Annotated in this window: 54 protein-coding genes (1 of these 54 cut by a window edge); 39 read left to right on the forward strand and 15 right to left on the reverse strand. The window is 74.2% G+C overall.

Annotated features, from left to right (window positions below; translation table 11 throughout):
- Window positions 1-142 precede the first annotated feature (142 nt).
- The 4 genes from AC4H2G_RS18750 to AC4H2G_RS18765 all read right to left on the reverse strand — a co-directional run bounded on the left by AC4H2G_RS18750 (window position 143) and on the right by AC4H2G_RS18765 (window position 4589).
- The gene (locus AC4H2G_RS18750; protein WP_494367254.1) at window positions 143-1117 is read right to left on the reverse strand and encodes an alpha/beta hydrolase; all 975 of its coding nucleotides are present in this window, start codon (window positions 1115-1117) and stop codon (window positions 143-145) included.
- A 20-nt stretch (window positions 1118-1137) separates the two neighbouring features.
- Window positions 1138-1848, reverse strand: a complete 711-nt coding sequence (locus tag AC4H2G_RS18755) for a maleylpyruvate isomerase N-terminal domain-containing protein (RefSeq protein ID WP_494367255.1) — start codon at window positions 1846-1848, stop codon at window positions 1138-1140.
- Window positions 1849-1933: 85 nt separating this feature from the next.
- Window positions 1934-3169 carry a homoserine O-acetyltransferase MetX gene (metX, locus tag AC4H2G_RS18760; RefSeq protein ID WP_494367256.1) on the reverse strand — a complete coding sequence of 412 codons (1236 nt, stop codon included), beginning with the start codon at window positions 3167-3169 and terminating at the stop codon, window positions 1934-1936.
- Window positions 3170-3251: 82 nt separating this feature from the next.
- A complete protein-coding gene (locus AC4H2G_RS18765; RefSeq protein WP_494367257.1) occupies window positions 3252-4589 on the reverse strand; it encodes a bifunctional o-acetylhomoserine/o-acetylserine sulfhydrylase in 1338 nt (445 codons plus the stop codon).
- A 430-nt stretch (window positions 4590-5019) separates the two neighbouring features.
- Here AC4H2G_RS18765 and AC4H2G_RS18770 point away from each other — a divergent pair, with 430 nt between their 5' ends.
- The 4 genes from AC4H2G_RS18770 to AC4H2G_RS18785 all read left to right on the forward strand — a co-directional run bounded on the left by AC4H2G_RS18770 (window position 5020) and on the right by AC4H2G_RS18785 (window position 9423).
- Window positions 5020-6480: a C40 family peptidase gene (locus tag AC4H2G_RS18770; RefSeq protein ID WP_494367258.1), complete on the forward strand. Its 1461-nt coding sequence runs from the start codon at window positions 5020-5022 to the stop codon at window positions 6478-6480.
- A 74-nt stretch (window positions 6481-6554) separates the two neighbouring features.
- Window positions 6555-7493, forward strand: coding sequence for a hypothetical protein (locus AC4H2G_RS18775; protein WP_494367259.1), 939 nt, complete (start codon window positions 6555-6557; stop codon window positions 7491-7493).
- Entirely contained in the window at window positions 7490-8773 is a 1284-nt protein-coding gene (locus tag AC4H2G_RS18780) for a sensor histidine kinase (RefSeq protein WP_494367260.1), read from the forward strand. The genes AC4H2G_RS18775 and AC4H2G_RS18780 overlap by 4 nt, the downstream gene beginning before the upstream one ends.
- Window positions 8770-9423, forward strand: coding sequence for a response regulator (locus tag AC4H2G_RS18785; protein ID WP_494367261.1), 654 nt, complete (start codon window positions 8770-8772; stop codon window positions 9421-9423). The genes AC4H2G_RS18780 and AC4H2G_RS18785 overlap by 4 nt, the downstream gene beginning before the upstream one ends.
- Before the next feature lie 69 nt (window positions 9424-9492).
- Here AC4H2G_RS18785 and AC4H2G_RS18790 read toward each other — a convergent pair whose 3' ends face one another.
- Window positions 9493-9996, reverse strand: coding sequence for an inorganic diphosphatase (locus AC4H2G_RS18790; RefSeq protein WP_251150123.1), 504 nt, complete (start codon window positions 9994-9996; stop codon window positions 9493-9495).
- A gap of 233 nt (window positions 9997-10229) precedes the next feature.
- Here AC4H2G_RS18790 and dacB point away from each other — a divergent pair, with 233 nt between their 5' ends.
- On the forward strand, window positions 10230-11642 hold the full coding sequence (gene dacB, locus AC4H2G_RS18795; protein WP_494367262.1) for a D-alanyl-D-alanine carboxypeptidase/D-alanyl-D-alanine endopeptidase: 1413 nt from the start codon (window positions 10230-10232) through the stop codon (window positions 11640-11642).
- 18 nt (window positions 11643-11660) lie between these two features.
- Here dacB and AC4H2G_RS18800 read toward each other — a convergent pair whose 3' ends face one another.
- Both AC4H2G_RS18800 and vapB read right to left on the reverse strand, forming a co-directional pair.
- Window positions 11661-12089, reverse strand: coding sequence for a type II toxin-antitoxin system VapC family toxin (locus AC4H2G_RS18800; RefSeq protein WP_494367263.1), 429 nt, complete (start codon window positions 12087-12089; stop codon window positions 11661-11663).
- Complete coding sequence (vapB, locus tag AC4H2G_RS18805) at window positions 12086-12277, reverse strand: type II toxin-antitoxin system VapB family antitoxin (protein WP_494367264.1); 192 nt, start codon at window positions 12275-12277, stop codon at window positions 12086-12088. Before vapB ends, AC4H2G_RS18800 begins: the two co-directional genes overlap by 4 nt.
- 185 nt (window positions 12278-12462) lie before the next feature.
- Here vapB and AC4H2G_RS18810 point away from each other — a divergent pair, with 185 nt between their 5' ends.
- The 20 genes from AC4H2G_RS18810 to mshA all read left to right on the forward strand — a co-directional run bounded on the left by AC4H2G_RS18810 (window position 12463) and on the right by mshA (window position 35089).
- Entirely contained in the window at window positions 12463-13650 is a 1188-nt protein-coding gene (locus tag AC4H2G_RS18810) for a zinc-dependent metalloprotease (RefSeq protein WP_494367265.1), read from the forward strand.
- 5 nt (window positions 13651-13655) lie between these two features.
- On the forward strand, window positions 13656-14777 hold the full coding sequence (tilS, locus tag AC4H2G_RS18815; RefSeq protein ID WP_494367266.1) for a tRNA lysidine(34) synthetase TilS: 1122 nt from the start codon (window positions 13656-13658) through the stop codon (window positions 14775-14777).
- An 11-nt stretch (window positions 14778-14788) separates the two neighbouring features.
- Entirely contained in the window at window positions 14789-15343 is a 555-nt protein-coding gene (gene hpt / locus AC4H2G_RS18820; protein WP_494367267.1) for a hypoxanthine phosphoribosyltransferase, read from the forward strand.
- Window positions 15344-15518: 175 nt separating this feature from the next.
- On the forward strand, window positions 15519-17624 hold the full coding sequence (gene ftsH / locus AC4H2G_RS18825) for an ATP-dependent zinc metalloprotease FtsH (RefSeq protein WP_494367268.1): 2106 nt from the start codon (window positions 15519-15521) through the stop codon (window positions 17622-17624).
- Window positions 17624-18265 carry a GTP cyclohydrolase I FolE gene (gene folE / locus AC4H2G_RS18830; protein ID WP_494367269.1) on the forward strand — a complete coding sequence of 214 codons (642 nt, stop codon included), beginning with the start codon at window positions 17624-17626 and terminating at the stop codon, window positions 18263-18265. The genes ftsH and folE overlap by 1 nt, the downstream gene beginning before the upstream one ends.
- Before the next feature lie 4 nt (window positions 18266-18269).
- Window positions 18270-19208, forward strand: a complete 939-nt coding sequence (gene folP / locus AC4H2G_RS18835; protein WP_494367270.1) for a dihydropteroate synthase — start codon at window positions 18270-18272, stop codon at window positions 19206-19208.
- A gap of 168 nt (window positions 19209-19376) precedes the next feature.
- On the forward strand, window positions 19377-22067 hold the full coding sequence (gene folK, locus AC4H2G_RS18840; protein ID WP_494367271.1) for a 2-amino-4-hydroxy-6-hydroxymethyldihydropteridine diphosphokinase: 2691 nt from the start codon (window positions 19377-19379) through the stop codon (window positions 22065-22067).
- The gene (locus AC4H2G_RS18845; RefSeq protein ID WP_494367272.1) at window positions 22067-22576 is read left to right on the forward strand and encodes a DUF3180 domain-containing protein; all 510 of its coding nucleotides are present in this window, start codon (window positions 22067-22069) and stop codon (window positions 22574-22576) included. The genes folK and AC4H2G_RS18845 overlap by 1 nt, the downstream gene beginning before the upstream one ends.
- Before the next feature lie 40 nt (window positions 22577-22616).
- A complete protein-coding gene (locus AC4H2G_RS18850; RefSeq protein WP_494367273.1) occupies window positions 22617-23135 on the forward strand; it encodes a PH domain-containing protein in 519 nt (172 codons plus the stop codon).
- A 44-nt stretch (window positions 23136-23179) separates the two neighbouring features.
- Complete coding sequence (locus AC4H2G_RS18855; protein ID WP_494367274.1) at window positions 23180-24832, forward strand: PH domain-containing protein; 1653 nt, start codon at window positions 23180-23182, stop codon at window positions 24830-24832.
- Window positions 24829-25839, forward strand: a complete 1011-nt coding sequence (locus tag AC4H2G_RS18860; RefSeq protein WP_494367275.1) for a Rossmann-like and DUF2520 domain-containing protein — start codon at window positions 24829-24831, stop codon at window positions 25837-25839. The genes AC4H2G_RS18855 and AC4H2G_RS18860 overlap by 4 nt, the downstream gene beginning before the upstream one ends.
- Window positions 25836-26897: a pantoate--beta-alanine ligase gene (gene panC / locus AC4H2G_RS18865; protein ID WP_494367276.1), complete on the forward strand. Its 1062-nt coding sequence runs from the start codon at window positions 25836-25838 to the stop codon at window positions 26895-26897. Before AC4H2G_RS18860 ends, panC begins: the two co-directional genes overlap by 4 nt.
- 53 nt (window positions 26898-26950) lie before the next feature.
- A complete protein-coding gene (panD, locus tag AC4H2G_RS18870; protein ID WP_494367404.1) occupies window positions 26951-27463 on the forward strand; it encodes an aspartate 1-decarboxylase in 513 nt (170 codons plus the stop codon).
- Window positions 27460-29133: an L-aspartate oxidase gene (locus tag AC4H2G_RS18875; RefSeq protein WP_494367277.1), complete on the forward strand. Its 1674-nt coding sequence runs from the start codon at window positions 27460-27462 to the stop codon at window positions 29131-29133. The genes panD and AC4H2G_RS18875 overlap by 4 nt, the downstream gene beginning before the upstream one ends.
- Window positions 29134-29327: 194 nt before the next feature.
- Entirely contained in the window at window positions 29328-30263 is a 936-nt protein-coding gene (gene nadC / locus AC4H2G_RS18880; RefSeq protein ID WP_494367405.1) for a carboxylating nicotinate-nucleotide diphosphorylase, read from the forward strand.
- 157 nt (window positions 30264-30420) lie between these two features.
- On the forward strand, window positions 30421-31881 hold the full coding sequence (lysS, locus tag AC4H2G_RS18885) for a lysine--tRNA ligase (RefSeq protein WP_494367406.1): 1461 nt from the start codon (window positions 30421-30423) through the stop codon (window positions 31879-31881).
- 19 nt (window positions 31882-31900) lie between these two features.
- Window positions 31901-32089 (forward strand): hypothetical protein, encoded by a 189-nt coding sequence (locus AC4H2G_RS18890; protein WP_494367278.1) that lies wholly within the window; start codon window positions 31901-31903, stop codon window positions 32087-32089.
- A 134-nt stretch (window positions 32090-32223) separates the two neighbouring features.
- Complete coding sequence (locus AC4H2G_RS18895) at window positions 32224-32556, forward strand: histone-like nucleoid-structuring protein Lsr2 (protein ID WP_494367279.1); 333 nt, start codon at window positions 32224-32226, stop codon at window positions 32554-32556.
- A 102-nt stretch (window positions 32557-32658) separates the two neighbouring features.
- The gene (locus AC4H2G_RS18900) at window positions 32659-33789 is read left to right on the forward strand and encodes a lactonase family protein (RefSeq protein ID WP_494367280.1); all 1131 of its coding nucleotides are present in this window, start codon (window positions 32659-32661) and stop codon (window positions 33787-33789) included.
- 4 nt (window positions 33790-33793) lie between these two features.
- Window positions 33794-35089 carry a D-inositol-3-phosphate glycosyltransferase gene (mshA, locus tag AC4H2G_RS18905; RefSeq protein WP_494367281.1) on the forward strand — a complete coding sequence of 432 codons (1296 nt, stop codon included), beginning with the start codon at window positions 33794-33796 and terminating at the stop codon, window positions 35087-35089.
- A 43-nt stretch (window positions 35090-35132) separates the two neighbouring features.
- Here mshA and AC4H2G_RS18910 read toward each other — a convergent pair whose 3' ends face one another.
- On the reverse strand, window positions 35133-35576 hold the full coding sequence (locus AC4H2G_RS18910) for a nitroreductase family deazaflavin-dependent oxidoreductase (protein WP_494367282.1): 444 nt from the start codon (window positions 35574-35576) through the stop codon (window positions 35133-35135).
- 99 nt (window positions 35577-35675) lie between these two features.
- Between AC4H2G_RS18910 and AC4H2G_RS18915 the strand changes: the two genes are divergently transcribed.
- Window positions 35676-36413 (forward strand): phosphoglyceromutase, encoded by a 738-nt coding sequence (locus tag AC4H2G_RS18915; RefSeq protein WP_494367283.1) that lies wholly within the window; start codon window positions 35676-35678, stop codon window positions 36411-36413.
- A gap of 249 nt (window positions 36414-36662) precedes the next feature.
- On the opposite strand, the gene phoU is transcribed toward AC4H2G_RS18915, so the two are convergent.
- The gene (phoU, locus tag AC4H2G_RS18920) at window positions 36663-37346 is read right to left on the reverse strand and encodes a phosphate signaling complex protein PhoU (RefSeq protein ID WP_494367284.1); all 684 of its coding nucleotides are present in this window, start codon (window positions 37344-37346) and stop codon (window positions 36663-36665) included.
- Between the two features lie 253 nt (window positions 37347-37599).
- Between phoU and AC4H2G_RS18925 the strand changes: the two genes are divergently transcribed.
- From AC4H2G_RS18925 to pstB, 6 genes are all read left to right on the forward strand, one after another.
- The gene (locus tag AC4H2G_RS18925) at window positions 37600-38868 is read left to right on the forward strand and encodes a sensor histidine kinase (RefSeq protein ID WP_494367285.1); all 1269 of its coding nucleotides are present in this window, start codon (window positions 37600-37602) and stop codon (window positions 38866-38868) included.
- Entirely contained in the window at window positions 38865-39572 is a 708-nt protein-coding gene (locus AC4H2G_RS18930) for a response regulator transcription factor (RefSeq protein WP_494367286.1), read from the forward strand. The genes AC4H2G_RS18925 and AC4H2G_RS18930 overlap by 4 nt, the downstream gene beginning before the upstream one ends.
- Before the next feature lie 187 nt (window positions 39573-39759).
- Complete coding sequence (locus tag AC4H2G_RS18935; protein WP_494367287.1) at window positions 39760-40902, forward strand: phosphate ABC transporter substrate-binding protein PstS; 1143 nt, start codon at window positions 39760-39762, stop codon at window positions 40900-40902.
- Between the two features lie 88 nt (window positions 40903-40990).
- Complete coding sequence (gene pstC / locus AC4H2G_RS18940; protein WP_494367288.1) at window positions 40991-41971, forward strand: phosphate ABC transporter permease subunit PstC; 981 nt, start codon at window positions 40991-40993, stop codon at window positions 41969-41971.
- The gene (pstA, locus tag AC4H2G_RS18945) at window positions 41971-43035 is read left to right on the forward strand and encodes a phosphate ABC transporter permease PstA (RefSeq protein WP_494367289.1); all 1065 of its coding nucleotides are present in this window, start codon (window positions 41971-41973) and stop codon (window positions 43033-43035) included. Before pstC ends, pstA begins: the two co-directional genes overlap by 1 nt.
- Before the next feature lie 89 nt (window positions 43036-43124).
- Window positions 43125-43904 (forward strand): phosphate ABC transporter ATP-binding protein PstB, encoded by a 780-nt coding sequence (gene pstB, locus AC4H2G_RS18950; protein ID WP_494367290.1) that lies wholly within the window; start codon window positions 43125-43127, stop codon window positions 43902-43904.
- 108 nt (window positions 43905-44012) lie between these two features.
- Here pstB and AC4H2G_RS18955 read toward each other — a convergent pair whose 3' ends face one another.
- Window positions 44013-44495, reverse strand: a complete 483-nt coding sequence (locus AC4H2G_RS18955; protein WP_494367291.1) for a hypothetical protein — start codon at window positions 44493-44495, stop codon at window positions 44013-44015.
- 252 nt (window positions 44496-44747) lie between these two features.
- Here AC4H2G_RS18955 and AC4H2G_RS18960 point away from each other — a divergent pair, with 252 nt between their 5' ends.
- The 3 genes from AC4H2G_RS18960 (at window position 44748) to ispF (ending at window position 46691) form a co-directional block, all read left to right on the forward strand.
- A complete protein-coding gene (locus AC4H2G_RS18960; RefSeq protein ID WP_031315710.1) occupies window positions 44748-45230 on the forward strand; it encodes a CarD family transcriptional regulator in 483 nt (160 codons plus the stop codon).
- A gap of 163 nt (window positions 45231-45393) precedes the next feature.
- Entirely contained in the window at window positions 45394-46149 is a 756-nt protein-coding gene (gene ispD / locus AC4H2G_RS18965) for a 2-C-methyl-D-erythritol 4-phosphate cytidylyltransferase (RefSeq protein ID WP_494367292.1), read from the forward strand.
- Window positions 46146-46691 (forward strand): 2-C-methyl-D-erythritol 2,4-cyclodiphosphate synthase, encoded by a 546-nt coding sequence (gene ispF, locus AC4H2G_RS18970; protein WP_494367293.1) that lies wholly within the window; start codon window positions 46146-46148, stop codon window positions 46689-46691. Before ispD ends, ispF begins: the two co-directional genes overlap by 4 nt.
- Here the strand turns inward: ispF and AC4H2G_RS18975 are convergent.
- Window positions 46675-47241: a hypothetical protein gene (locus AC4H2G_RS18975; RefSeq protein ID WP_494367294.1), complete on the reverse strand. Its 567-nt coding sequence runs from the start codon at window positions 47239-47241 to the stop codon at window positions 46675-46677. The genes ispF and AC4H2G_RS18975 overlap by 17 nt on opposite strands.
- 165 nt (window positions 47242-47406) lie before the next feature.
- Between AC4H2G_RS18975 and AC4H2G_RS18980 the strand changes: the two genes are divergently transcribed.
- On the forward strand, window positions 47407-48030 hold the full coding sequence (locus AC4H2G_RS18980; RefSeq protein WP_494367295.1) for a TetR/AcrR family transcriptional regulator: 624 nt from the start codon (window positions 47407-47409) through the stop codon (window positions 48028-48030).
- 20 nt (window positions 48031-48050) lie between these two features.
- Here AC4H2G_RS18980 and AC4H2G_RS18985 read toward each other — a convergent pair whose 3' ends face one another.
- Window positions 48051-49436 (reverse strand): D-arabinono-1,4-lactone oxidase, encoded by a 1386-nt coding sequence (locus AC4H2G_RS18985; RefSeq protein WP_494367296.1) that lies wholly within the window; start codon window positions 49434-49436, stop codon window positions 48051-48053.
- A gap of 63 nt (window positions 49437-49499) precedes the next feature.
- Between AC4H2G_RS18985 and AC4H2G_RS18990 the strand changes: the two genes are divergently transcribed.
- From AC4H2G_RS18990 to rlmB, 3 genes are all read left to right on the forward strand, one after another.
- A complete protein-coding gene (locus AC4H2G_RS18990) occupies window positions 49500-50783 on the forward strand; it encodes an alanine racemase (RefSeq protein WP_494367297.1) in 1284 nt (427 codons plus the stop codon).
- 78 nt (window positions 50784-50861) lie between these two features.
- Window positions 50862-52292: a cysteine--tRNA ligase gene (gene cysS, locus AC4H2G_RS18995; RefSeq protein WP_494367298.1), complete on the forward strand. Its 1431-nt coding sequence runs from the start codon at window positions 50862-50864 to the stop codon at window positions 52290-52292.
- Between the two features lie 107 nt (window positions 52293-52399).
- Window positions 52400-53389 carry a 23S rRNA (guanosine(2251)-2'-O)-methyltransferase RlmB gene (gene rlmB, locus AC4H2G_RS19000; RefSeq protein ID WP_494367299.1) on the forward strand — a complete coding sequence of 330 codons (990 nt, stop codon included), beginning with the start codon at window positions 52400-52402 and terminating at the stop codon, window positions 53387-53389.
- A gap of 145 nt (window positions 53390-53534) precedes the next feature.
- On the opposite strand, the gene AC4H2G_RS19005 is transcribed toward rlmB, so the two are convergent.
- The 3 genes from AC4H2G_RS19005 to otsB form a co-directional block, all read right to left on the reverse strand.
- On the reverse strand, window positions 53535-54794 hold the full coding sequence (locus AC4H2G_RS19005) for a DUF4032 domain-containing protein (protein WP_494367300.1): 1260 nt from the start codon (window positions 54792-54794) through the stop codon (window positions 53535-53537).
- A gap of 372 nt (window positions 54795-55166) precedes the next feature.
- Window positions 55167-56291, reverse strand: coding sequence for an ABC transporter ATP-binding protein (locus AC4H2G_RS19010; protein WP_494367301.1), 1125 nt, complete (start codon window positions 56289-56291; stop codon window positions 55167-55169).
- A gap of 208 nt (window positions 56292-56499) precedes the next feature.
- Window positions 56500-56785, reverse strand: the final stretch of a protein-coding gene (otsB, locus tag AC4H2G_RS19015; RefSeq protein WP_494367302.1) for a trehalose-phosphatase. The gene runs 578 nt beyond the window's last position; the window shows 286 of its 864 coding nt (coding positions 579-864); its start codon lies beyond the right edge, outside the window — the gene reads right to left on this strand; the stop codon is at window positions 56500-56502.

Raw genomic sequence — 56785 nt, forward strand, 5'->3', positions numbered from 1 at the left:
CCCTCAGCACGTCCCGGGCTTCTCTCGCGCACCCGGTGCGCCAGAGACCACGCCCCTCGCTGACGCACACCGCCACACGCCGAACCCCGGCTTATCTGCCATTTCACGCCCCGATGGCCGCACAACCCCGGGTTCGGCACCGTCACGACCAGCCGTAGGCCGCGACCCATCGCACGATCTCCGCGAAGTACACGGCCCGGGGCCCTGGGGCTGAGAGCGCGAGGTCGTGGATCCCGCCGGGGATGCGCACGACCGTGACCACGCGCCCGAGGTTCGACGCCCGCCGGGCGAGCGGCTCGACGTCGAGCACGATGTCCGCGCTGCGCATGTTCTCGGTCCACCGTGTGCTGAACAACGAGCGCTCGGCGAGCAGGACCAGGACCGGGCAGTCGACCGACAGCCCGCCGGCCACCTGCGCGTGGCCGGCGATGACGGCGCGCAGCCAGCCCGCTCGCACGGGGAACGACGGGACGGGGCGCCACGCGTCGTCGATCGTCCATGCCCCGTCCTCCCGGTCGCGCAGCGTCCGCGCGTAGTACCCGGGGTCGATGCTGGGCAGGGGAGTGCGGGGCTGGAACCTCGCGAGCTGCCGGATCGCCGGGCCTGACACCGTGCGCGCGACGGACGACCCCTGGAGCTCCAGCCAGGGGCTGTTGAGGACCAGCCCGCGCACCCGCCCGGGATGGCGGTGCGCCCACAGCGACGCCACGAGCCCTCCGGTCGAGTGGCCCATGAGCATCACGGCGACGTGGGCGCCGAGGTCTTCGTGGACGACCGCGAGAGCCGCTTCCAGGTCCTCGTCGTAGACGTCGAGGGAGTCGGCGTAGCCCGGGGTCTGGTGCGGCCGCAGGCTCCGCCCGTACTTGCGGAGGTCCAGCGCGTAGAACGCCGCTCCCTGCGCGTGCCAGAGCGCGGCGAGCTCCGTCTGGAAGAAGTAGTCGCTCCAGCCGTGCAGGTACAGCACGGCGCGCGCGGGCCGCACCGCCTCGGGTGTCGGCGGGGCGTAGCGGACGAGGGTCGCGACGACCGGCCCCTCGTCGTCGTCGTCGAGCGTGAGGGTGCGCCGCGCGTAGCCGTCGCCCAGGACGTCCGGCTCCCAGGCGGGCACGTCGGGCACGGGCGTCCTCCTCGGCCCGGTCAGAGGAGGGGCAGCATGCGGCCGAGGTCGGGCACCGCCTCGGACGTGTGCACGGGTGCCAGGGCCTTCGCGAGCCGGTCGACGTCGTACCGTTCGCGGCCCGTCGCGAGGCGCACCCACAGCAGCGGGTCGTGCACCTCGAGGCTCCAGCCCCCGCGCACGACCACGACGTGCAGCAGCTCGGCCGCGACCGCGTCGAGAGCGCCCGGGTCCACGGGATCGTCGTGGACCGCGGGGAACGACCGCGACAGGTCGTCGGCGTGCACGACGAGCTCGACGACCCGGGAGACCACCATGTCCTGGAGCGTGATCGGGCCACGGCGCGCCTGGACGACCCGCTCGTCGGCGAGCGCGTCGAGACGGGCGAAGGCCTGCGCTGCGCGGTCCTCGACCCCGCCGAGCCGGTCCGGGGCGAGCTCGGCGTCGAGGGTCCGCGTCGCCTCCGCGATCTCCTCCGCACGGTCGGGGTAGGTACCGAGGTACTCCGCGAACGACAGGGGCACCGTTCCCGGCGCGACCGGCCCGCACCGCGCCAGCGCCTCCATCACGCGGCCGAGGTGAGAGACGAGCTCGCCGACCGACCACTCGTCGAGGACGCTCGGCCGGTCCGCCGCGCGTCCCAGCTCGCCCCCGAGTCCGCGCAGCCAGCGGTCGAGCCGGTCCCACTGGGCGCGGAGATGGTCGGCGGCGGCGTCGACGTCGATGCTCATGCGCCCATCGTGCCCGCTCGGTGGGGCGCGACGCACGCCAGGTCGGCGTCCGTCGACGGGGAACGTCGTCGCGAAGGGCAACGTCTCAGTCGTGCGCGCGAGTGGGCTCCGGGAGGAACTCCGCGACGAGCGGCCCGAGCTGGTGGTGCTCGACGAGGAACCCGTCGTGGCCGAAGTCGCTGTGCAGGGTCCGCAGCGGTTCCGCACCGGGGATCCCCGCGGCGATCCGTGCGCAGTCGGCGGGCAGGAAGAGGCGGTCCGAGTCGACGGCGACGACCAGGGCCCGCGCGGTGATCGAGCCCAGCGCGGCCCCGACCCCACCGCGGTCGCGCCCGAGGTCGTGCGTGAGCATCGCCTGGGTGAGCACGAGGTAGGAGTTGGCGTCGAAGCGGCGCGCGAGCTTGTCGCCGTGGTGGTCGAGGTAGGACTGCACGGCGTATCGGCCGTCGGTGAACGGGTCCTCGCCGCCCTGCGGGATCCGGCCGAACCGGGTGTCGATCTCCAGGGCCGAGCGGTACGTGGCGTGCGCGATCTGACGGGCGAGCCCGAGGCCGACGTGCGGGCCGTCGCCGTCGGCGGCGTCGTAGTAGTCGCCGTCGCGGAACCGCGGGTCGGCCCTGATCGCGCCGATCTGCGGGTGCGCCCACGCGATCTGGTCACCGGTGGTCTGGGCTCCCGTGGCGATCGCCGCGATCGACTCGACACCGATGCCGGCCTCCGGGCCGAGGATCGCCCACTCGAGCACGCGGTGACCACCCATGGAGGCCCCGACGACGAGCGCCCACGACGTGACGCCGAGCGTGCGTGCGAGCTCGATCTCGACGGCGACCTGGTCGCGCGTCGTCACGCGCGGGAAGCGCCCGCCCCAGGGTGCGCCGTCGGGCGCGGTCGACGCCGGACCCGTGGTGCCCTGGCACCCGCCGAGGACGTTCGGGGCGACGACGAACCACCGGTCCGTGTCGATGGGCGCGCCCGGACCGATCAGGTCCTCCCACCAGCCCGCGGTGCGATGGCCGGCGCCGGCCGGCCCGCTCACGTGCGAGTCGCCCGTGAGGGCGTGCAGGACGAGGACCGCGTTCGAGCCGTCAGGGGCCAGCGTGCCCCACGTCTCGTACGCGACGTGCACGTCGGGCAGGCGCGCGCCGGACTCGAGGTCGAAGGTGCCGACGTCCGCGAAGAGGCGACGGCCGACGTCGTCCCCCTCGCGCCAGGCGCTGCTCGCCGGGACCGCTGTGGTGGCACGAGGGCGCGACGAGGGGACCGCGCTGCGCGGAGGTGCGGAGCGGGCCGGGCGGCGGGTCGGGGGGAGCTCGTCGGTCACGGGATTCACCGTCGGCCACTGTACGGCCGGGGCGCCGGCGGCGCCCCGGCTGTCCAGATGCGTCATCGTGGGCGCTCCGCGGTCACGCGTCCCGCGCGGACTTGGCGGCGGTGAAGCCGAGCTCGAGGTCCGCGAGGATGTCGTCGACGTGCTCGATCCCGACGGCGAGGCGTACGAGCCCCGGCGTGACCCCGGAGAGCGCCTGCTCCTCGGGCGTGAGCTGGCTGTGGGTCGTCGACGCCGGGTGGATGACGAGCGAGCGGACGTCGCCGATGTTCGCGACGTTCGAGTGGAGCTGCAGGGCGGAGACGAACGCCTGGCCCGCCGCTGCGCCGCCGTCGAGCTCGAACGCGAGCACCGCACCGGCGCCGCGCGGCAGGTACTTCTGGGCGTTGGCGTGCCAGGGGCTCGACGTCAGTCCGGCGTAGTGCACCGTGCGGACGTCGTCGCGCGCCTCGAGCCACTCGGCGACCCTCTGGGCGTTCGCGACGTGGCGCTCGACGCGGAGCGAGAGGGTCTCGATGCCCTGCGCGATGAGGAACGCGTTGAAGGGCGAGATCGCCGAGCCGAGGTCGCGCAGGAGCTGGACCCGCGCCTTGAGCACGTAGGCGAGGTTCGCGCCGAGAGCACCGCCCACGCCGAGGTCGCGCGCGTAGACGAGGCCGTTGTACGAGGGGTCCGGGGTGTTGAACCCGGGGAACCTCTCCGGGTCCTGCGCGAAGTCGAACGTGCCGCCGTCGACGACGACACCCCCGATCGCCGCGCCGTGCCCGCCGAGATACTTCGTCGCGGAGTGCACCACGACGTCGGCGCCGTGCTCGAGCGGGCGCAGCAGGTAGGGCGTCGCGACGGTGTTGTCGACGACCAGCGGGACGCCGATCTCGTGCGCGACCGCGGCCACCGTCTCGATGTCGAGGACGTCGGCCTGCGGGTTGGGGATCGTCTCGCCGAAGAACAGCTTGGTGTTCGGGCGGACGGCGTCGCGCCACGCCTGCGGGTCGTGCGGGTCGGCGACGAACGTCGTCTCGACGCCGAGCTTGGCGAGCGAGTACCGGAGCAGGTTGTACGTGCCGCCGTACAGGCTCGGAGAGGCGACCACGTGGTCTCCCGCCTCGGCGACGTTGAGGATCGCGAAGGTCGTCGCGGCCTGACCGGACGCGAGCAGCAGGGCCCCGACGCCGCCCTCGAGCGACGCGATCCGGTTCTCCACGACCTCCTGCGTCGGGTTGCCGATGCGCGTGTAGATGGGACCGAGGTCCTGGAGCGCGAACCGGTCGGCGGCGACGGACGCGTCGGGGAAGACGAAGGACGTCGTCTGGTAGATGGGCAGCGCGCGCGCCCCGGTGGTGGGGTCGGCGGACTGGCCGGCGTGGACCTGGCGGGTCTCGAAGGACCAGGCGGGTGACTGCTCGGTGCTCATGCTCTCGCTCCTGCGGGTCTCGATGACGGTGCCGGTGTCGGCGGGCGCGGGTGCGCCGGGGCGCCGCAGGGGAGGCACGACCCGGCCGCGGCGGAAGGGGCAGCGCACGGGGACGTGGTGCCCCGTCGTCGTGGGTGTCGCCGTCGTCGGCGGCACCGGCCACAGGGCAGGCGAACGTGCGCTGAGGTCAGCAACACATTCGACGGGTCATGGACCGACAGTAGGCACGTGTGACGCAGGGGGGAAAGCCCGTCTCGTCATGCGAGACCACATGTTGAGAAGCTCGTCGGGCTCTCGGATCGCGCGCCCGCGGACCGCCGGGCAGACTGCAACGGGCGGCGCGTCGTCTGTCAACCCGACGCGCCGCGCAGGCCGGCGCGGGTTCGACGACCGGTGCCGGAGGACGACGTCGCACGACGGGAGGGACGGCATGAGCGCATCGAGGCGCGGTCGCGCGGTCGCGACGAGCGCCGCGGCGACCCTCGCCCTCGCCCTCGGCCTGGGCGTCGGGTTCGCGCCCGCTGCGACGTCGGACCCCGCTCCCCCCGCGACGTCGGATCCGGCGCCCGCCTCTGACGAGGACGTGCGCTCCGCCCACGAGGACGTCGAGCGCGCGAGCGGCGACGTCGCGGCGATCGAGGCCGATCTCGCCGCACTGCGCGATCGCCGGTCGGACGCCCAGGCCGGCGTGCAGAGCGCCGCGGAGGACTACGCCGCGGCGCAGGCCGTGCTCGCGGAGGCGGACGCCGCCCTGCGCACGGCGCGCGACGACCTCGCGGTCGCCGAGGCGGCCGAGGGCGAGGCGCGCGCCACGCTCGGCGCACTCTTCCGTGCGTCCCGCCAGGGCGCAGAAGATCTCGACACGCTGCGCGCCGTGGTCGAGGCCGACGGCGTGGCGGAGGTCGTCGAGCGGGAGCAGGCCGGGCGGGTCGTCGGGCGGACGGCCAGCCGCGCGGTTGACAAGCACGCGACCGCGCGCGCCGTGGCGGACACCGCGCGAGCCCGCGCGGACGCGGCGCTCGAACACCAGCAGGAGGTCTCCGAGCGGGCGCGCGGCGCGCTCGCGACGGCCGAGCGGGCCGCTGCCGAGCTCGACGCCGCCGTCGCCGACGCGGCAGCGCGCCGCGAGACGCTCGTCGCCGAGCTGGCGCAGGCGCGCGCGACGACCGTCGAGGAGGAGCGGCGACGTCAGGACGCGCTCGACGCCGAGCAGGCCCGGGTCGACGAGGAACGGGCACGCGAGCGGGTAAGCGCGGGTGCGCACGCGCCGTCGGGCACGGACGAGGCGGCGAGCCCGCCGCCTGCGACGGTCCCGGCGACGCCGCCCGTCGCGACTGGACCAGCGGTGCCTGCCCCGACCGGACCTGCGGCGCCGCCCGCCGCGGCACCGGCACCGGCCCCCGCTCCCCAGCCGGCACCGGCCCCCGCTCCCCAGCCGGCCCCGGCCCCCGCCCCGCAGCCCGCCCCGGCTCCCCGGCCCGAGCCGCCACCGGCGACCGCTCCGCCCGGCACGACGGTCGGGAGCGCGACCCAGGGCCAGGCCGCCGTGGCGTGGGCCCGGACGAAGATCGGCTCGCCGTACGTGTTCGGCGGGACGGGGCCGGGCTACGACTGCTCGGGCCTGACGTCGCGCGCGTGGTCCGCTGCCGGTGTGGACATCACGCGGACGTCGCGGTCGCAGTACCAGCGCGTCGCGAAGATCGCGTACGCGCAGCTGCGCCCGGGTGACCTCGTGTTCTACGCAAACGACACCTCGGACCCGTCGACGATCCGGCACGTCGCGATCTACGCGGGCGGCGGCATGATGGTCGAGGCTCCGCAGCCTGGGGTGGACGTGCGCGAGGTGCCGATGCGCTGGGCCGACGCGATGCCCTACGCCGGTCGCCCGTAGCGCGCGACCTGGGTCGCGCACCGTCACGACCTGCGGCCGACGCGCGCGTCCTGGTGGGTGACGAGCCTGGACCCATGACCGACACGAAGCCGTCCCTGTCCCGCCCGGCCGCACCCACGGCGCTCGTCGTGACGGCTGCCGTCACGGCGTCCGCGACCCTGGTCGCCGGCGTCCTGCGGTGGGTCGGCCCACCGCCGGACGGGTACTCGGCGATCTTCGCGCCACTCTGGGTCGCGCCGGTCGCCGCGGCGCTCACGCTGCTCGCGCTTGCGGCGTCCACCGTCCGCAGGGCGTCGCCCCGGTCGTTCGCGGTCGGGCTCGGCTGGGTCGCCGTCGTCCTGCTCTTCTGGACGGCGGGAGGCCTCGCCCTCGACGCGTTCCGGGCGTTCTTCGCACTGACGGGGATCCCGGCGGGCGACTTCGCGGTGGTCGACGTCCCGGGGGCGCTGGTGCGCGCGCTCGGCGCGTCGACGGCGATCGTCGTGGTGCTGCACACGTGGTCGGCCGCCACGGCGGGAGCTGCGACGGTCCGCCGCCGGTGGCCGCGGACCGTCGCGCTGGTCATGTGCGTGCCGTACCCGGCGCTCAAGGTCTACTGGTGGCTGGGCGGTACGCTCGGAGCGCCCGAACCGCACACGGGGGGAGCGCCGGTGATGGAGCTCGCGTTGTTCGCGGCCGCGGCCCTCCTCGCGCTCGCGCTGACGCGCCGTCCGGTCCAGGGCCGGGTCGTGCGGGGCACGCTGCAGGTCGTCGGGTGGGTCGCCGCGTCCGCGGGCCTGACGATGGGCGCGCTCATGGTGTTCGGGACCGCCGCGCAGCTCCTCGGCCTGGACGACGGTCCGGTCGACCTCGGTGCCGGAGCCATCACCGCCGTCGTCGCCCTGACCTACGGCACGTGGCTCATGATCGGCGTGGCGCTCCTCGTCGCGACCCTGGACGCGCGCGACGCCGCAGCACGCCTCCCCGCCCGTGCCGGGATCCGGCACCGCTTCGGAACGGTCGCCGCCCGGTGACCGCGCGGTCGGCGCGCGGCGACGTGGTCCTCGCCGGGGTCTCGGCGCTCGTCCTGCTGCCCGCGACGTGCCTCATCGCCCTGGCTTCCCTCCCGGCGACGGAAGCCTGGGCCCTCGTCGGGCTCGCCACGCTCGCGCACGTCGCCTTCGTCGGCCGGCGGGCGGCCCCGGTGCTCTCGCACGCGGTCGTCGCCCTCGTCGTCGCGGGCCAGCTCACCGTGTCCGGCCTGTACTTCCTGCTGCCGTCGTCGCTCGTGTTCCTCCTCTCGGTCTACGCGTGCACGGTGTGGGGACCGCGCCCGCTCGGGCTGGTGACCGGAGTCGTCGGCGTGGCGGCGACCGTGCTCCGGTACCGGGAGGACCCGAGCGTGACCCAGTCCCCGGTCGGGCCGAGCCCGTGGCTCCTGGGCCTGCTCCTCGTCGCGCTCGTCGTGGTCGCCTGGACCATGGGTCTGCTCCGGCGGTCGCAGGAGCGGGTGCGCCTCGAGGCTCAGGCAGGGCGCGAGCGCGCGGAGGCGGAGCGCGAGGAGCGGGCGGCCCGCGCGGTGCTGGCGGAGCGCACGCGGATCGCCCGCGAGATGCACGACGTCGTCGCGCACTCGCTGTCGGTCGTCGTCGCCCAGGCGCGGGTGGGACGCGCGGACCCCGCGCGCGCCGCGCAGGCGCTGGAGGTCGTCGAGGAGACGGGACGCGAGGCGATGCGGGAGATGCGCGGGCTCGTGCACGTGCTGCGGGCCGAGCCGGGGGACGGGCTCGACGGCGCTCTGCCCTCCGCCCCGACACCGACGCTCCGCGACCTGCCCGGCCTGATCGAGCGCGTCCGAGCGACGGGGCGCACTGTGCGGGTCGACGAGTCGGGCCTGCCAGCGCCGCTCGGTCCGACGGCCGAGCTCGCGGCGTTCCGAACGGTCCAGGAGGCGCTGACCAACGGCGCCCGCCACGGTGTGCCCGGGTCGTCGTCGACGGTCAGGCTCACGTGGCACGAGGACAGGCTCGACCTGGAGGTCACCGACGTGCCGCCCGGCGCGGGACCGGACGCCGGCGTGCCCTCGGTGAACCGTCCCGGTCCTCGTCAGGGGCGTGAGCCCGGGACGACGCGCGGAGGCGGTCCCGGGGCCGGGCTCGGCCTCGTGGGCATGCGGGAGCGCGTCGAGGCGACGGGCGGGACGCTCGAGGTCCGCACGGATGGCGCATGGACGGTCGCCGCGAAGATCCCCGTCCCGGACCGTCCCTCGGCCCCGACCACGGCCACGCGGTCACGACCCGGGGGAGCACGATGATCCGCGTGCTGGTCGTCGACGACCAGGCGCTCGTCCGCGCCGGCGCCGTCGCCGTGATCGACGCCGCACCCGACCTGGTCGTGGTGGGCGAGGCGGGCGACGGGGCGCACGCGCTCACGGTCCAGCGGGAGCGGCGTGCGGACGTCGTCGTGATGGACGTGCGCATGCCGGTCATGGACGGGATCGAGACGACCCGGCGGATGCTGCAGGGGCCGATGCCATCGTGCCGCGTGCTCGTCCTGACCACGTTCGACGTCGACGAGTACGTCTACGCCGCGCTGCGTGCCGGAGCCTCCGGGTTCCTGCTCAAGGACGCGCCGACCCACGAGCTGTTGGCGGGGGTCCGCACGGTGCACCGCGGAGACGCCGTGATCGCGCCGTCGGCCACGCGGCGGCTCCTCGCCGAGGTCGTTCCGGCGCTCCCCGACGTCGCCGCGCGCGAGCGCGCCCTCGAGCCCTTCACGGAGCGCGAGCGCGACGTCGTCGCGCTGCTCGCCGACGGGTTGTCCAACGCGGAGATCGGGGCACGGCTCTTCCTCTCGGAGGCGACCGTCAAGACCCACGTGGGCCGGGTCCTCACCAAGCTGGGCCTGCGCGACCGCGTCCAGGTCGTCGTCTGGGCCTACCGGAACGGTCTGGTCCGCCCATGACCTGCCACAGACGACGGCCGCCCACCTCGCGAGGTGAGCGGCCGCCGTCGTGCGTCCCGGACGCCGGTGTCAGTGACCCGGCGTGTGGTACCCGGTGTCGATCGCGCGCTGCAGCGACCGCTCGATCTCGGCCTCGGCCTCGGTGCGGCCCACCCAGTGGGCGCCCTCGACGGACTTGCCGGGCTCGAGGTCCTTGTAGACCTCGAAGAAGTGCTGGATCTCGAGGCGGTGGAAGTCGGACACGTCGTCGATGTCCTGGCGCCACGCCGCGCGCTGGTCGCCCGTCGGGACGCACAACACCTTGTCGTCGCCGCCGGCCTCGTCGCGCATGCGGAACATGCCGAGCGCGCGGCAGCGGATGAGGCAGCCGGGGAACGTGGGCTCCTCCAGGAGGACGAGGGCGTCCAGCGGGTCGCCGTCCTCACCGAGGGTGCCCTCGATGAAGCCGTAGTCGTCGGGGTAGCGCGTCGACGTGAAGAGCATGCGGTCGAGACGGATCCGGCCGGTCGCGTGGTCGACCTCGTACTTGTTGCGCTGGCCCTTGGGGATCTCGATCGTGACGTCGAACTCCACTGCTGTCCTCCAGTCGTACCGGCACCGCGGTTCTCGGGCGGTGGCTGGTCGGGTTGATCGACGGACGACGCCGTCGTGCGGCTCCTAGTGTGACACGGGCACCCTCGTCGGAAGGGCTCAGGGGTGCGGGTGAACCCGGCCCGGTGAGTGATAATGCGCACGTGCTCGCGCCCGGTCCGGTCCTCGCCGCCGCCCGGCACGTCAGCACTGGACGTCACGAACGGGGGAGTCGCATGGGTTGGGGTACGCGCTTGGGGGTGACGCTCGGCGTCGTCATGGCGCTCACGGGGGGCTATCTCGTAGCGGACGCCGCCGACGTCGTCCCCGGCCTGCTCACGACGGAGCCCCTCCCGCCCGAGCCCGCACCCTTCCCCGACGCGCCCGGCGCGGTGGCCGCGCCCCCGCTCGTCGCCGGGCTCCCTGTCCTCGACGACGCGGCGCCCGTCCCGGCGGCCGGGACCGTCCAGGAGCTCACCGACGCGCTCGTGGCGGACCAGCGCCTCGGCCCTCGCGTGGGCGCGCTCGTGCTCGACGCGACGACGGGCGAGGTGCTCGGCGAGGCGGGTGCGGGAACGGGTCACGTCCCGGCGTCGACGATCAAGGTGCTCACGGCGGCCGCCGCGCTCACGTCCCCCGGCCCGCACACCACGCTCACCACGCGCGCGGTCCTCGAGGGCCAGGACACGGTCGTGCTCGTCGGCGGGGGCGACATGATGCTCGCCGCAGGTGCCGGCGACCCCACGGCGGTCAACGGTCGCGCCGGGCTCGCGGACCTCGCCGCGCAGGTGTCCGAGGAGCTGCGCCTCACGGGCCGCACGACCGTGACCCTCCATCTCGACGACACGTACTTCACCGGACCCGCCGTCAACCCTGCCGTGTTCCCCGGCAACGTCCCCGCGGGGTACATCGCACCGGTCGCGGCGCTCGCCGTCGACATCGCGCGCCTGGAGGACGAGGAGTACGCGCGTCGTGCCGAGGACCCGGCCCTCGCCGCGGCGCAGGCGTTCGCGACAGCGCTCGCCGAGCAGGGCATCACCGTGTCGGGAGACCCGGTCCGTGCGCCCGCGCCCGACGACGGCCGCGTGGTCGGCGAGGTCGAGTCGGCTCCGCTGGGGGACGTCGTCGACTACTTCCTCCAGCACTCCGACAACACGATCACCGAGGTCGTGGGGCGCGTCGTCGCCCTCGACGCGGGCCTGCCCGGCTCGGCCGAGGGCGCGACGCAGGCCGTGCGCGCCGCGGCGGAACGGCTCGGCGTCGACCTCACGGGGGCAGTGCTCGCGGACTGCTCGGGGCTCGGCGACGGGTCGTCGCTCACCCCGCGTCAGCTCGCCGACGTCGTGCGGCTGCTCGCCGACCCGGCCCACCCGGGGCTGCGTCCCGCCGCCGTCGGGCTGCCGGTCGCCGGGCTCTCGGGCACGCTCGACGACCGCTTCCTCGACAACGCGGGCCGCGGCGTCGTGCGCGCGAAGACGGGCAGCCTGCCGAACGTCACGTCGCTCGCGGGGACCGTCGTCACCGCCGACGACCGCCAGCTCGTCTTCGCGCTCATGACCGACGCCGTGCCCGACGGCGGCACGTACGGCGCGCGCATCATCCTCGACGACTTCGTCGGCTCGCTCGCGGAGTGCGGCTGCACCGGCTGACCCGGTTGACCCGGCGGCTCAGGTGGCGCCCGATGTTCCGTCGTCGGCCAGCCAGTCCTCGACCTCGAGGCCTGGCACCCGGGAGAACTCACCGACGTTGCTCGTCACCATCACGAGCCCGAGCGACCGCGCGTGGCCGGCGAGGAGCGCGTCGGAGGGCCCGATCGGCATCCCCCGGTCGGCCAGGATCGCCCGGATCCTGCCCGCGTGCATCGCTGCCAGGCTGTCGAGAGGGGTCACCTCTACGAGAGACAGCAGTCCGTCGACGGCCTGACGGTTGCGCTGGGCGTCCCGGGACCGCTCGACGCCGTGCTCGAGCTCCATCTCGCTGACGGTGGAGACGGCGACGCGCCCCTCGGCCTGCCGGAGCCGTGCGCGGGCCGAGTCCCCACGGCCGCGCAGCAACGCGATGAGGACGTTCGTGTCGAGCAGGTAGAGCGAGCTCACAGGGTGTCGCGCTCGTCCGCGGACCCCTGGTCCCGACCATCGAGGAAGTCGTTCGTGGCTCGCAGGCCGTGCTCGAACCACTCGTCCCACCCGGTACCCGCCGGGGTGATCACCCGCGCGCGTCCGACCGCCCGGACGTCGACCTCGCGGACGTCGTCGGGCATCGCGACCGCTCGGGGGAGCCTCACAGCCTGCGTGCGATTGTTCCGGAAGACTTTCGTCCGGACCATGGTGCCCCTCCCTGTGCGCCTCCGCAGGAACGTCTCTCCGCGGTGGATATACCGCAAGGATATACCGCGGTTGGCGGAGCGGGTATCCCTCCCGCGCGTTCTCGTCGAAGACCCTGTGGCCGCGTCGGGGCTACCGTGGAGCGGTGACGCTCGTCGAGAAGCCCGACCGCCCGTCCGTCGGGCCGTCGATCGTGGACTGGTCCGCCGCAGCGCAGGTCGCGGGACGGCTCGCGCGCCCCGGCCCGCAGGCGACGCGCGACGAGCTCGCGGACCTCGTCGACGGGCTGCGGGACGCGGCGGCGCGCGCGGTGCCGCACGTGCTCGACGTGACGCGCATGACGCCCGCCGGCGTCGCGCGCCCGGCAGAGCTCGGGTCGGTGTTCGTCGTGGACCGGGCGCGCTGGGCGCAGGCCAACACCGAGATCATGGCGTCGCTCACCGCGGGGGTCGCGGACGCCCTGCTCTCCGACGGCTCCGACCGCACGCCGCGCGTGCCGCAGGCGACGGCGCTCGTCGGCGCCGCGCAGGTCGGGTCCGTGCTCGCCGTGCTCGCGAGCCGCGTGCTCGGGCAGTTCGACCCGTACAGCGGCTCGGCCGCTTCGGCCGCCCCGGTCGAGGCGGGCCGCGCGTCCGACGGCGGGCCCGACGACGCGACGGTGGGCGAGGGGCCCGGTCGCCTCGTGCTCGTCGCGCCCAACGTGCTGCAGGTCGAGCGCGCGCTCGACCTCCGCCCGGCCGATTTCCGCCTCTGGGTGTGCCTGCACGAGCAGACGCACGCGCTGCAGTTCGCGACGGCGCCCTGGCTCGCGGCGCACCTGCGCGAGCGGGCCGGGCGCCTGCTCACGGACCTGTCCGCGTCCTCGCGCCGCCTCGCCGAGGCGCGGCTGGGGGAGAAGCTGCGGACCGTCGGCCGCGCGGTGCTCGACGCCGTGCGCGGCGAGGGTGGCACGCTCGTCCACGGGTTCCTCACCGACGACGAGCGCCGCCAGCTCGAGGACGTCTCGGCGGTCATGGCGCTGCTCGAGGGGCACGCCGATGTCGCGATGGACGCCGTCGGGCCGCGGACGGTCCGCACGGTGCGCAGCATCCGCCGGAAGTTCGAGGCGCGGCGCGACGGCGCGGGCGCGTCGGGGGCGGACGTCGTGCTGCGCCGCGTCCTCGGGATGGACGCCAAGATCGCGCAGTACCGCGACGGCGCCGCGTTCGTGCGCGCCGTCGAGAGGGACGTGGGTCGCGACGGCTTCAACGCCGTGTGGGCCGCGCCCGAGAACCTGCCGACCGCCCGCGAGATCGCCGACGCGCGCGCCTGGGTGCGCCGCGTCCACGGCTGAGCCCGGTGGGCGGACCCGCGCCCGTCGTGGCGGACGCGCGCCGCGCGGTGCGGACGGCGCTCGTGGACCTCGCCGCCGGCGACCTCGTGCTCGTCGCGTGCTCGGGCGGGGCGGACTCGACGGCGCTCGCGGCGGCGACGGCGTTCGTCGCGCCGCGCGTCGGGCTGCGGGCGGGTGCGGTCGTCGTCGACCACGGGCTCCAGGAGGGCAGCGCGGAGGTCGCGGCCGTCGCGGCCGACCGGTGCCGTGGGCTCGGGCTCGACCCCGTCGAGGTGCGCCGCGTCGTCGTGCCGGTGTCCGGGGCGGGACCGGAGGCCGACGCGCGCGACGCCCGGTACGCGGCGCTCGACGCCGCGGCCACCGCGCTCGGCGCCGCGGCGGTCCTGCTCGGTCACACGCTCGACGACCAGGCCGAGACGGTCCTGCTCGGCCTCGCGCGCGGCGCCGGCGCGCGGTCGCTCGCCGGCATGGCGCCGCGCCGCGGGGTCCTGCGGCGCCCGTTCCTGGGGCTGCGCCGTGCCGACACCGAGGCGGTGTGCCGGACGCTCGGCCTCGACTGGTGGGACGACCCGACCAACGGTGTGTCGGGGCCACAGGTCATCGGGGTGTCCTCTCGCCCTGGCACGAGCGTGCCGCTGCGCTCCCGCGTGCGCGCCACCGTCGTCCCGGCGCTCGTCGAGGTGCTCGGCCCGGGCGCCGTGCCGGGGCTCGCCCGCACCGCCGACCTGCTGCGCGACGACGCCGACCTTCTCGACGCGCTCGCCGCCGGCCTCCTCGCCCGCGCCCTCGTGCCCGACGACGCACCCGACGTCCGCGGTGACGTGCCCGCGGTCGAGGTGGTGGAGCTGGACCTCGCGGCGCTCGCCGCGGCGCACCCCGCGCTGCGACGACGCGCCCTGCGCGCCGCGGCGCTGCGGGCGGGCTGCCCGGCGAGCGACCTCTTCGCGGTGCACGTCGACGCGCTCGACGCGCTCGTCGTCGGCTGGCGCGGGCAGGGTGCCGTGCACCTGCCGGGCGACCTCCGGGGGTACCGGTCGTGTGGCAGGCTTGCTCTCGGTCCTCCGGGGCCACCCTTCCGCACGGACCCGGCACCGACCACTGCCCCCACCCCTGCACCCCAGACCTAGGAGCGTCACCCGTGGAAGCATCGGACGTCGCAGGCGACCTCGAGAACGTGCTGCTCACCGAGGAGCAGCTCGCCCAGAGGCTCGACGAGATCGCCGCGCAGATCGACCGGGACTACGCGGGCAAGGACTTGCTGCTCGTCGGTGTGCTCAAGGGAGCGGTCATGGTCATGGCCGACCTCGCGCGCCGCCTGAGCCACCCCGTCGAGATGGACTGGATGGCGGTGTCGTCGTACGGCTCGGGGACCAAGTCGTCGGGCGTGGTGCGCATCCTCAAGGACCTCGACGCCGACCTGACGGGCCGCAACGTGCTCATCGTCGAGGACATCATCGACTCGGGCCTCACGCTCTCCTGGCTCCTGTCGAACCTGCGCTCGCGCGGCCCGGAGTCGGTCGAGATCGCGGCGATGCTGCGCAAGCCCGACGCCGCGAAGACCGACGTCGACGTCCGCTACGTCGGGTTCGACATCCCCAACGAGTTCGTCGTCGGGTACGGCCTCGACTACGCCGAGAAGTACCGCAACCTGCCGTTCGTCGGCACCCTCGCGCCGCACGTCTACTCGGCCTGAGGCGCGTCCCTGCCCGACGCCGCACGGTCGCCCTCGCGGACGGCCGTGCGGTGCGCCCGTCCACGCCCTGGGCGAACAGGGCCCTGAAGCACAGCGGACGTCAAGGTCCAGCGTGTAGTTTCGAGCCCGAACACTTGCGCGAGCGGAGGGATCCGGGGCGCGCGCCCCGTCGCCGATGAACATCAAGAAGATTCTCAGTGGGCCGATCGTCTGGATCGTGCTCGGCCTCGTCATCCTCTGGATCGCCTTCACGACGCTGTCGCGACCGACGGTCCAGCGCATCGACACGTCCGCGGGGCTCGAGCTCCTGACCGGCGACACCGTCGACCAGGCGCTCATCGTCGACGGCGACCAGCGCGTGCGCCTGACGCTGTCCGAGAACTACGTGACCGACGAGGGCACGGACGACGAGCACGACTTCGGCACCAACGTGGAGTTCTTCTACGTCGCGCCGCAGGGCGAGGCCGTCGTGGACGCCGTCGTGGCCGCCGAGCCGGCGGACGGGTACAACTCGGAGGTCGCGCAGCCGTCGTTCTGGTCGTCGCTGCTCGGGCTGCTCATCCCGTTCCTCATCATCGGCGTGCTGTTCTGGTTCCTGCTGTCCCGGATGCAGGGCGGCGGCTCGCGCGTCATGGGCTTCGGCAAGTCGAAGGCGAAGCTCGTCTCGAAGGACACGCCGCAGGTGACGTTCTCCGACGTCGCCGGTGCGGACGAGGCCGTCGAGGAGCTCCACGAGATCAAGGAGTTCCTCGCCGAGCCCGACAAGTTCCAGGCCGTCGGCGCGAAGATCCCCAAGGGCGTGCTGCTCTACGGGCCTCCCGGGACCGGCAAGACGCTGCTCGCGCGTGCCGTCGCGGGCGAGGCCGGCGTCCCCTTCTACACGATCTCGGGCTCGGACTTCGTCGAGATGTTCGTCGGCGTCGGCGCGAGCCGCGTGCGCGACCTGTTCAACCAGGCCAAGGAGAACTCGCCGGCGATCATCTTCGTCGACGAGATCGACGCCGTCGGCCGGCACCGCGGTGCGGGCATGGGCGGCGGGCACGACGAGCGCGAGCAGACGCTCAACCAGCTCCTCGTCGAGATGGACGGGTTCGACGTCAAGACGAACGTCATCCTCATCGCGGCGACGAACCGCCCCGACATCCTCGACCCCGCGCTCCTGCGCCCGGGCCGGTTCGACCGCCAGATCGCCGTCGAGGCGCCCGACCTCAAGGGCCGCGAGGCGATCCTGCGCGTGCACGCGCAGGGCAAGCCGATCGTCCCCGAGATCGACCTCCTGGCCGTCGCGCGCCGCACCCCGGGCTTCACGGGCGCCGACCTCGCGAACGTGCTCAACGAGGCCGCGCTGCTCACCGCGCGCAGCGGCGCCCAGCTCATCGACGACCGCGCGCTCGACGAGGCGATCGACCGCGTCGTCGCAGGCCCGCAGAAGCGCACGCGCGTGATGAACGTCAAGGAGCAGAAGATCACGGCGTACCACGAGGGCGGCCACGCCCTCGTCGCGGCGGCGATGCGCTACACGGACCCCGTCACGAAGGTGACGATCCTGCCGCGCGGCCGCGCCCTCGGGTACACGATGGTCATGCCGACCGAGGACAAGTACTCGACGACGCGCAACGAGCTGCTCGACCAGCTCGCCTACGCGATGGGCGGGCGTGTGGCCGAGGAGCTCGTGTTCCACGACCCCACGACGGGCGCCTCGAACGACATCGAGAAGGCCACCGCGATCGCGAAGAAGATGGTCACCGAGTACGGCATGAGCGAGCGCGTCGGCGCGATCAAGCTCGGCACGGGCTCGGGCGAGCCGTTCATGGGCCGCGACATGGGGCACACGCGCGACTACTCCGAGTCGGTCGCCGGCACGGTCGACCACGAGGTGCGCAAGCTCGTCGAGGCCGCGCACGACGAGGCGTGGGAGGTGCTCACGCAGTACCGCGACGTGCTCGACGCGCTCGTGCTCGAGCTGCTGGACAAGGAGACGCTCAACCAGGCGGAGCTCGCCCGGGTCTTCGAGCCGGTGACCAAGCGCGACGCCCGCGACGTGTGGCTGTCGAGCGAGCAGCGCTCCGTCTCGCAGCGCGGACCGGTCCTCACCGACGCCGAGAAGGCCGCGCAGAACGGCCACCCGGTGATCCCGCAGGACGAGGCCGCGGCGGCGAACGACGAGCTCCCGCCGGAGCGCATCGGCGAGGTCCCCGCGAGCTCCCCGCTCGACCGTGCCCTCGGCGGTGCCGAGACCGGCGGCGGCGTGAACGACGCCGCCGGGCCGGGGCAGGTCTGATGACCACGGACGCCGCCCCGAGCGGCATCAACCGCTCGCGGTCGGCCGAGGACCTGCGTGCCCCCGTGGACGTGCCCCCGTACGACGCCGAACGGGCCGAGGCCGCCGTGCGCGAGCTGCTGCTCGCCGTCGGCGAGGACCCGGAGCGAGAGGGTCTGCGCGAGACGCCGGCGCGGGTCGCGCGCGCCTACCGCGAGATCTTCGCGGGGCTGCGCCAGGAGCCGGGCGACGTCCTCACGACGACGTTCGACCTCGGCCACGAGGAGATGGTGCTCGTCAAGGACATCGAGGTGTACTCGACGTGCGAGCACCACCTCGTGCCGTTCCACGGCGTCGCGCACGTCGGCTACATCCCGAACGTCGACGGTCGCATCACCGGGCTGTCGAAGCTCGCGCGCCTCGTCGACGTCTACGCGCGGCGGCCGCAGGTCCAGGAGCGCCTCACGTCGCAGGTCGCCGACGCGCTCGTCGAGCACCTGCAGCCGCGCGGCGCCATCGTCGTCGTGGAGTGCGAGCACCTGTGCATGTCCATGCGCGGCGTGCGCAAGCCGGGGTCGCGCACCGTCACGTCGGCGGTCCGCGGCCAGATGCGCGACGCCGCGACCCGCGCCGAGGCGATGAGCCTCATCCTGGGCCGCTGACCGTATGAGTCACGACGGCGCGCCACGCCGGCCGCGGTCGCGCGCGGTCGCCGGCCTCGAGGAGCTCGCCGGCCTGGACCGGACGCTCGTCATGGGCGTCGTCAACGTCACGCCCGACTCGTTCTCCGACGGCGGCGAGTGGTACGAGCCCGACGCCGCGGTCGCGCACGGGCGCGAGCTCCTCGACGAGGGCGCCGACCTCCTCGACGTCGGCGGCGAGTCGACGCGACCGGGGTCGAGCCGCGTCCCGGTGGAGGAGGAGCTGGCGCGCGTCCTGCCGGTCGTGGCCGCGCTCGCGGCGGACGGGGCGGTCGTGTCGGTCGACACCACGCGCGCCGTGGTCGCCGAGCAGGCCGTCGCGGCAGGAGCCCGGATCGTCAACGACGTCTCGGGGGGCCTCGCCGACCCGGACATGGCGGGGGTCGTCGCGCGCACCGGCGTCGCCTACGTGTGCATGCACTGGCGCGGTCATGCCGACGTCATGGACGACCTCGAGGACTACGACGACGTCGTCACGGACGTGCGCGCCGAGCTCGCCGCCCGGCTCGAGGCGCTGCACACGGCGGGGGTGCGTCGGGAGCAGGTGATCCTCGACCCGGGCCTCGGGTTCTCGAAGTCGGGAGCGTCCAACTGGCCGCTCCTCGCGCGGCTGGGGGAGCTCGAGGACCTCGGCCTGCCGGTGCTCGTCGGAGCGTCCCGCAAGCGGTTCCTGGGCCATCTCCTCGCGGGCCCGGACGGGCAGGCGGTCCCGCCCCTGGCGCGCGACGACGCGACCGCCGCGGTCACGACGCTCGCGGCTGCGGCCGGGGCGTGGTGCGTGCGCGTCCACGCCGTCCGCGCGTCGGCCGACGCGGTCCGCGTCGTGGCGGCCTGGGCCCGGGCGCGCGCCGTCGTCCCCGGTGCTGCGGTGGACGGGGACTCGACGGAGCGGCCCGCGACCTAGCAGGATGGGCGGCGGCGGCACGACAGCGCCGTGAGTGACAGCATCGACAGCGATCGACCAGCGATCGACAGCAACGGCACGACCGATCGGCACGACCGATCGCACGAGACAGCGGAGCACGACCGTCCCCGGACGTCACGTGCTCCCACGTCAGGACGGGAGCACGACGTGACCACAGCGTTCGCAGGAGCGGTCCTCGACGCGGACGGCCGGCCGTTCGACCGGATCCGCCTCACCGGGCTCAGCGCGACCGGCCACCACGGCGTGCTCGAGCACGAGAAGGTCGAGGGGCAGCTCTTCCGGGCCGACGTCGTGCTGCACCTCGACACGCGCGAGGCCGCGCGGGGGGACGACCTCGCGGACACGGTGAGCTACGCGGGGGTCGCGGAAGACGTCGTCGCGGTCCTCGAGGGCTCGCCGGCCGACCTCGTCGAGACCGTGGCCGAGCGCATCGCCGCGACGATCCTCACGCATCCCGACGTCGTGGCGGTCGACGTGGCCGTGCACAAGCCGCAGGCGCCGATCACCGTGCCGTTCGAGGACGTCGAGATCGTCATCCGCCGTGACCGTGTCGTCGTCCCGGTCGTGGCGCCCCTCGCCCGGCGGCACGACGTGCGCGAGACGCCGCCCGTGGCCCCGATCCCCGTCGGCTCCGTGGCGCCCGCCCTCATCCACGGCGTGGAGACCGTGCGCGACCCGGAGCCCGAGCCGGTGCTCGCCGAGGCCCCGGCCGTCATGCCGCCGAGCATCCCGCCGACGAGCGTGGTCGAGCGGCCGGCCGAGCCGGAGCCCTTCACCGCCGTGCCCGACGTCGGGGCGTCGGCCGGGTCCTCCGCGTCCGGTTCCCCGGAGGCCGGGTCCTCGGACGACGGGTCCTCGGACGGCGGAACGGCGGCGGAGGCCCCCACCACTGCCCCGACGGCCGCGGCGGACGCCCTCGCCCACCCCGCCGGTGGCGTGCCGGCACCCGCACCGAGCGCGGGGACCGAGCCTGTCGAGGACCTCCTCCCGGCGCAGACGAACGAGCAGCGCGTCGCCTCGAGGCCCCCGGCTGAAGGCGACGACGCCACCGACGCCGCGCACCAGCCCGCCCACGACGCCGCCGAGAACCCGGCCGCCGACGCCGCGTACGACCCGGCGGCCGACGCCGACGCCACGCGCGAGGCACCCCTCGTCCCGCCGCAGGAGGCCGCCTTCCCGCAGGAGGCTGCGCAGGAGCCGGTCCCGGCGCAGGGCCTGCCCGGCCAGGACGTCCCGCCGGTGCCGCTGCCGGTCGCCGAGCACGCGTCGGTGGAGACCTCGTCCGGGCACGCGGCCACCGTCGTGGACGGGGCCCCTGACGGTGCAGCCGAGCCCCCGGCTGCCGTGGCGCCGGCCGGCGTGGCCTCGGGCGCCGTGCCCTCGGCCGACGAGGAGGTGCGCGAGCGGGACCGGATGGACGACGTCCCCGCGGACTTCGTCGAGGTCGTGCTCGCGCTCGGCGCGAACCTCGGCGACGCGCAGCAGACCCTGCGCGACGCGATCACCGACCTCGACAGCATCTCGGGTCTCGAGCTGACCGAGGTGTCGCCGCTCGCGCGCACCGCGGCCGTGGGCCCGGAGCAGCCCGACTTCCTCAACGCCGTGGTGCTCGCGCGCACGCGGCTGTCCGCGCGCGACCTCCTGCAGGCGTGCCAGGCGGTCGAGCGCGCGCACGGACGCGTCCGGCACGAGCACTGGGGGCCGCGCACCCTCGACGTCGACCTCATCGTCTACGGCTCCCTGACGGCGGTCGCCGACGACCTCGAGCTCCCGCACCCGCGCGCGCACGAGCGCGCGTTCGTGCTCGAACCGTGGTCGCAGATCGACCCCGGCGCGGTGCTGCCGGGCCTGGGCGGTGGTCCCGTGGCCGCGCTCGCCGCGACGGCACCGGACCGTGCGGGCATCCGCTGGCTCGCGCTCGACTGGCTCACGGAGGGAGCGCCGAACCCGACGGGCGCCGTGCCGATCGCGAACCCTGGTCCTGCGGCGTCCGACGGTGGCGCCCCGGAGCAGACCGCACCTCCGGTCCCGGGCACGCCACAGGCCCAGGACGCACCGCCGGCTCCGGTCGTGCCGCCCGCGCCGGTCGCCGCAACGGCGCCGCCGGCTCCGGCCGATCTGCTCGTGCCGCCGGCCCCAGGCGTGCCGCCGGCTCCCGCCGATCCGCACGTGCCGCCGGCTCCGGGCGCGCCGCCGACCCCGGGTGCATCACCGTCACCGGGTGCTCAGGCCGGCCCGTCGGCTCCGGTCGCCCCTGCGGCGGTCTCGGAGAGCGTGCCCGACACCGAGCCGCCGCCGCCGTTCCCCTTCGACCTGCCGTCACGCTCCCAGGGGACGTCCCCGGCGCCGGCCCAGGCGACGTCGCACGCGCCGTCGTCCCCGCACGGCCAGCCCTCTTCGCAGACCTCGCCGTTCCCGCCCGTCACGGCGCCGGCTCCGGCCGAGCCGCTCGTCGCGGTGCCGGTGTTCAGCCCGGTGCACGCTGAGGAGCAGGAGCACCGCCACCCGGGCGAGCCGTCGTGGCCTGGCGAGCCGTCGTGGCCGGCTGGGGCCGCGGAGCCGGCGCGCGGTGAGGAGATCATCCGCGGGGTGCCGTTCGCCCCGGTGGGCGCACTGTTCGGCGACCGGGACGACGCGCCGACGGGCGCACCGGTCGCCGCACCCGGGCCGCTCGCGGACCCGGCGCTGCACCAGGTGGTCCGACCGCTCACGCCGTTGCCGCCCACCCCGGTCCAGCCGGTCCAGCCGGTCCAGCCGGTTCCGCCGGTCGTGCCGGGGACCGAGCACTGGTCGCCGTTCCCGCCGGTGTCCGCCCCGCCGTCCGACCCGCAGCACTGATGCGCCGCACGTCCGTCCGGACGCTGCTCCTCGTCACGGTCGTCACGGCGGTGGTGGGCTGGCTCGTCGTCCGGTTCGTCGAGGGTCGCGGCACCTACCTCCCGGCGGTCCCGTGGGTGGTCGACGTCGCGATCGTCGCGCTCGCGGCGGGAGTCTTCTGGGCGGGCTGGGTGGTGCGCGCGTACCAGAAGGGCCGACGCCCCGGGCTCGACCCGATCCGCGCCGCGCGGACCTTCGTGCTGGCCAAGGCGGCGGCGCTCACGGGAGCGCTGCTCGCGGGCTGGTACGGCGCGCAGGTGCTCGCCGCGCTGCCCGACCTCGCGATCGACGCGCGGCGCGACCGGGCGGTCGCGGCCGGCATCGCGGTCGCGTGCGCCGTCGTCCTGGCCACTGCGGGGCTGCTCGCGGAGCGGTTCTGCCAGCTCCCGCCCCCGGGGGACGAGGACGAGCCGGGCGCCGAGCGCCGCAGGACGGCCGAGGCCGACGGCGAGGCCGGCGCCTCCGCCTGACCTCGACCCGGTGGCCCCCGCCGGATGGGAGAATCAGGACATGACCGATTCCGACCGAGCCCTGACACACGACGCCGTGGGTCCGTTCGACCCGCCAGGGATCGTGTGGTCTGGCGTGTCCCCGCGGCTGATCACGGCACGCCTCCTCTCGACGGGGATCACCCTCGCCGTCCTCGCGGTCCCGGTCGTCGTCCTTGCGATCCTGTTCCCGCACTGGTGGCAGTGGCTCGTCCTCGGCGTGCTCGCGCTGGTCGCCCTCTGGGCGCTGCTGCTCGTCCCGCGCCAGGTCCGCGCCATCGGGTACGCGGAGCGCGACGACGACCTGCTCATCCGCAAGGGCATCATGTTCCGCTCGCTCGTCGTCGTGCCGTACGGGCGCATGCAGTACGTGGACGTGCAGGCCGGCCCGCTCGCGCGGAAGCTGCGCATCGCGCAGATCCAGCTCCACACGGCGTCCGCGTCGACGGACGCGACGATCGACGGCCTCGAGCCCGCCGAGGCGGACCGCCTGCGCGACCGCCTCGCGTCGCGCGGCGAGGCCCGGCTGGCGGGCCTGTGAGCGGCGAGGTCCCCGGCCCGGGGGCGCCTGCCACGCCGCAGGCGGTGCCCGACGAGCCCCCGACGGCCTCGACGGACGCCCTCGAGTGGCAGCGCGTGCACCCCGTCACGCCGCTCGTCCGCGGCTGGACGGTCATCGCGGTGCTGCTCGTCGTCGTCGGTCAGCAGACGCTCAACGGCCTGCCCGACGGGCAGAACCTGCTCGAGGGCGACCGCTGGTGGCAGATCCTGCTCGGCGTGCTGGCCATCGGCCTCGTCGGGCTCGGCTACTCGGCGCTCGCGTGGCGCATGACGAGCTACGCGGTCGACGACGAGTCCGTGCACCTGCGCACCGGCGTCCTGTTCCGCCAGCAGCGGCGCGCCCGCCTCGACCGCCTGCAGGCGGTCGACGTGGTGCAGCCGCTCCTCGCCCGGTTCTTCGGGCTCGCGGAGCTCAAGCTCGAGGTGGCGGGCGGCGGCGACTCGGGCGTCAAGCTCGGCTTCCTCAAGCAGGACGACGCGGACCGGCTGCGCGTCGAGCTGCTCGCCCGTGCGGCGGGCCTGCGCGTCGGGACGGCCCCGGCGGGCGCGTCGCCCAAGCACGGGCCGGTCGGCCCGGCGGACCAGCACGAGCACGGCGCTGCAGGGCCGGTGCAGGACGCGCCGGCGGGTGTGCCGGCACCGCTGCAGGAGGCGCCCGAGCAGCCCGTCACCGCGCTCCAGCCGGGCCGGCTCGTCGCGTCGCTCCTGCGCTCGGGCGCGACGCTCGGCCTCGTCCTGGGCATCCTCGGCATCGTGGGCGTCGTCATCGGCACGCGCGAGATCGGCATCCTGTTCAGCGCGCTCCCGGCCGTCCTGGGCTTCGGCGGCTACCTGTTCCAGCGCTTCACGGGCGAGTTCGGCTTCCGCTCCGCGATCTCGCCCGACGGCATCCGGCTGCGCCACGGGCTCCTCGAGACGCGCTCGCAGACCATCCCGCCCGGCCGCGTCCAGGCGGTGCGGCTGCTCCAGGGGCCGTTCTGGCGGGGACCGGACTGGTGGCGCGTCGACGTCAACGTCGCCGGGTACGGGCCGAGCGCCGACGGGTCCCAGACGAAGAGCGCCCTGCTGCCCGTGGGGACGCGCGACGAGGCGCTCGCCGCGCTGTGGCTGGTCCTGCCGGACCTCGGTACGGCCGACCCGCGCGCGCTCCTCGACGAGGGGCTCTCGGGCCGTGACGCGGGCGAGCACTTCGTGGCGATGCCGCGCCGGGCGCGGCTCCTCGACCTCGTCTCGTGGCGCCGCAGCGGGTTCGCCGTGACCGACCGCGCGCTCGTGCTGCGTTCCGGCCGCGTCTTCCGCAGCCTCGTCGTCGTGCCGCACGAGCGCACGCAGTCCCTCGGGCTCGAGCAGGGCCCGCTGCAGCGCCGGTTCGACGTCGCGACGTTCGCCGTGCACTCGACCCCCGGCCCGGTCGTCCCGAAGGTCTACCACCTCGACTCCGCCGACGCCGCGCGCCTCCTCGACACCCAGGCGGCCCGCGCGCACGAGGCCCGGGCGCACCAGGGACCCGAGCTGTGGTTGCGGCGCGACGAGGTTCCGCTGGACGCGGTGCCCGACGCGCCCGACCCCTCGTCCGACGCGCTGCCCGACACGCAGCCCGACACGGTTCCCGACAGCCCGCCCGACAGGCTGCAGGAAAAGCCGCCCGGCGGGCGGGACGTCGGGAGCGACGCATGAGCGCGCCCGAGGCGCGCCGCCCCGGACGGCTCGGCGTCGGCATCGTGGGCGCCGGCCGCGTCGGCGCGGTGCTCGGCAGCGCGCTGCGGGCGACCGGCCACGCCGTCGTCGGCGCGAGCGGCATCTCGGAGGCCTCGCGCGACCGCATCGACGCGCTCCTGCCCGGTGTCCCCGTGCTCGAGGTGCCGCAGGTCGTCGAGCGGGCCGAGCTCACGCTCCTGGCCGTGCCCGACGACGCGCTGCCGGGTCTCGTGCGCGGCCTCGCCGACGTCGGGGCGTGGCAGCCCGGGCAGATCGTCGTGCACACGTCGGGCCGCTACGGCGCCGCGGTCCTCGACCCGGCGCGCGCGGCGGGTGCGATCCCCCTCGCGATCCACCCCGCGATGACGTTCACCGGGACGTCGCTCGACCTGTCGCGCCTCGAGGGGTCGACGTTCGCCGTGACCGGCCCGACGCCGGTCCTGCCGATCGGGCAGGCGCTCGTCGTCGAGATCGGTGGCGAGCCCGTGGTCGTCGCGGAGGAGTCGCGCGGGCTCTACCACGCGGCGCTCGCGCACGGCGCGAACCACCTCGTCGTGCTCGTCGCGCAGGCGGCGCAGGCGCTGGAGGCCGCGGGGGTCGAGCAGCCGGGCCGCGTGCTCGCGCCGCTGCTCTCGGCCGCGCTCGACGGCGCTACCCGGGCCGCCGACCGCGGCGCGGAGTCGGGGACCGGGGGAGCGGCGGGCGCGATCTCGGCACTCACCGGCCCGGTGTCGCGCGGTGACGTGGGCACGGTCGTGGAGCACCTCGCGGCCCTGCGCGCGCTCGCGGCGACGAGCGACGCGGCCGACGTGCCGCCGTCGTACGTCGCCCTGAGCCGCGGGGCGGCGGTCCGGTCCCGGGCGAGCGGGCGCATCGACGCCGCCGCGGAACGGGCCGTGCTCGACGCGCTCGCCGGGGGCCCCGACGAGACGCCGGACCTCACGCCCGACGACGACCAGGACGGTCCGCAGGAAGGACGAGCATGACCCCGGACCGCGGCGCGGACCCGAACGACGACGGCACGGGCACGACCGACCGCGGCACGGGACCGACGGCCCCCCGCGTCGTGACGACCCGCGCCGACCTGCGCGCCGCGCTCGCCACCGACCGCGCGTCGGGTGACGGCAGCGCGTCGGGCGGCCGTCGGCCGCGGCGAGCGGTCGTGATGACGATGGGCGCGCTGCACGCGGGCCACCTCGAGCTCGTGCGGCGCGCGCGCGAGGCCGTGGGCGCGGACGGCGAGGTCGTCGTCACGGACTTCGTGAACCCGCTGCAGTTCGGTCCGGGCGAGGACTTCGAGCGCTACCCGCGCGACGTCGCGGGCGACGTCACGCTCCTCGCGTCGGCCGGCCCCGACGCCCGCGTGGACCTCGTGTTCGCCCCGGACGTCGAGGAGATGTACCCCGGCTCCGGGCCGGGCGGGGACGCGCCGATCGTGCGCGTGACGTCGGGCCGCATCGGGACCGTGCTCGAGGGCGCGTCCCGGCCGGGGCACTTCGACGGGGTCCTCACGGTCGTGCTCAAGCTCCTGCACCTCGTGCGGCCCGACGTCGCGGTGTTCGGCGCGAAGGACGCTCAGCAGCTCCTCGCGGTGCGGCGCCTCGTGGCCGACCTCGACGTCGACGTGGAGATCCTCGGCGTGCCGACGGTCCGCGAGAGCGACGGGCTCGCACGCTCGTCGCGCAACGCGTACCTCACGCCCGAGGAACGTGAGCACGCGCTCGCGGTGAGCCGGGCGCTGCGTGCGGGAGCGGACGCGGCGGACGCGGGCGCGGACGCCGGCTCGGTGCTCGGTGCGGCCCAGGGAATCCTCGACGGTGCTCACGGCGTTGACCTGGACTACCTGGTGCTCGTCGACCCGGCTACCGTGGAGGACCTGGCGCCCGGCGCCGTCGGCCCGGGACTCCTCCTCGCGGCCGCGCGCGTGGGCACCACCCGACTCATCGACAACACGGCCGTCGAGATCCGTGCAGCCGCCGGTGCCCGCGACCCGGGCGACCCGGCGGTCGGCGACCGTGCCCAGCACCCTGGAGGAACCGCGTGACCGCGCCGACCCCGCGCCCCGCCGACCGACGCCCCGCGTCGCTGCAGCGCCCCATGATGATCGGCAAGATCCACCGCGCGACGGTGACGCAGGCCGACCTGCACTACGTCGGCTCGATCACCGTGGACGCCGACCTGCTCGACGCGGCCGACCTCTACCCGGGCCAGCAGGTCGACGTCGTCGACGTGACGAACGGCGCGCGCCTGACCACGTACGTCATCCCCGGCGAGCGCGGTGCGGGCCAGATCTGCATCAACGGCGCTGCGGCGCACCTCGTGGACCCGGGCGACGTCGTCATCCTCATCGCGTACGGGACGCTGTCCGACGAGGACGCGCGCACGTACCTCCCGCACGTCGTGTTCGTCGACGAGCGCAACCGCATCGTCGAGCTGTCGGACGAACCGGGGCTCGTGCCGGACGTGCCGGCGGCGCGCGGCCTGGAGCCGAGCGGGCTGGCCTTCGCGGCCGTCCGGGTGGGTCACGAGACGGACCACGACGCCGTGCCCGGCACCGTCCCCCGCGGTGTGCCGACCGGCCTGCCCGACGGCGCGGCGCACCGCGGGTGAGCGCGCTCGCCCGGTCCCTCGCCGCGCCGGAGCCCGGCTGGACGACGACGGCCGACGCGATCGTCGTCGGCTCCGGCATCGCGGGGCTCACCGCGGCGCTCGAGCTGCGCACGCGCGTGCCGCGGGTCCTGCTCGTCACGAAGGGCGAGCTGTCGTCGGGGTCGACGGTGTGGGCGCAGGGCGGCATCGCCGCGGCGCTCCACCCGGAGGACTCCCCGGAGGCGCACCTCGCGGACACGCTCGTCGCGGGCGGCGGGCTGTGCGACCCGGTCGCGGTCGAGGTGCTCGTCACCGAGGGCCCCGCCCGGGTGCGCGAGCTCGTGGCCCTCGGCGCGCGGTTCGACCGCGCCGCGAACGGCGACATCGCGCTCACGCGCGAGGGCGGCCACCACGCCGACAGGATCGCCCACGCGGGCGGTGACGCCACGGGCGCCGAGATCTCGCGCGCCCTCGTCGCGCAGCTCGACGCGGTCCGCTCCGACCCGGGCATCGAGGTCATCGAGAACGCGCTCGTCCTCGACGTGCTCACGACGGCGCCGGGCGCCGAAGCCGACGGGCGGCCGCGCGCGTGCGGCGTGACCCTGCACGTCAAGGGCGAGGGCACGCGCGACGGCGTCGGCGCGGCGCTGGCCCGGGCCGTGGTGCTCGCGACCGGGGGAGTGGGCCAGGTCTTCCGGTCCTCGACGAACCCGCCGCAGGCGACGGGCGACGGGATCGCCGCGGCCCTGCGCGCGGGCGCCGCGCTCGGCGACCTCGAGTTCGTCCAGTTCCACCCGACCGTGCTGTGGCTCGGCCTCGGCGCGAAGGGCCAGCTCCCGCTCATCTCCGAGGCGGTGCGGGGCGAGGGGGCGATCCTCCTCGACACCGACGGGCACCGCTTCATGCCCGCGCAGCACGCGATGGCCGAGCTCGCTCCGCGCGACGTCGTCGCGCACGCCATCGTCCGGCAGATGGCAGCGACCGGGTCCGACCACGTGCTGCTCGACGCGCGGCACCTCGGCGCCGACTTCCTGCGCTCGCGCTTCCCGACGATCACCGGGCGGCTCCTCGACCACGGCATCGACTGGACCGAGGAGCCCGTGCCCGTGGCCCCCGCCCAGCACTACCACTCGGGCGGCGTCGTCACGGACCTGCACGGTCGGTCCTCGCTCGACGGTCTGTACGCGATCGGCGAGGTCGCCTGCACCGGAGTGCACGGCGCCAACCGTCTCGCGTCCAACTCGCTGCTCGAAGGGCTCGTGTTCGCGCACCGCGCGGCGCGGGAGATCACCGGTCGGGTCGCCGCGGGCGAGCTCGTCCTCGGGGAGCCCGCGCCCCGCCCCGGGCCGTCCGCGCTCGTCGCCGCAGCCGCGCGCTCGCGGATCCAGTCCGTCGCGTCCGCCGGGCCCGGCGTCATCCGCGACGCCGACGGGCTCGCCGCCGCCGAGCGCCGCCTCGCCGCGATCCGCACGGACGCGCACGAGGCGAGCGACGTCGTCGCGCAGCCGCAGGCCGCCGAGTGGGAGACGACCAACATCCACCAGGTCGCGACGGCTCTCACCGCGGCGGCGACGCTGCGCACCGAGAGCCGCGGCGGGCACTTCCGCACCGACTTCCCGGCGCCGGACCCGGCGTGGGAGCGCCGCGTCGTCGTCTCCCTCGACGACGACGGCACGCTGCGCGTCCGCTGACCGGCTCCGCCGACCGGGCTTCTCTGTCGAACACGACCTGACGGTCGTTCTGCGCGCCACAACGGCCCTCATGTCGTGCTCGACGGCGCGCAGGGTCGTGTTCGGCCGTCGCGGGGCGGCCAGGACGGCGGCTACGGTGGGGGACCGTGAGCACCCCCGCCGAGCCCGACCCCACCTCTGCGTCCGAGCGCGACGTGCAGCCCGTCGTCCCGTCGCGCGTCGAGCCGGGACTCGACCCCTCGTGGGTCGCCGAGACCGTGGCGCGCGCGCTCGACGAGGACCTCGGCGCGGCGCCCGGGCGCGACGTGACCACCCAGGCGACCGTCCCGCCGTCGGCCACGGGCACCGCGCACCTCGTCGCGCGCGCCGACGGCGTCGTCGCCGGTCTCGTCGTGGTCGAGGAGGTGACGCGCCAGGTGGCCGAGCGGCTCGGGCTGGCGCCCGTCGTCGTGACGTTCTCCGCGCGCGACGGCGACGCGGTCGCCCGGGGCCGCGTGCTCGCCGCGCTGACCGGTCCGGTCCAGGTGCTGCTCGTCGCAGAGCGGACGCTGCTCAACCTCGCGTCGCGCGCGTCGGGCGTGGCGACGGCGACGCGCGCCTGGGCGCGCGAGCTCGACGGCACGGGGGCGCAGGTCCTCGACACGCGCAAGACGACGCCCGGCCTGCGGGCGCTCGAGAAGTACGCCGTGCGCGCCGGGGGCGGGACCAACAAGCGCATGGGCCTGTACGACGTCGCGATGGTCAAGGACAACCACGTCGTCGCCGCGGGCTCCGTGAGCGCGGCGATCGAGGCGATCCGCCGGACGTTCCCCGACGTGCTCGTCCAGGTGGAGGCCGACACGACCGCGCAGGCGCTCGAGGCGCTCGACGCGGGTGCCGACTTCCTCCTGCTCGACAACATGCCGACGCCGGTCCTCGCGGACACGGTCGCGGCCGTCCGCGCACTGGAGGGTCGCGACGGCGTCCCGGCGAAGGTCGAGCTCGAGGCGACGGGGAACCTCACGCTCGACCGCGCGCGCGAGGTCGCCGGCACGGGCGTCGACTACCTCTCGGTCGGCGCGCTGACCCACTCGGCGCCCATCCTGGACCTCGCGCTCGACCTCCTGCCCACCACCCTCCCGCCGAGGTAGAACCCTGGTGGTGACCGGGGCACTCCCTCAGCCGCCCACGGTTCTACCTCGTGCGGACGACCGCGGCGGAGGCGTCGGTAGAATCGTCCGCGTGACTCCCCCCGCCGGAAACCCTGCTCCCCCCACGCCTGACGGCGAGGACGACGTCCCCGAGCAGATGCAGGTCCGTCGCGAGAAGCGCGAGCGCATCCTCGCGCGCGGCGACGAGGCGTACCCGGTGGGCGTGCCGCGCACGCACACCATCGCCGAGGTCCGCGCCGCCCACGCGCACCTCGAGGCGGGCGAGGAGACGCAGGACGAGGTCGGGGTCGCGGGCCGCGTCGTCTTCCTGCGCAACACCGGCAAGCTGTGCTTCGTCACGCTGCAGGACGGCGAGGGCGACCGGCTGCAGGTCATGCTGAGCCAGGCGGTGGTGGGCGAGGAGTCGCTCACCACGTTCAAGACGGACGTCGACCTCGGCGACCACCTGTTCGCGCACGGCCGGGTCATCAGCTCCCGCCGCGGTGAGCTGAGCGTGTTCGCCGATTCCTGGAAGGTCGCCGCGAAGGCGCTGCGTCCCCTTCCTGTGCTGCACAAGGAGCTGTCGGAGGAATCACGCGTCCGACAGCGTTACGTGGATCTCATCGCCCGTCCCGCGGCGCGCGACACGGTGCGTCTGCGTGCCGCCGTCGTGCGCTCGATCCGCGAGAACTTCTGGGAGCGCGGTTTCGTCGAGGTCGAGACGCCCATGCTGCAGACGCGACCGGAAGGTGCTGCCGCGCGTCAGTTCGAGACGCACATGAATGCGTTCGACATCGACCTTTTCCTGCGCATCGCACCCGAGCTGTTCCTCAAGCGCGCGGCCGTGGGCGGCGTGGAGAAGGTCTTCGAGATCAACCGCAACTTCCGCAACGAGGGCGTGGACTCCACGCACTCCCCGGAGTTCGCGATGCTCGAGGCGTACGAGGCGTACGGCGACTACGACACCATGGCGGTGCTCACGCAGAATCTCGTGCAGCGGGCGGCGCAGGACGCTCTCGGTACCACGCTCCTGACTCTGGCGGACGGCACCGAGTACGACGTCGGCGGCGAATGGACGCAGCTGAAGATGTACGACTCGTTGTCGGACGCGCTGGGGGAGCAGATCACCCCGGGGACCTCGGTCGAGCACCTGGTGTCGTACGCGGCGCGGTTCGAGCTCTCGTTCGACCCGAAGAACGTCAACCACGGAAAGCTTGTCGAGGGCCTGTGGGAGCACCTCGTGGGCGATCACCTCGTCGCCCCGACGTTCGTGCGCGACTTCCCGGTCGAGACCTCGCCGCTCACGCGGGACCATCGTGCGGTGCGCGGCCAGGTCGAGAAGTGGGACCTGTACGTGCGCGGCGTCGAGCTGGCGACGGCGTACTCGGAGCTCGTCGACCCCGTGGTGCAGCGTCAGCGCTTCGAGGCGCAGGCCCTGCTCGCCGCCGCGGGCGACGAGGAGGCGATGCGCATCGACGAGGACTTCCTCACCGCGATGGAGTACGCGATGCCGCCGTCGGGTGGCATGGGCCTCGGCATCGACCGCCTGCTCATGGCGCTCACGGGCCTGGGGATCCGCGAGACGATCCTCTTCCCGCTCGTCAAGCCGGCCCAGTGACGGGCTTAGGATCGAGATCATGAACGACCTGCTCCCCGCTCTCGGCGCCCTTGTCCCGTCGGTCGGCGTCGGTCTGCTGTTCTGGTTCGCCATGCGGTATATCGTCCGCGCGGACCGCAACGAACGGGCGGCTCTCGCGCGTCTCGACGCCGAAGAGGAAATGCGTTCGCGGGCGGGCGCGGATTCCGGTGGTCATGGAGCGCCGTGACGCTCGTGCCGTGCACTGATTCATCCGCCGGGTGCGCCTTTTCCGAGACATGCGACAGAGACAATTGACGTGCTTGTCGTGCTGGGGCATCCTGGACAGGTCATCTCCTTCCTGTGAAGCGTGAGGAATCAACAGTGGCCCAGAAAGTCCAGGTAATTCTCGTGGACGACATCGACGGAGGGGCGGCGGACGAGACGGTGACCTTCGCGCTCGACGGCGTCTCCTACGAGATCGATCTCAGCACGAAGAACGCACAGCAGCTGCGTGACGCGTTCGCCTCGTGGGTCGGCAACGCCCGCAAGGTGTCGTCGCGCACCTCGTCCCGCCCTGCGGCACGTCGTGGCCGCAGCACGGGTTCCGCCCGTGCGACCGAGATCCGGGAGTGGGCCCGGGCGAACGGCCACAAGGTCAACGACCGCGGCCGCATCTCGCAGGAGATCCAGGCCGCGTACGACGCGGCACACTGACGCTCGACCCGCACGGGGCGCACCGCTGCTCGGTCCTCGACCGGACGGCGGGCGCCCCGTCGTCATGTCGGGAGTCGGCGTGGGAGAAACTACGCTCGGGCTATGACCGTCTCGACGCGCACCCTGTGGATCGGCACCTACCCGCACCCCGCGGCGGACGTGCCGGAGGGTGTGTGGCAGGTGGAGGTCGATGTCGAGCAGGGCGTCTTCGTCGGTGGTCGCCTCGCCGCCACGACGCCGTCGCCGTCGTTCCTCGCGCTGACGGCCCCCGTCCCACCGGGGAGCGGCGCGGCCCGCACGCTCTACGCCGTCGGTGAGACCCCGGAGGGCACGCTCTCGGCGTTCGACGTCTCCGCGGACGGCACGCTCCGGCCGCTGGGACCCGGAGTCCCCACCGGCGGCGACTCGCCCTGCCACGCCCTCGCCCGCCCCGGCGAGGTGCTCGTCGCCAACTACGGCGACGGCGTGCTCACGGTCGCGGCAACCGCCGACGACGGCGCGCTCACCGGCTCGACGCGTCGGTACGGGCACGCGGGGACGGGCCCGGACACGGACCGCCAGGAGGGTCCCCACGCGCACTTCGTCGCGGACGACGGCGAGGGGGGCGTGCTCGTCGTCGACCTCGGGACGGACGAGCTGCGCCGGCACGACCCCGCGGCGCCCGACAGCACGCCGCCCGCGGTCGTCGCGACGTTCCCCCCGGGCACCGGTCCGCGCCACCTCGCCGCGCTCCCCGGGGGCCACCTCGTCGTCGTGGGCGAGCTCGACCCTGCCCTCTTCGTCCTCGCGCCCGCGGGGGACGGTCGCTACGACGTCGTCGCGCGGTACCCGGTGACCTTCGCCGCGGCTCCGGAGGGCGGGCGCAGCTTCCCGTCGCACGTCGAGGTCACGCCGGACGGCGCGCGCGTCGTCGTGGGCGTACGGGGCGCGGACGTCCTCGCCGTGCACGCCGTCGAGCCCGGGCCCGACGGCGCGCCCCCGCGACTGCGCCACCTGGCCGACAGCCCGGTCGGCGGGACCTGGCCACGACATCTCGCGGTCCTGCTCCCGGTGACGGGTGAGGAACCGACCCACGACCTCGTCGTCGTCGCGAACCAGCAGGACGACCCGCTGACCGCCGGCGAGGGGCCGTCGTCGAACCTCGCGCTCCTGCGCGTGCGCCGCAGCGACGGGCTCGGTGAGGTGCTCGACGTCCTCGCCCTGCCTGCCCCGGCCTGCGTCGTGGAGGCGTGACGCGGTGACGGCGGACCGCCCGGACGGCGACGCGCTGCGCGTCGCGATGCTGTCCGTCCACACCTCGCCCCTCGACCAGCCGGGCACGGGCGACGCGGGCGGCATGAACGTCTACGTGACCGAGCTCGCCCGCGCGCTCGCGCGGCACGGCGCGCAGGTCGAGATCTTCACGCGCGCGACGTCGTCCGCCCAGCCTCCCGTCGTCGTGGTCGTGGAGGGCGTGACCGTGCGGCACGTCGCCGCCGGTCCGTTCGAAGGGCTGGACAAGAACGACCTGCCCGGGCAGCTCTGCGCGTTCACCGCGGGGGTCCTGCGCGCCGAGGCGCGGCACCACGTCGGCTGGTACGACGTCGTGCACACCCACTACTGGCTGTCGGGCCAGGTCGGGTGGCTCGCCGCCGACCGCTGGGACGTGCCGCTCGTGCACACGATGCACACGCTCGCGCGCGTGAAGAACGCCGCGCTCGCGCCCGGGGACGCGCCCGAGCCGCTCGGGCGGATCATCGGGGAGGAGCAGGTCGTCGCCGAGGCCGACGCGCTCGTCGCGAGCACCGACGCCGAGGCCGACGACCTCGTGCGCGACTACGCGGCCGACCCCGCTCGCGTGCACGTCGTGCCGCCGGGCGTGGACCTCGACCTCTTCTCGCCCGGCATGCCCGACGGCGCCGGGCCGGGGGAGCGCTCAGAGCGGCGCCGGGCGCTGCGGGACGAGCTCGGCCTGCCCGCCGAGGGACAGATCGTGCTGTTCGCCGGGCGCGTGCAGCCGCTCAAGGCGCCCGACGTCCTCGTGCGTGCCCTCGGGGTGCTCGCGGACCACGACGAGCCCGTGCCCACGCTCGTCGTGCTCGGCGGACCGAGCGGCCGGCCGACGGCCGTGCGCGAGCTCGAGGCGCTCGCTTTCCAGGTGGGCGTGAGCGACAAGGTCGTCGTGCGGCCGCCCGTCGCGCGCGAGCTGCTCGTCGACTACTACCGCGCCGCCGACCTCGTGGCGGTTCCCTCGCACAACGAGACGTTCGGGCTCGTCGCCGCCGAGGCGCAGGCGAGCGGGACGCCCGTGGTCGCGGCCGCAGTCGGCGGGCTGACGACGGTCGTGGTCGACGGCGAGTCCGGCGTCCTCGTCCCCGACCACAACCCGTGGACCTGGGCCCGCGCGCTCGCGGACCTGCTCGCCGACGACGACCGACGCACGGCGCTCGCCGTCGGTGCGCGGCGCGTCAGCGAACGCTTCGGCTGGGACGCCGCCGCTCGCCGCATGCTCGACGTCTACGCCCAGGCGACCAAGGTCCGCGCGGCGCGCTGACACCCGGCGCCACGGCGGTCGCCGCGGGACGTGCCCGGCGGGGTCAGGCGTCGGTCGTGCGCTCCAGCACGAGCACCGGGATCTCGCGGGACGTCCTCTGCTGGTAGTCCGCGTACGGCGGGTACGCGGCGACGGCGCGCTCCCACCACAGCGCCTTCTCCTCGCCGATCACCTCGCGCGCGACGTAGTCGTGGCGCTCGGCGCCGTCCTGCAGCTCGACCTGCGGGTGCGCGAGGACGTTGTGGTACCAGACGGGGTGCTCGGGGGCACCGCCGAGCGACGCGACGACCGCGTACACGCCGTCGTGCTCGACCCGCATGAGCGGCGTCTTGCGGATCTTCCCGGTGCGTCGCCCGAGGGTCGTCAGCACGACCACCGGCATCCCGTTGAGCGTCGTGGCCTTCGTCCCACCGGAGGTCTCGTAGGTCTCGGCCTGCTTGCGGGCCCAGCCGCTGGTGCTCGGTGCGTAGTCTCCGTGGATCGGCATGTCCGACCCAACGCACGCGCTCCGGGTCCGATTCCCCGCACGTCACCAGCCCGTGGACCGGACGTGCCCCGCCCCTGAGCCGTGCGGCAGGATGGAGCCATGACCTACACCCTCGTGCTGCTCCGCCACGGCGAGAGCGACTGGAACGCCAAGAACCTCTTCACCGGCTGGGTGGACGTGGCCCTCTCCGAGAAGGGCGTCGAGGAGGCGAAGCGTGGCGGCGTGCTCCTCGCGGAGTCGCAGATCGCGCCCGACGTCGTGCACACCTCGCTCCTGCGCCGCGCCATCACGACGGCGAACCTCGCGCTCGACGCCGCCGACCGCCACTGGATCCCCGTGAAGCGGTCCTGGCGCCTCAACGAGCGCCACTACGGCGCGCTGCAGGGCAAGGACAAGAAGCAGACCCTCGAGCAGTACGGCGAGGAGCAGTTCATGCTGTGGCGCCGCTCGTACGACACGCCCCCGCCGGAGATCGAGCTCGGCTCGGAGTTCTCGCAGGACGCGGACCCGCGCTACGCCGACGCGCCCGTCGTGCGCACGGAGTGCCTCAAGGACGTGCTCGAGCGCGCCCTGCCGTACTGGGAGGGCGAGGTCGTCCCGGACCTGAAGGCCGGCAAGACCGTCCTCGTCGCCGCGCACGGCAACTCGCTGCGCGCGCTCGTCAAGCACCTCGACGGGATCTCCGACGAGGACATCGCCGGGCTCAACATCCCGACGGGCATCCCGCTGCTGTACGAGCTCGACGAGAACTTCGTGCCCGTCACGCGCGGCGGCCGCTACCTCGACCCCGAGGCCGCCGCGACGGCCGCCGCGGCCGTGGCGAACCAGGGCCGGTAACGCTCCCGCGTCGTCCGGTCGAGTCCGGACGGCCGACCTGGCGGGGGCGCGGATCTACCATCCGCGCCTCCTTCGTCGGCGCTCCCGCCAGGCCCGCCACGATCCGCGCCCCCGCCAGGTCACCCGTCCTCGTCGTTGCCGTCTCCCGGGCGCGTGGTTCCGTCCCGAGCCCGCTCCCGGGGGCGCCGAAAGCACTGTGGCCCGTCCGGAGCTCCGGACGGGCCACAGCGTGCTTCTGGTGCGGCGGCGTCAGGCGGTCGCGCGGGTCTGGCCCGAGGGGACGCCGCGGTCGTCGGCGAAGTCGCCTGTGACGAGGTACGTGACGCGCTTCGCGATGGAGACGCCGTGGTCGCCGAACCGCTCGTAGTAGCGGCCGACGAGCGTCACGTCGACGGTCTCCTGCGTCGTGCCGTCCCAGGAGTGGTCCAGCAGGGCCGTGAACGTGTCCTGGTGGAGACGGTCCAGCAGGTCGTCGTCGCGCTCGATGTTCGCCGCGACCGTGAGGTCCCGGGTCGTGAGGAGCGTCGTCGTGCGGCGTGCGACACGGACCGCGGCGTCGTTCATCTGCTCGAACGTCCGGTGCAGCGTCGGCGCGATGGCGCGGGAGGGGTAGCGGCCGCGGGCCACCTGCGCGACGTGACGGGCGAGGTCGCCCATGCGCTCGAGCGTCGCGCTCATGCGCAGCGCGCTGACCACGACGCGCAGGTCGGTGGCGACCGGCTGCTGCTTCGCGAGCAGGAGGACGCAGCGCTCGTCGAGCTCGCGCTCGATGGCGTCGATGGTGTGGTCGGCGGCGATGACCTGCTGCGCGAGCTGCAGGTCTGCCGTGAGCAGCGCCTGCCCGGCGCGGTTCATGGCCGCCTCGACCAGCCGGCTCATCTCGGCCAGGTCGTCACCGACCTGCTTCAGCTCGGCCTCGAAGATCTCCCGCATCGCTTCCCTCTCGTCGTGACCGGACGGCACCGGACAGCACCGGTCGGCGCGCCCGGGACGCGCCGGCGCAGTGCTCCTCGTGGTCCTCGCAGGTTCCTGGCAGCCGGATGCGTCGTCGGCTCCGGTCACCCTTCCATCCGCGATGGTCCGCGCGATGAACACCAGGACGCCGCAAGGTGAACTCTTGCCGTCCCGGTCCGGGGAGAGCGGCTCGCAGTCCGAGACGCGTCACGGCCGACCGTACGCTGGACGTGTGGAAGCCGAGAGCCTCATCGAGGGCGCGACCGTGCTGCTGGCCGGGATCGTCGGCGTCGTCGTCGGCGTCGTCGCCGCGGTCGCGTTCCGTCTGAGCGAGCGCGAGCAGCGCAGGGCCGCCCCCGAACCGGCACGCGAGCTGGACGAGGGCCTCGTCCGGGTGCTCGCGGTGCTGCGGTCGGCGGCCGTCGTGCTCGACGGCGAGGGCGACGTCGTGCGCGCGAGCCCGCCCGCGTACGCGCTCGGGGTCGTGCGGGGCGACGCGATCGCGCACGCCGCGATCCGGGACCTCATCGACGACGTGCGCCGCGACGGCGTGATCCGCGACGAGGAGCTCGAGCTGCCGCGCGGTCCGGTCGGCCGCGGCACCGTGCTGCTCCAGGTACGCGTCGCGCAGGTCGGGCCCGACCACGTGCTCGTGCTCGCCGAGGACCGGACCGAGGCGCGCCGCGTGGAGGCGATCCGGCGCGACTTCGTGGTGAACGTGTCCCACGAGCTGAAGACGCCCGTCGGTGCGCTGGCGCTCCTCGCGGAGACGGTGCAGGACGCCGCGGACGACCCGGTCGCGGTGCGGCGGTTCGCGGCGCGCATGCAGTCCGAGGCGACCCGGCTGTCCGCGCTCGTGCAGGAGATCATCGAGCTCTCCCGGCTCCAGGTGGCCGGGGCGCTGCAGCAGGTCACGGTCGTCCCCGTCCGCGGAGTGATCGACGAGGCCGTGGACCGCGCGCGCACGACGGCGCAGGGCAAGGGCATCACGCTCACGACCGGCGGCGACCTCGACGCCGCGGTGTACGGCGACCACAACCTCCTCGTCACCGCGGTGCGCAACCTCCTCGACAACGCGGTCGCGTACTCGGGCGAGAACACGCGGGTCGGGGTGGGGGTCGCGCGGGCCGGCGACCTGGTCGAGATCGTCGTGGTCGACCAGGGCATCGGGATCGCGGCCGACGAGCAGGACCGCGTGTTCGAGCGGTTCTACCGGATCGACCCGGCGCGCTCTCGCGACACGGGCGGGACGGGGCTCGGCCTGAGCATCGTCAAGCACGTGGCCGCCGACCACGGTGGAGAGGTGACCATGTGGTCGGAGCCCGGCCGGGGCTCGACCTTCACGATCCGCATCCCCGCCGCGGTGCAGATCCCCGCCGGCGCGGACCACGACGGGCTCTCCGGGAGCACCCGGGGCGTCGGCGCGAGGGGCGCGGCCGACGCCGGCGAGACGAACGACACGACGAACGACGACGTACGGAACAAGGAGGTAGGCGCGTGACGCGCATCCTGGTGGTGGAGGACGAGGAGTCGTACCGCGACCCGCTGGCGTACCAGCTGCGGCGCGAGGGCTTCGACGTGGTCGAGGCGGCCACGGGCACCGAGGCGTTGGAGCAGTACGACGCGGGTGGGGCCGACATCGTGCTCCTCGACCTCATGCTCCCGGGCCTGAGCGGCACGGAGGTCTGCCGCGAGCTGCGCCAGCGCGGCGATGTCCCCGTCATCATGCTCACCGCGAAGGACTCCGAGATCGACAAGGTCGTCGGGCTCGAGCTCGGGGCGGACGACTACGTGACGAAGCCGTACTCGTTCCGCGAGCTGCTCGCCCGCGTCCGCGCGGTGCTGCGCCGCAAGGGCGGGGAGAACGGGCACGAGGCGGTCGACGACGGGACGCTCGAGGTCGGGCCGGTGCGCATGGACGTCGAGCGGCACACGGTGACCGTCGCGGGGGAGGTCGTGCCGTTCCCGCTCAAGGAGTTCGAGCTCCTCGAGCTCCTGCTGCGCAACGCAGGCCGCGTCCTCACGCGCGGGCAGCTCATCGACCGCGTCTGGGGCACGGACTACGTCGGCGACACGAAGACGCTCGACGTCCACGTGAAGCGCATCCGCTCGAAGATCGAGCCCGAGCCGGCCTCGCCGCGGTTCCTGCTCACGGTCCGCGGCCTCGGGTACAAGATCGCCGACGGCGTGGCCGCGCAGCCGTAGCCGCGCGTCCGGTGCGCCCGCGAAGGGGCGTTCCGGGACGAGGGCCACCTCGCCCGGAAACGTCTGTGCACTGTTCACCTCGCGTTCATCGGGACTCGGTGAACGCGTCACCCGCTCCTCCTACCGTCCTGAGCGTCACCGGTATTCGCCGGTGCCTCGCACAGCTTCGAACAGGATGGATCGACTCGTGAAGCTCAGCCGAATCTCCCGCGCGGGTACCGCGGTCATGGTGGGCGCTCTCGCCCTCACGCTGGCTGCCTGCAGCTCCGACGGCTCGGACGGCTCCGACACCGAGCCGGGCGGCACCGAGAGCTCTGCCGGGGGCGACCTCGAGAGCCTCAGCGGCACGCTCGCCGGTGCGGGCGCCTCCTCCCAGGAGAACGCCGTCGCGGGCTGGATCGCCGGTTTCGGGGACCTCGCTCCCGGAGTGACCGTCACTTACGACGCCGTCGGCTCCGGCGGCGGCCGTGAGCAGTTCATCGCCGGCGCGACGCAGTTCGCCGGCTCGGACGCGGCGCTGGACGAGGAGGAGCTGGCCGCGGCGCAGGAGCGCTGCTACGGCGGCGACGTCCTCGAGCTCCCGCTCTACATCAGCCCCGTCGCGGTCGTCTACAACCTGCCGGACGTGGACGCCGACAACATCAACATGTCCGCGGGGACGCTCGCCAAGGTCTTCAACGGTGACATCACCACGTGGGACGACCCCGCGATCGTCGCCGAGAACGAGGGCGTCGAGCTCCCCGCGATCGACATCATCCCCGTGCACCGCTCCGACGAGTCGGGCACGACGGAGAACTTCACCGAGTACCTCGCGGCGGCGTCGGACGGCGCCTGGCCGCACGAGGCCAGCGGTGACTGGCCGGTCGAGGGTGGCCAGTCCGGCGCCCAGACGCAGGGCCTCATCGACACGGTGACCGGCGCCGAGGGCGCGATCGGCTACGCGGACGCCTCGCGTGCCGGTGACCTCGGCACCGTCGCGCTCAAGGTCGGCGCGGAGTACGTGCCGTTCTCGCCCGAGGCTGCAGCCGCCGTCGTCGACGCGTCGCCGCGCGTCGAGGGTGCGACCGAGACCCGGCTCGTGGTCGAGCTCGACCGCACCACGACCGAGCCGGGCGCCTACCCGCTCGTGCTGATCTCGTACTCGATCGCGTGCGGCACCTACGAGGAGCAGGCCGACGTCGACAACGTCAAGGGCTACCTCGGCTACGTCGCCAGCGAGGAGGGCCAGGCCCGTGCGGCCGAGCCCGACGTCGCCGGCTCGGCCCCGATCTCGGACGACCTGCGTGCCGAGGTCGAGGCAGCGCTCGACAGCATCACGGTCCAGGGCTGACCTCCCCCGGGCGGGCGGAAGGGCGACTCGCCCCTCCGCCCGCCCGCGGTGGTCCCCCCGCACCTCCCCACCACACGACGGAGCACCAGTGAGCGTCACCAGCCCACCCCGGCGCAGCGCCGAGGCCGCGTCCCCGCAGCGCGCGAGGCCGACGGCCGGCGTCGGCGGAAAGATCTTCTCCGGCCTCGCGCACGGCGCCGGCATCATCATCCTCGTCACGCTCGCCGCCGTCGCGGCCTTCCTCGTCATCGAGGCGTGGCCGGCCCTCACGGCGAGCCCTGAGGAGCTCGCCGAGATCTCCTGGTTCTCCGGGGGGTCGCTGCTCGCGTACATCGGCCCGCTCGTCTTCGGGACCGTGCTCGCGTCGATCCTCGCGCTGCTCCTCGCGGTGCCCGTCTCCGTCGGCATCGCGCTCTTCATCTCGCACTACGCACCGCGGCGCCTCGCGCAGGGCCTGGGCTACCTCGTCGACCTGCTCGCCGCCGTGCCGTCGGTCGTCTTCGGCCTGTGGGGCGCGCTGTGGCTCGCGCCGATCCTCGACCCGTTCTTCCGCTGGCTCTCCTCGTCGCTCGGGTTCATCCCGCTGTTCGAGGGCTACCAGGCTCCGGCGCGCAACATCATGACCGCCGCCGTCGTGCTCGCGGTGATGCTGCTGCCGATCGTCACCGCCGTCTCGCGCGAGGTCTTCCTCCAGACGCCGACGCTGCACGAGGAGGCCTCGCTGGCCCTCGGCGCGACGCGCTGGGAGATGGTCCGCCAGGCCGTCCTCCCGTTCGGCCGCTCCGGCGTGATCAGCGCCGCGATGCTCGGCCTCGGTCGTGCGCTGGGCGAGACCATGGCCGTGCTCATGGTCATCTCGCCCGGGATGCTCTACTCCTTCTTCCTGCTCAAGCCGGGCCAGCACCAGACGATCGCGGCCAACATCGCGGCGCAGTTCCCCGAGGCGTCGGGGCTCTCCGTGAGCGTCCTCATCGCCACGGGCCTCGCGCTCTTCGTCATCACCTTCGCCGTCAACTTCGCCGCGCGCGCCATCGTCGCCCGCCGCAAGGACTTCTCGGGAGCCAACTGATGACCGTCGACACACCCGTCCAGCAGACGGCGCTGGAGCTGACGGCGAGCGGCACGCGCCTCCCGCGCTGGGTGCCCTGGGCGTTCGTCGGCGGGTCGCTCGTCGTCGCGTTCCTCGTGCTCCTCGTCGTCGCCGAGCCGACGCTCGGCGGCGTCGTCGGCCTGGGCGCCGTGCTCTACGCCGTCGGGCTGACGATCACGTCCCGCGCGGTCGAGGGCGGCCGCTACGCCACCGACCGCCTCGCGACGACGCTCGTGACCTTCGCGTTCCTCCTCGCGATGATCCCGCTCGTCTCGCTCGTGTGGACCGTCCTCTCGAAGGGCGTCGCGCTCTTCAGCTGGGAGTTCCTCACCACCGACATGATGGGCGTCTACGGCGCCATGACGAGCGGTGGTGTCTACCACGCGATCGTCGGGACGCTGCTCGTCACCCTCGCGTGCTCCGTCATCGCGGTCCCGCTCGGCATCCTCACGGCGATCTACCTCGTCGAGTACGGCCGCGGCGCGCTCGCCCGCGGCATCACGTTCCTCGTCGACGTCATGACCGGCATCCCGTCGATCGTCGCGGGCCTCTTCGCCTTCGCGCTCTTCACGCTGATCTTCGGCCCGGCCTACCGCGCGGGCATCATGGGCGCCGTCGCGCTCGCCGTGCTCATGACCCCGGTGGTCATCCGCTCGGTCGAGGAGATGCTGCGCCTCGTCCCGAACGAGCTGCGCGAGGCGTCCCTCGCCCTCGGCGTGCCGAAGTGGCTCACGATCGTCAAGGTCGTCCTCCCGACCGCGATGGCGGGGATCGTCACCGGCGTCATGCTCGCCGTCGCGCGCGTGATCGGCGAGACGGCCCCGCTGCTGCTGACGATCGGGCTCGTCAACTCGGTCAACTGGGACCTCTTCGACGGACGCATGGCGACCCTGCCGGTGTTCGCCTACCGCCAGTGGGCGCAGGGCGGGACGGGCGTCGACCGCGCCTGGGCCGCAGCGCTCACCCTCATCATCATCGTGATGCTGCTCAACCTCGTGGCCCGACTCGTCGGCCGCTGGTTCTCGCCCCAGAAGGGCCGATGAGCACCGCGACCCCCGCCCGCCGCGGCGGGGACCACACGACCCCTCGGCCGGCGGCGCACCGCGCCGGGACCTCGGAAGGACCGCACGACATGAGCAACCGCATCGACGTCAAGGACCTCAACATCTACTACGGCGACTTCCTCGCCGTGCAGGACGTCAGCATGGCGATCGAGCCCAAGTCCGTGACGGCGTTCATCGGCCCGTCCGGCTGCGGGAAGTCCACCTTCCTGCGCGCGCTCAACCGGATGCACGAGGTGATCCCGGGGGCGCGCGTCGAGGGCACCGTCGCGATGGAGGGCGTCGACCTGTACGGCAACGGCGTCGACCCCGTCGCCGTGCGTCGTCAGGTCGGCATGGTGTTCCAGCGCCCCAACCCGTTCCCGACGATGTCGATCAAGGAGAACGTGCTCGCGGGCGTCAAGCTCAACAACAAGCGGATCTCGCGGTCGGACGCCAACGACCTCGTCGAGGAGTCGCTGCGTGGCGCGAACCTGTGGAACGAGGTCAAGGACCGCCTCGACCGTCCGGGGTCCGGCCTCTCCGGCGGGCAGCAGCAGCGCCTGTGCATCGCCCGCGCGATCGCGGTGAAGCCGCAGGTGCTCCTCATGGACGAGCCCTGCTCGGCGCTCGACCCGATCTCGACGCTCGCGATCGAGGACCTCATCGCGGAGCTGAAGGACGAGTACACGATCGTCATCGTCACGCACAACATGCAGCAGGCGGCGCGCGTGAGCGACCGCACCGCGTTCTTCAACATCGCGGGCACCGGCAAGCCCGGCCGGCTCATCGAGATGGACGACACCGCGACGATGTTCTCCTCGCCGTCCCAGCAGGCCACGGAGGACTACATCTCCGGCCGCTTCGGCTGAGCCCCGACGCCCGGCTTCGCGGGCCCACGCACGACGGCGCCGCTCTCCACCGAGGGGAGCGGCGCCGTCGTGCTGCTCGGCGTAGCGCGGCGGGCGGCCGCGGTCGGCTCAGGGGACCAGGTGCGCGTACTCCTCGAGCGTCCCGTCGAGGACGGGCAGGGAGAGGGTCTCCTCCTCGCCCGTGCTCACGGAGACGGTCACGGGCAGGACGCTGCCCGGCGCGACGTCGACGCTGCCGAGCTGGGCGTCGAAGCCGTCCTCGGTGCCGAGGTACACGGTCGACCCGGCCTCGACGGGCACGGTCAGACCGGCGCCGCCCTCGGGAGCGAGCTCGAACTCGACGTCCTCGCCGGTGTCGTTCGCGAAGGCGCCGATGACGGCGCCCGGCTCGCCCTCGCCCGCGGTGACGATCATGAGGTTGAGCCCGCGCAGGTCGTCCGTGAGGTTCACCCGGAGGCCGTCGGACGGCGAGTAGGGCCGGTTCGTCTCGATGGGGGAGCACGCGGCGGTGGCGGCGACGGTCGCGACGACGACGGGGACGGCCCAGGCCCGCAGGGTCCGGCGTGCTCGGGTGGTCGTGGTGCGGGTCACGTGCTCTCCAGGGGCGCGAGGGGGAGGGTTTCGGGCCAAGCCTAGTGGGTCCTCGTCCGCGGGTGCTGCTCGCCGTGGCGCAGGCGTCCGTGGGCTGTTCGCGGGGCGTTCGCGAGGTGTTCGTGACGAGGCCTCGAGACGCCCCTGACCTGCATTAACACCGATGCTGGGGCCTGCGGGAGGATGCCCGGGGCTCAGATATCCGCAGAGGCCCGTGGTAAGATGGACCTCCGCGAAAGGGGACATCTGCAGATGACGTTCACAGTAGGCGAGACCGTTGTCTACCCGCACCACGGCGCCGCACTGATCGAAGAGATCAAGACGCGTACGATCCGCGGCGAGGACAAGATCTACCTCAAGCTCAAGGTCGCCCAGGGTGACCTGACCATCGAAGTCCCAGCCGAGAACGTCGACCTCGTCGGCGTGCGTGACGTCGTCGGCCAGGAAGGCCTCGACCGTGTTTTCGAGGTGCTTCGTGCACCCTACACGGAGGAGCCGACCAACTGGTCCCGCCGGTACAAGGCGAACCTCGAGAAGCTCGCGTCGGGTGACGTCATCAAGGTGGCGGAGGTCGTGCGTGACCTCTCCCGCCGGGACGCCGACCGGGGCCTGTCGGCCGGGGAGAAGCGGATGCTCTCCAAGGCTCGCCAGATCCTCGTCTCGGAGCTCGCGCTGGCCGAGCACACCGAGGAGGACAAGGCCGAGGCAATCCTCGACGAGGTCCTCGCGTCCTGACCCACCGGTCGAACCACCGGGCAGCTCGTCGAACCGCCCGCCGCTCGACACCTCGGGAGGGTGGCCGTCCACGGACGACCACCCTCCCGTCGTCGTTCCCACCTCGGGCGCACCTGACCTCACGGCGGGACGCTCGGGCCACGACCCGGGATACGGTGTGGCCGTGCCGACTCTCGCCGTCCTCACCGCCGCGGGCTCCGGGACGCGCCTCGGGATGGACGTCCCGAAGGCGCTCGTCGAGCTCGACGGCCTGCCCCTCGTCGTGCACGCCGCGCGGCGCCTGTGCTCATCCGGCGTGGTGGACGCCATCGTCGTGACGGCGCCACCGGATCTCGTCGACCACGTCGCGGCGATGCTGCGCGACGATCCCGGCGTCGACCGTCCCGTGCGCGCCGTCGCCGGGTCGGGCACCCGCCAGGCGTCCGTCGCCGCCGGGCTGCGAGCAGGCCTGGCCGCTGCGGAGCCGGTGCCCGGTGCCGGTCCGGTGGACGTCGTCCTCGTGCACGACGCCGCCCGCCCCCTCGCGCCGCCCGCTCTCGTGCGGCGCGTGGTGGAGGCGGTCCGCGCCGGGCACCTCGCCGTCGTCCCGGGGCTCCCCGTGACCGACACCGTCAAGCGCGTCGACCCCGCGGCTCCCGACGACCCTGTGCGCGCCGAGCGGGTGACCGGGACCATCGACCGGTCGGCGCTGCGCGCGGTCCAGACGCCCCAGGGCTTCGACCGCGCCCTGCTCGAGAGGGCTCACGCGGCCGCGGAGCACCGCGCGGACGACGAGTCGACGGCGGCGACCGACGACGCCGGTCTCGTCGAGGACCTCGGGCACGCGGTGCACGTCGTCCCGGGAGACCTCGCTGCGGCGAAGATCACCACGCGCCACGACCTGCGGGTCGCCGAGCTCACCCTCCAGGAGTCGCGATGACCGATCCGTCGGAGCCCGTCGTCCGGTCCTCGCCGCCGGGGGTGCCGTCAGGGCTCCCGCGCACGGGCGTCGGGGTCGACGTCCACGCGTACGCGGCCGAGGGCGAGGACCGCCCCCTGTGGCTCGGCGGCCTGCACTGGCCGAGGGAGAGAGGGCTCGCGGGCCACTCGGACGCCGACGTCGCCGCTCACGCCGCAGCGGACGCCCTGTTCTCGGCGAGCGGGCTCGGGGACCTGGGGTCGAACTTCGGCACGTCCGCGCCGGAGTGGGCCGGGGCGAGCGGCGCGAGGCTGCTCGCGGAGGCCGCGCGCCGCGTCCGGGCGGCGGGTTTCGAGATCGGCAACGTCGCGGTCCAGGTGATCGGCAACCGGCCGCGCGTCGGCTCCCGCCGGGCCGAGGCGGAGGCTGCGCTCAGCGCGGCGGCGGGTGCCCCCGTGACCCTCACGGCCACGACCACCGACGGCCTCGGCCTCACGGGGCGCGGGGAGGGCGTCGCGGCCGTCGCGACGGCGCTCGTCGTGGCGGTCAGCCCGCCGGCGTGACCTGCACGCTCGTCAGGACGGACCGTGCCTCCTCCGCCCCGGTGGCGTCCTCCACGGCGTGGGACGCGGTGAGGTACACCGTCCACGGCTCGCCGTCCTCGGCGGTCGACCCGACGAGCACCACCTCCTGGGCGACCGGCGTCCCGCCGACGTCGACCGTGCCCGAGACGCGGTAGGCGGGCGTCTCCCCGAGGGTCGTCGCGCCCTGGCCCTCGGTGTCGGGGACCCAGCCGTCGATCGCGGCGACGCGCTCCGCGGTGGCGGCGCCGGCGTCGTCGAGCGCGCCGTCCCCTGCCTCGCCCGTGACGACGACGTCGGCGCGGAACGCCGGGTCGCCGAACCCGTCGGGGGAGCGGACCGCGAACGCGCCGTCCTGCGTCAGGCGCTCCCAGCCCGCGGGAACCGTCACCGAGACGGGGACGTCGGGGACCGCGTACGTCGCCGGGCTCGCGGTCGCGCCGGGCTCGTCGGACGCCCCGCAGCCTGCCAGGGCGAGCGTGGCGGCCACGAGGACCGCGCAGAAGAGCAGGGGGCGGTGAGCAGGTCGCACGGTGCTCCGTCTCGTCAGGTGAGGTCGTCGGGGTGTTTCGTCCGACGCGCCATTCTCGCGCGCCGCGGACCCCGGGTGCCAGGGCGATCGCGGGCCCGTACGATCGTGGGAAGCCTCGCGATGTGTTTCACTTTCCCAGAGCACGACACATGGGATGAACCGCACATGAACCGTATGTCCGTCGAAGAACGCCGGGCCCAGCTCGTGGACGCCGCGATGACCATCGCGGTCCGCGAGGGGGTGGAAGCGGTGACCATCCGTGGGGTCGCCGCCGAGGCGGGTGTCTCCCTGGGCGTCGTCCACTACTGCTTCGAGGACAAGGACGAGCTCCTCCAGGCGATGGGCAACAGCCTCGCCCTCGTCGCGTCCGAGCCGGTCCGTGCGTCGCTCGACGTGAGCACCGACGTGGTCGTGCTCGCCCACGCCGCGGCGGACGCGCTGTGGGAAGGGCTCACGCCCCGCCGGCACATGCGCCTGCTGACGTTCGAGTTCGCCACCGCCGGGGTGCGCAGCCGTGCGCTGCGGTCCGTCGCGCACGCGCACCTCGAGCAGACGTGGAACATGACGCAGGGGATCCTCGAGGAGGTCGCCCGGCGCGCGGGGGTCACCTACCGGCTCGACGTGCGCTTCCTGTCGCGGCTCGTGGCGGGCTACATCGACGGCATCGAGATCGCCTGGCTGGTCGAGCAGGACGACGACGTCGCGGTCGCGAGCTTCCACGCGCTCGCCGACTACGTCCTGACGCAGGTCGTGCAGCCGGAGGACGACGGGGGCCGGGCGAGCGCCTGACGGGCTGCGGCGCGGCCGACCTACCGGCCCGGCGGCTGGCCGAGGACCGCGTCGGTGTACGGGTTCGTGAACACGCCGGCGGGGTCGGCGGCGTCGCGCACGGCGAGGAAGTCGTCGAACCGGGGGTAGAGCTCGCGGAACCTCGCGGCGTCGAGGCCGTGGAGCTTGCCCCAGTGGGGTCGGCCGTCGACCTCGGCGACGATCCTCTCGACCGCGTCGAAGTACCGCTCGTGGGACAGCCGGGCGTACTGGTGGACGGCGACGTACGCCGTCGGGCGACCGTGCGCCGTCGAGAGCCAGACGTCGTCGGGCGCCGCGAAGCGCACCTCGACCGGGAACGGGACGTGCTCACCGGAGCGCTCGAGCCAGGCGTCGACCGCCGTGAGGACGTCGACCAGCCGGTCGCGCGGCACCGCGTACTCCATCTCGCGGAACCTGACCCGACGCGACGTGACGAACACCTGGTACGACGGCGCGACGTACGTGCGCGGTGCGAGCGCGCGGGCCGCGACCGCGTTGAGGTGCGGCGTCGCGCGCGGCACGGCCTTCGCGACGCGGTTGACGAGCTCGAACGCACCGTTGGAGAGCAGCTCCTCGTCGACCCACGTGCGGGCGCGGGCGACGGCTCCCGGACCGGTGCGCAGGCGCTCGAGCTCCACCGCCTCGTCGTCGGGCGCCAGGCGGTTGTTGCGCTTGGTGAGGGCGCGCCGCGTGTGCGGGAACCAGTAGAACTCGACGTGGTCGTTGCCGCCCACCAACCCGTCGGGGTCGTCGTCCGGCGCGGCGAGCCCGTCGAGCACGCGGTCGAGGGGCCACGGTTCCTCCTGCGCCCGCAGGAGGAACGCCGGGACCACCTCGAGCGTCACCGCGGACAGCACGCCCGTCGCGCCCAGCCCGAGCCGGCTCGCCTCGAAGAGCTCGGGGTCCTGCGTCGGCGTCGCCTCGCGGACCGTCCCGTCGGCGCCGACGACCCGCACGCCGCGCACCTGGGTCGCGAGCCCGCCGAGGCGCGCGCCCGTCCCGTGCGTGCCTGTCGAGATCGCGCCGGCGACCGACTGCCGGTCGATGTCGCCGAGGTTGCGCATCGCGAGCCCCGCCGCGGCGAGGGCCTCGTTGAGCCGGTGCAGGCGGATGCCCGCGCCGACCGTCACGTGCAGGGCGTCGCCCTCGCGGGAGATGCGCTCGACGAGGCTCAGCCGGTCGAGGTCGAGCAGCAGCCCGTCGGTGACCGCCGCGGGAGTGAAGGAGTGGCCTGCCCCGACGGCCCGGACGCGCAGCCCGTCGTCCGCGGCGCGCGCCACGTGGCCGGCCAGATCGGCCTCGTCCCGCGGGGTGGCCCGACGGCGCGGGCTCGCGGTGGCCGTGCGGGCCCAGTTGGTCCAGACGAGGGCGTCGTCGCTGCTCACAGCACGTACTGTCTCACGGGCGACTCGTCCGTCGGCGTCGTCGCGGTGGCGTACGTTTCTCCCATGGGCGAGGCCACGACGGCGCGAGCGGTAGGGGGCCGCGACGCAGCGACCGACGAGCAGGACACCACGGGACCCGGGTCCGGGACGTCGCCCTCGTTGCTCGCGCGCCTCACCCGGGCGACCGAGCGCCTGGACGGCCCGCTCGCCGTCGTGGACCTCGACCGGTTCGACGCGAACGCCGACGAGCTGATCGCGCGCGCCGGAGGCACACCCGTCCGCCTCGCGTCGAAGTCGGTGCGCGTGCGGGCCCTCGCGGGCCGCGCGCTCGACCGCGGGTTCCGCGGCGTCATGGCGTTCTCGGTGCGCGAGGCGCTGTGGCTCGTCGGCCAGGGCACGCGCGACGTGCTCGTGGCGTACCCCAGCGTCGACCGGGGTGCGCTCGCCGCGCTGGCCCGGGACGAGGAGGCGCGCCGCGAGATCACGCTCATGGTCGACGACGCCGCGCACGTCGCCCTCGTCCGCCAGGCGCTCGCCGGGGGCGGCCTCGGCGCGGACGCGGCGCCGGTGCAGGTGGCCCTCGACGTCGACGCGTCCCTGCGCGTCGGTGTCGGCCCGTTCGTCGCGCACCTCGGCACGCGACGCTCGCCCGTGCGAACCCCCGGCGACGCCGCGGCCCTCGCCGCGCGCGTCGCCGCCGAGCCGGGGCTGCGGCTGCGCGGCGTCATGTTCTACGAGGCGCAGGTCGCCGGGCTCCCCGACGCAAGCCCCACCGTCCGGCTCGTCAAGCGCGCGTCGGTGGCCGACCTCGCGACCCGCCGCGGCGAGGTCGCCGCGGCGGTGCGGGGCGTCGTCGGGCACGACGTCGAGCTCGTGAACTCGGGAGGGACCGGGTCGCTCGAGACGTCGGCCGCGGACCCGGTCGTGACCGAGGTGACCGCCGGATCGGGCCTCTACGTGCCCGGACTGTTCGACGGGTACCGCGCGTTCCGGCCGCGACCCGCGGCGTTCTTCGGGCTCGACGTGGTCCGCGTCCCGGCGCCGGGCTGGGCCACGGCGTTCGGCGGCGGGTACGTCGCGTCCGGGCCCGCGGCCCGCAGCCGGCTCCCGCTCGTCGCGACGCCCGGGTGGTCGCTCACCGGGCGCGAGGGCGCGGGAGAGGTCCAGACCCCGTTGCACCGCACGAGCCGGCGGGCCGCCGACCTCGAGGTCGGCGACCGGGTGTGGTTCCGCCACGCCAAGGCCGGCGAGGTGATGGAACGCTTCGACGTCGTGCACCTCGTGCGGGGCGACGAGGTCGTGGACGTCGTGCCGACCTACCGCGGCGAGGGGCGCGCCTTCGGCTGACCGTCGCGGCGGAGTCGCAGGCCCGGCGTCGGGAGCGCGGTTCGGACCGCGACGCGCCGCCCCGGTACCCTTGCGGACGTGACCCTTCGCCTGTTCGACACCGCCACGCGGGACGTGCGCGACTTCGTGCCCCAGACCGCGGGCGAGGTCGGCATCTACCTGTGTGGCGCGACCGTCCAGGCCGCACCCCACATCGGTCACATGCGCTCCGCCGTCGCGTTCGACGTCCTCGTGCGCTGGCTGCGTCGCGCGGGGTCACGCGTCACCCTCATCCGGAACGTCACGGACATCGACGACAAGATCCTCGCCAAGTCCGCGGCCGCGGGTGAGCCCTGGTGGGCCTGGGCCGCGACGTACGAGCGCGCGTTCACCGCCGCGTACGACGCGCTCGGCGTGCAGCCGCCCACCTACGAGCCGCGCGCGACCGGGCACGTCCCCGACATGGTCGACCTCATGGAGCGGCTCGTCGAGCGCGGCCACGCGTACACCACCGGGCCGGGCGACGTCTGGTTCGACGTGCGGTCGTGGCGCGAGTACGGCTCGCTCACCAACCAGCGCCTCGAGGATCTCAACCCCGTGCCCGACGACGTCCCCGCCGACGCGCAGGAGGCCGCCGCCAAGCACGACCCGCGCGACTTCGCGCTGTGGAAGGCGCCCAAGGAGGGCGAGCCGGCGACGGCGTCGTGGGAGACGCCGTTCGGGCGCGGGCGGCCGGGCTGGCACCTCGAGTGCTCCGCGATGGCCCGGCGCTACCTCGGCGACACGTTCGACATCCACGGCGGCGGCCTCGATCTGCGCTTCCCGCACCACGAGAACGAGCAGGCGCAGTCGCGTGCCGCGGGGTACGGCTTTGCGCGGCACTGGCTGCACAGCGCGTGGGTGACGCAGGGCGGCACCAAGATGAGCAAGTCGCTCGGCAACGGGCTCCTGGTGCGCGAGGTCCTGGCGTCGACCAGCCCCGCCGTGCTGCGCTACGCGCTCGCGTCCGTCCAGTACCGCTCGATGCTCGAGTGGACGCCCGCGACCGTCACCGAGGCGCAGACCACGTGGGAGCGCCTCGCCGGGTTCGTGGAGCGCGCCACCGAGCGCGTGGGGGACGTCGGCGACGTGCGCGACGCCGAGCTGCCCACCGCCTTCACCACCGCGATGGACGACGACCTCAACGTGCCGGCGGCGCTCGCCGTCGTGCACGAGCACCTGCGGGCGGGGAACTCGGCGCTCGCCGACCGCAGCAGCGCGGCCGACGCCGTCGCGCGCCACCACCTCGTCGCGCTGCGCGCGATGCTGGAGGTGCTCGGCCTCGACCCGGGCGACCCGCAGTGGGCCGACGCGGGCGACTCACGCTATGCGGCCGCGCTCGACGCGGTCGTCGGCGCCGAGATCGCGGCCCGCGCCGACGCCCGTGCCGCACGAGACTTCGCGACCGCCGACGCGATCCGGGACCGCCTCGCGGCGGCCGGGATCGTCGTCGAGGACTCCGCCGACGGCGCGCGCTGGAGCCTCGGCTGACCGAGCATGGACCGAGGGACTCGCACGAGAACCCCGGCCTCAGCCGCCCGCGCCCCGCGCGGCGGCGCACCACGACCTGAACGACCGACGACACGACGGGCAGACCCATGGCAGGCAACTCACAACGACGCGGCGCGATGCGCAAGGCCGGGAGCAAGAAGGGCGCGACCGTCGGCTCCGGCGGTCAGCGCCGCAAGGCGCTCGAGGGTCGCGGCCCCACGCCCAAGGCCGAGGACCGCGTCTACCACCCGGCTCATCAGCGCAAGGCGGCCGCCGAGAAGAAGGCCGCGGGCCAGCGACCGGGCGGTGCGCGCAGCGGCCGCGGCGGCTCCCCGAAGGGCCGTGGTGGCGTCCAGGAGATCGTCACCGGCCGCAACTCCGTGCTCGAGGCGCTGCGCGCCGGCATCCCCGTCGATGCCGTCTACCTCTTCTCGCGCCTCGACGCCGACGACCGCACGCGCGAGATCCTCGACATCGTGTCGGGTCGCGGCTACGAGCTGCTCGAGGTCGGCAAGCCCGAGCTCGACCGGCTGACCGACGGCGCGGTCCACCAGGGCGTCGCGCTCAAGGTCCCGCCGTACGACTACAAGGACGTCGACGACCTGCTCGACGCCGCGGCCGCGTCCGACCGTGCGCCGCTCATCGTCGCGCTCGACGGCGTCACCGACCCCCGCAACCTCGGCGCGGTCCTGCGCTCCGCCGGTGCGTTCGGCGCGCACGGCGTGCTCGTCCCCGAGCGTCGGGCCGCCGGCGTCACCGCGTCGGCGTGGAAGGTGTCCGCCGGCGCCGCCGCACGCGTGCCCGTCGCGCGCGCCACGAACCTCGTGCGCGCGCTCGGCGAGCTGAAGAAGGCGGGCTGCTTCGTCGTCGGGCTCGACGCGGGCGGCACGACGTCGATCGGCGACCTCCAGCTCGCGACCGAGCCGCTCGTCGTCGTCGCCGGGTCCGAGGGCAAGGGGCTCTCGCGCCTCGTGCGCGAGGCGTGCGACGTCGTCGCGTCCATCCCCATCGGCTCCGACACCGAGTCGCTCAACGCCGCCGTCGCGACCGGCATCTCGCTGTACGAGGTCGCGCGGCTGCGCGCGGCGCAGGACTGACGTCGCACGCCCACGCCCTGTCAGCGCTGCGCCGCCCACGGGACCCGTGGAGCGCTGACAGGCGCGCACGCCCACGACCTGTCAGCGCTGCACCGTCCACCGGGCCCGTGGAGCACTGACAGGCGCGCACGGCCGCTGCACCTGGTCAGCCGTAGTACTCCGGGTCCTTCTCGCCCGGCGCGAGCCCGAGGATCGACTTCTCGTCCGGCCGGTGCTGCAGCACGTTCTCGACGTACGAGCGCGTCGCCTCCGCCATCGGCACGTCGCGGCCAGCGCGCTCCGAGATGAACCACCGGTGGTCGAGGATCTCGTGGAAGAGCTGCGCCGGCTCGAGCTTGCGCCGCAGGTTGCGGGGCACGGCCTGGATCGTCGGCTCGAACGCCCCGCTCAGCCAGTCGTGCGCGACGAACTCCTCGTCGTCGTTCTGCCGGTCCGCCGCCGCGCGGTACGAGTCGAGGTCGTTGAGCAGGCGCCGGGCCTGGTTCTCCTGGACGTCGAGACCGGTGAGGCGCAGCAGGCGCCGGGAGTGGTGGCCCGCGTCGACCACCTTGGGCTGGATCTGCACGGTCGTGCCGTCGATGTCCGTCGTGATGGCGAGCTCGCCGACGTCGAAGCCCAGGTCGTTCAGGTGCTCGATACGCGCCGCGACCCGCCACCGCTCGTCCGCGTCGAACGACTCCGACGTCGTGAGCGCCTCCCACAGCTCCTCGTAGCGCGTGACGAGAGCGTCGCCGATCGCGATCTCGTCCACGTCCTCGTCGAGCAGCTCGCCCGCCGCCAGGTCCATGAGCTCGCCGATGATGTTCGTCCGTGCGAGGTCGACGTCGTACGAGCGCTGGCCCGGCGAGAGCTCGCGGTGCAGGTCGCCCGTCTCCGCGTCCACGAGGAACGCCGCGAACGTCTCCGCGTCCCGGCGGAACAACGTGTTGGACAGCGACACGTCGCCCCAGTAGAAGCCCACGAGGTGCAGCCGCACGAGGAGCACGGCCAGCGCGTCGATGAGACGCGTCGCGGTGTCCGGCCGCAGAGACTGGCTGAACAGCGCGCGGTACGGCAGCGAGAACTGCAGGTGCTCCGTGACGAGCACCGCCTCGAGCGGCTCGCCGTCGGGGTCCTTGCGGCCAGTGATGACGCCCACGGGCACGACGCTCGGCACCTCGAGCCGGCGTAGCTGACGCAGCAGCTCGTACTCCCGGTACGCGACCGACTCGCCGATCTCCTTGATCGCGATCACCCGGCCCGAGAGGCGGACGAACCGCACGATGTGCCGGGAGATACCGCGGGGGAGGGCCGCGAGCGTCTCGGCCGGCCAGTCCTCGAGCGGGACGTCCCAGGGCAGGTCGAGCAGAGCCGGGTCGGGGGCAGACGCGGTGATCTGCAGGTTGTGCACCGTCACGCGTCCCATTGTCCATGGTCGGTGTGCTGTCTCGGGCTCGGGCTCGGGCTCGGGCTCGGTCCGCCGACGCCTGCGCGAGGGGCGGGCGGGTCTACCATCCGGACCCTCGTTCCTCGGGTCCTCCCGCCAGACCCGCCACGACCCGCCCCACCCCTGCTCCGGCGTCGGCGGGCTGAGATGCCGAACCCTGGGTTGTGGCTCAAGGCAGGACTGGAATGCGGCACAGCCCGGGGTTCGGCGGGGTGGGGTGGCGAACCCGGGGTTATGACGCAGGTGAGCGCTCACGTGGCGCACAACCCGGGGTTCGGCGGGCCGGGCGCCCGGACGACGAAGGGCGGGCCCGACCTTGAGGTCGGACCCGCCCTGTCGGCGGTGCGGAGGTCAGCTGAGGCGCTGGCCCGACGCGGCCGAGAAGACGTGCGAGTTGCCCGGGCGGATCGCCACGTAGATGCGCTCGCCCTTGGCGGGGACGTTGCGCGGGTCGACGCGGACGATGACCTGGTTGTCGCCGGCGCCCGAGTGGACGTCGGCCTGCGCCGCCAGCTCGCCCTTGAGGGTGCCGTAGACGAACGCGTCGGAGCCCAGCTCCTCGACGATGTTCACCTCGACGGGGAACGCGCTCTCGTTGGCCTGCGACACGACGTCGAGGGCCTCGGGACGGAAGCCGATGGTCACCTTGCCGTTGTCGGCCTCGGAGATCTTCGCGGCCACGTCGCGCTCGAGCGGCAGTCGGGCGGGGCCGACCTCGGCCACGCCACCGTTGATGGTGAACGTGCCGATGTTCATCGCGGGCGAGCCGATGAAGCCCGCGACGAAAACGTTCTGCGGGGTGTCGTACATCTCGCGCGGGGTGCCGACCTGCTGGAGCAGACCGTCCTTGAGGACCGCGATGCGGTCACCCATCGTGAGGGCCTCGGTCTGGTCGTGCGTGACGTAGACCGTGGTGACGCCGAGACGACGCTGGAGCGACGCGATCTGCGTACGGGTCTGGACGCGCAGCTTGGCGTCGAGGTTCGACAGCGGCTCGTCCATGAGGAACACCTGGGGCTGACGCACGATCGCGCGGCCCATGGCGACACGCTGACGCTGACCACCGGAGAGCGCCTTCGGCTTGCGGTCCAGGTACTCGGAGAGGTCGAGGATCTTCGCAGCCTCCTCGACGCGCTGGCGGATCTCCGCCTTCGGCTTGCCGGCGATCTTCAGGGCGAAGCCCATGTTGTCCGCGACGGACATGTGCGGGTACAGCGCGTAGTTCTGGAACACCATCGCGATGTCGCGGTCCTTCGGCTGGACGTCCGTGACGTCGCGGTCGCCGATGTAGATGTTGCCCGCGTTGACGTCCTCGAGGCCCGCGAGCATGCGGAGCGAGGTCGACTTGCCGCAGCCCGAGGGGCCGACGAGGACGAGGAACTCGCCGTCCTCGATGTGCAGGTTCAGCTGGTCCACCGCGGGGCGCTCGGTCCCGGGGTAGAGCCGCGTTGCGTGGTCGTAGGTGACCGTAGCCATGATCTGGTACATCCCTCCACCGGCAGGTACGTGCCGGACGATCCGTTGTGCAGTGACGTGCCACTTCGACGTAGCTGTTCGCGATGGCGGACGAGCGTGTCTTCGACGACACAAATGAAGTCGGACCCCCACAGGGACCCGACGTCATCGTGGAGCCGATACTACCCCTGGCGGCTGAGTGCTAGGTCACACCCGGGTGCCTCGAAGGTCACGATCCGGTCCCGACCTCGCCGCCCAGGGCGCGCGCCAGGAGGTCGAGAGCGGCGGCGAGCGTGTCGGCGTCGGGCACGCGCTGCGACGCGGCGGTCGCGCCCGGCCCCACCTTGATGCCCAGGTCGTCGCCGTCGAGGATCGCGAGGGCCGTCTCGTCGGTCGTGTCGTCGCCCGCGTACAGGACGCGCGTCCGGCCGGTCGTCCCGGCGTCCTGCCCGACGTCGTCGCGCAGCCGGTCCACCGCCTCGCCCTTCGACACGGTGAGGACGGCGATCTCGACG

The organism is Cellulosimicrobium sp. BMG9.23, from assembly GCF_059159985.1.

What these genes read in the sequence shown, in the direction of transcription:
- ispF (WP_494367293.1), top strand. Translation starts at nt 46,146, where the DNA reads ATGACCGATCCGTCGGAGCCCGTCGTCCGGTCCTCGCCGCCGGGGGTG.
- ftsH (WP_494367268.1), top strand. Translation starts at nt 15,519, where the DNA reads ATGAACATCAAGAAGATTCTCAGTGGGCCGATCGTCTGGATCGTGCTC.
- AC4H2G_RS18980 (WP_494367295.1), top strand. Translation starts at nt 47,407, where the DNA reads ATGAACCGTATGTCCGTCGAAGAACGCCGGGCCCAGCTCGTGGACGCC.
- AC4H2G_RS18785 (WP_494367261.1), top strand. Translation starts at nt 8,770, where the DNA reads ATGATCCGCGTGCTGGTCGTCGACGACCAGGCGCTCGTCCGCGCCGGC.
- folP (WP_494367270.1), top strand. Translation starts at nt 18,270, where the DNA reads ATGAGTCACGACGGCGCGCCACGCCGGCCGCGGTCGCGCGCGGTCGCC.
- AC4H2G_RS18990 (WP_494367297.1), top strand. Translation starts at nt 49,500, where the DNA reads ATGGGCGAGGCCACGACGGCGCGAGCGGTAGGGGGCCGCGACGCAGCG.
- AC4H2G_RS18775 (WP_494367259.1), top strand. Translation starts at nt 6,555, where the DNA reads ATGACCGACACGAAGCCGTCCCTGTCCCGCCCGGCCGCACCCACGGCG.
- panD (WP_494367404.1), top strand. Translation starts at nt 26,951, where the DNA reads ATGATGATCGGCAAGATCCACCGCGCGACGGTGACGCAGGCCGACCTG.
- AC4H2G_RS18765 (WP_494367257.1), bottom strand. Translation starts at nt 4,589, where the DNA reads ATGAGCACCGAGCAGTCACCCGCCTGGTCCTTCGAGACCCGCCAGGTC.
- AC4H2G_RS19005 (WP_494367300.1), bottom strand. Translation starts at nt 54,794, where the DNA reads ATGGGACGCGTGACGGTGCACAACCTGCAGATCACCGCGTCTGCCCCC.
- AC4H2G_RS18915 (WP_494367283.1), top strand. Translation starts at nt 35,676, where the DNA reads ATGACCTACACCCTCGTGCTGCTCCGCCACGGCGAGAGCGACTGGAAC.
- AC4H2G_RS18890 (WP_494367278.1), top strand. Translation starts at nt 31,901, where the DNA reads ATGAACGACCTGCTCCCCGCTCTCGGCGCCCTTGTCCCGTCGGTCGGC.
- rlmB (WP_494367299.1), top strand. Translation starts at nt 52,400, where the DNA reads ATGGCAGGCAACTCACAACGACGCGGCGCGATGCGCAAGGCCGGGAGC.
- AC4H2G_RS18910 (WP_494367282.1), bottom strand. Translation starts at nt 35,576, where the DNA reads ATGCCGATCCACGGAGACTACGCACCGAGCACCAGCGGCTGGGCCCGC.
- AC4H2G_RS18900 (WP_494367280.1), top strand. Translation starts at nt 32,659, where the DNA reads ATGACCGTCTCGACGCGCACCCTGTGGATCGGCACCTACCCGCACCCC.
- panC (WP_494367276.1), top strand. Translation starts at nt 25,836, where the DNA reads ATGACCCCGGACCGCGGCGCGGACCCGAACGACGACGGCACGGGCACG.
- AC4H2G_RS18960 (WP_031315710.1), top strand. Translation starts at nt 44,748, where the DNA reads ATGACGTTCACAGTAGGCGAGACCGTTGTCTACCCGCACCACGGCGCC.
- pstB (WP_494367290.1), top strand. Translation starts at nt 43,125, where the DNA reads ATGAGCAACCGCATCGACGTCAAGGACCTCAACATCTACTACGGCGAC.
- AC4H2G_RS19010 (WP_494367301.1), bottom strand. Translation starts at nt 56,291, where the DNA reads ATGGCTACGGTCACCTACGACCACGCAACGCGGCTCTACCCCGGGACC.
- phoU (WP_494367284.1), bottom strand. Translation starts at nt 37,346, where the DNA reads ATGCGGGAGATCTTCGAGGCCGAGCTGAAGCAGGTCGGTGACGACCTG.
- AC4H2G_RS18755 (WP_494367255.1), bottom strand. Translation starts at nt 1,848, where the DNA reads ATGAGCATCGACGTCGACGCCGCCGCCGACCATCTCCGCGCCCAGTGG.
- AC4H2G_RS18860 (WP_494367275.1), top strand. Translation starts at nt 24,829, where the DNA reads ATGAGCGCGCCCGAGGCGCGCCGCCCCGGACGGCTCGGCGTCGGCATC.
- dacB (WP_494367262.1), top strand. Translation starts at nt 10,230, where the DNA reads ATGGGTTGGGGTACGCGCTTGGGGGTGACGCTCGGCGTCGTCATGGCG.
- lysS (WP_494367406.1), top strand. Translation starts at nt 30,421, where the DNA reads ATGCAGGTCCGTCGCGAGAAGCGCGAGCGCATCCTCGCGCGCGGCGAC.
- AC4H2G_RS18850 (WP_494367273.1), top strand. Translation starts at nt 22,617, where the DNA reads ATGACCGATTCCGACCGAGCCCTGACACACGACGCCGTGGGTCCGTTC.
- AC4H2G_RS18845 (WP_494367272.1), top strand. Translation starts at nt 22,067, where the DNA reads ATGCGCCGCACGTCCGTCCGGACGCTGCTCCTCGTCACGGTCGTCACG.
- folE (WP_494367269.1), top strand. Translation starts at nt 17,624, where the DNA reads ATGACCACGGACGCCGCCCCGAGCGGCATCAACCGCTCGCGGTCGGCC.
- AC4H2G_RS18770 (WP_494367258.1), top strand. Translation starts at nt 5,020, where the DNA reads ATGAGCGCATCGAGGCGCGGTCGCGCGGTCGCGACGAGCGCCGCGGCG.
- pstA (WP_494367289.1), top strand. Translation starts at nt 41,971, where the DNA reads ATGACCGTCGACACACCCGTCCAGCAGACGGCGCTGGAGCTGACGGCG.